Annotated in this window: 48 protein-coding genes and 2 pseudogenes; 19 read left to right on the top strand and 31 right to left on the bottom strand. The window is 61.2% G+C overall.

Going from position 1 to position 54,421, the window contains the following annotated elements; translation table 11 throughout:
* Window positions 1–175 precede the first annotated feature (175 nt).
* The 3 genes from EJA72_RS13405 to EJA72_RS13415 form a co-directional block, all read right to left on the bottom strand.
* Window positions 176–1,891: an amidase gene (locus tag EJA72_RS13405; RefSeq protein WP_157711917.1), complete on the bottom strand. Its 1,716-nt coding sequence runs from the start codon at window positions 1,889–1,891 to the stop codon at window positions 176–178.
* A gap of 448 nt (window positions 1,892–2,339) precedes the next feature.
* A complete protein-coding gene (gene msrA, locus EJA72_RS13410; protein ID WP_157711918.1) occupies window positions 2,340–2,846 on the bottom strand; it encodes a peptide-methionine (S)-S-oxide reductase MsrA in 507 nt (168 codons plus the stop codon).
* Between the two features lie 126 nt (window positions 2,847–2,972).
* The gene (locus EJA72_RS13415) at window positions 2,973–3,524 is read right to left on the bottom strand and encodes a hypothetical protein (RefSeq protein ID WP_157711919.1); all 552 of its coding nucleotides are present in this window, start codon (window positions 3,522–3,524) and stop codon (window positions 2,973–2,975) included.
* 364 nt (window positions 3,525–3,888) lie between these two features.
* On the opposite strand from EJA72_RS13415, the gene EJA72_RS13420 reads away from it, so the two are divergent.
* Both EJA72_RS13420 and EJA72_RS13425 read left to right on the top strand, forming a co-directional pair.
* Window positions 3,889–4,275: a c-type cytochrome gene (locus EJA72_RS13420; RefSeq protein ID WP_157711920.1), complete on the top strand. Its 387-nt coding sequence runs from the start codon at window positions 3,889–3,891 to the stop codon at window positions 4,273–4,275.
* Between the two features lie 57 nt (window positions 4,276–4,332).
* A pseudogene (locus EJA72_RS13425) lies at window positions 4,333–5,322 on the top strand (sterol desaturase family protein); the annotation flags it as partial.
* 88 nt (window positions 5,323–5,410) lie between these two features.
* Here EJA72_RS13425 and EJA72_RS13430 read toward each other — a convergent pair.
* From EJA72_RS13430 to EJA72_RS13440, 3 genes are all read right to left on the bottom strand, one after another.
* On the bottom strand, window positions 5,411–5,842 hold the full coding sequence (locus EJA72_RS13430) for a nuclear transport factor 2 family protein (protein WP_157711922.1): 432 nt from the start codon (window positions 5,840–5,842) through the stop codon (window positions 5,411–5,413).
* Window positions 5,843–5,907: 65 nt separating this feature from the next.
* Window positions 5,908–6,480 carry a chorismate mutase gene (locus EJA72_RS13435; protein WP_157711923.1) on the bottom strand — a complete coding sequence of 191 codons (573 nt, stop codon included), beginning with the start codon at window positions 6,478–6,480 and terminating at the stop codon, window positions 5,908–5,910.
* 73 nt (window positions 6,481–6,553) lie between these two features.
* Window positions 6,554–6,853, bottom strand: a complete 300-nt coding sequence (locus EJA72_RS13440; protein ID WP_178129349.1) for a hypothetical protein — start codon at window positions 6,851–6,853, stop codon at window positions 6,554–6,556.
* A 237-nt stretch (window positions 6,854–7,090) separates the two neighbouring features.
* On the opposite strand from EJA72_RS13440, the gene EJA72_RS13445 reads away from it, so the two are divergent.
* On the top strand, window positions 7,091–8,767 hold the full coding sequence (locus tag EJA72_RS13445; RefSeq protein ID WP_157711924.1) for an MFS transporter: 1,677 nt from the start codon (window positions 7,091–7,093) through the stop codon (window positions 8,765–8,767).
* Window positions 8,768–8,972: 205 nt separating this feature from the next.
* Here the strand turns inward: EJA72_RS13445 and EJA72_RS13450 are convergent.
* From EJA72_RS13450 to EJA72_RS13475, 6 genes and pseudogenes are all read right to left on the bottom strand, one after another.
* A pseudogene (locus tag EJA72_RS13450) lies at window positions 8,973–9,254 on the bottom strand (hypothetical protein); the annotation flags it as partial.
* A 122-nt stretch (window positions 9,255–9,376) separates the two neighbouring features.
* The gene (locus EJA72_RS13455) at window positions 9,377–10,069 is read right to left on the bottom strand and encodes an RES family NAD+ phosphorylase (protein ID WP_157711925.1); all 693 of its coding nucleotides are present in this window, start codon (window positions 10,067–10,069) and stop codon (window positions 9,377–9,379) included.
* A complete protein-coding gene (locus EJA72_RS13460; RefSeq protein ID WP_157711926.1) occupies window positions 10,063–10,467 on the bottom strand; it encodes an antitoxin Xre-like helix-turn-helix domain-containing protein in 405 nt (134 codons plus the stop codon). Before EJA72_RS13460 ends, EJA72_RS13455 begins: the two co-directional genes overlap by 7 nt.
* Before the next feature lie 94 nt (window positions 10,468–10,561).
* Window positions 10,562–11,233, bottom strand: coding sequence for a bifunctional 2-polyprenyl-6-hydroxyphenol methylase/3-demethylubiquinol 3-O-methyltransferase UbiG (locus tag EJA72_RS13465; RefSeq protein ID WP_157711927.1), 672 nt, complete (start codon window positions 11,231–11,233; stop codon window positions 10,562–10,564).
* A 106-nt stretch (window positions 11,234–11,339) separates the two neighbouring features.
* Window positions 11,340–12,338 carry a bile acid:sodium symporter family protein gene (locus tag EJA72_RS13470; RefSeq protein ID WP_157711928.1) on the bottom strand — a complete coding sequence of 333 codons (999 nt, stop codon included), beginning with the start codon at window positions 12,336–12,338 and terminating at the stop codon, window positions 11,340–11,342.
* Window positions 12,339–12,474: 136 nt separating this feature from the next.
* Complete coding sequence (locus tag EJA72_RS13475; RefSeq protein WP_157711929.1) at window positions 12,475–13,641, bottom strand: GGDEF domain-containing protein; 1,167 nt, start codon at window positions 13,639–13,641, stop codon at window positions 12,475–12,477.
* Window positions 13,642–13,808: 167 nt separating this feature from the next.
* Here EJA72_RS13475 and EJA72_RS13480 point away from each other — a divergent pair, with 167 nt between their 5' ends.
* Window positions 13,809–14,288: a VOC family protein gene (locus EJA72_RS13480; RefSeq protein ID WP_157711930.1), complete on the top strand. Its 480-nt coding sequence runs from the start codon at window positions 13,809–13,811 to the stop codon at window positions 14,286–14,288.
* Here the strand turns inward: EJA72_RS13480 and EJA72_RS13485 are convergent.
* Window positions 14,263–15,159, bottom strand: coding sequence for a LysR substrate-binding domain-containing protein (locus EJA72_RS13485; protein WP_178129350.1), 897 nt, complete (start codon window positions 15,157–15,159; stop codon window positions 14,263–14,265). The genes EJA72_RS13480 and EJA72_RS13485 overlap by 26 nt on opposite strands.
* Before the next feature lie 127 nt (window positions 15,160–15,286).
* Here EJA72_RS13485 and EJA72_RS13490 point away from each other — a divergent pair, with 127 nt between their 5' ends.
* The 4 genes from EJA72_RS13490 to EJA72_RS13505 are packed head-to-tail and all read left to right on the top strand — an operon-like array spanning window position 15,287 to window position 20,345.
* A complete protein-coding gene (locus EJA72_RS13490; protein WP_157711932.1) occupies window positions 15,287–16,630 on the top strand; it encodes an FAD-binding oxidoreductase in 1,344 nt (447 codons plus the stop codon).
* 36 nt (window positions 16,631–16,666) lie between these two features.
* Window positions 16,667–18,316, top strand: coding sequence for an FAD-dependent oxidoreductase (locus EJA72_RS13495; RefSeq protein ID WP_157711933.1), 1,650 nt, complete (start codon window positions 16,667–16,669; stop codon window positions 18,314–18,316).
* Between the two features lie 4 nt (window positions 18,317–18,320).
* Window positions 18,321–19,490 (top strand): FAD-binding oxidoreductase, encoded by a 1,170-nt coding sequence (locus EJA72_RS13500; RefSeq protein WP_157711934.1) that lies wholly within the window; start codon window positions 18,321–18,323, stop codon window positions 19,488–19,490.
* 57 nt (window positions 19,491–19,547) lie between these two features.
* A complete protein-coding gene (locus tag EJA72_RS13505; protein ID WP_157711935.1) occupies window positions 19,548–20,345 on the top strand; it encodes a transporter substrate-binding domain-containing protein in 798 nt (265 codons plus the stop codon).
* A 27-nt stretch (window positions 20,346–20,372) separates the two neighbouring features.
* On the opposite strand, the gene EJA72_RS13510 is transcribed toward EJA72_RS13505, so the two are convergent.
* From EJA72_RS13510 to EJA72_RS13520, 3 genes are read right to left on the bottom strand one after another with little or no spacing between them, the layout of a single operon-like run.
* Window positions 20,373–20,825 carry a hypothetical protein gene (locus EJA72_RS13510; RefSeq protein ID WP_157711936.1) on the bottom strand — a complete coding sequence of 151 codons (453 nt, stop codon included), beginning with the start codon at window positions 20,823–20,825 and terminating at the stop codon, window positions 20,373–20,375.
* A gap of 46 nt (window positions 20,826–20,871) precedes the next feature.
* A complete protein-coding gene (locus EJA72_RS13515; protein ID WP_157711961.1) occupies window positions 20,872–21,759 on the bottom strand; it encodes a DUF2950 domain-containing protein in 888 nt (295 codons plus the stop codon).
* 26 nt (window positions 21,760–21,785) lie between these two features.
* Window positions 21,786–23,300, bottom strand: coding sequence for a DUF3300 domain-containing protein (locus EJA72_RS13520; RefSeq protein ID WP_157711937.1), 1,515 nt, complete (start codon window positions 23,298–23,300; stop codon window positions 21,786–21,788).
* 214 nt (window positions 23,301–23,514) lie between these two features.
* On the opposite strand from EJA72_RS13520, the gene EJA72_RS13525 reads away from it, so the two are divergent.
* Window positions 23,515–25,074 (top strand): sensor domain-containing diguanylate cyclase, encoded by a 1,560-nt coding sequence (locus EJA72_RS13525; RefSeq protein ID WP_157711938.1) that lies wholly within the window; start codon window positions 23,515–23,517, stop codon window positions 25,072–25,074.
* A 45-nt stretch (window positions 25,075–25,119) separates the two neighbouring features.
* Here EJA72_RS13525 and yghU read toward each other — a convergent pair whose 3' ends face one another.
* Together yghU and EJA72_RS13535 are read right to left on the bottom strand one after the other, a co-directional pair.
* Window positions 25,120–25,959: a glutathione-dependent disulfide-bond oxidoreductase gene (yghU, locus tag EJA72_RS13530; protein WP_178129351.1), complete on the bottom strand. Its 840-nt coding sequence runs from the start codon at window positions 25,957–25,959 to the stop codon at window positions 25,120–25,122.
* Window positions 25,960–25,969: 10 nt separating this feature from the next.
* Window positions 25,970–27,319 carry an MFS transporter gene (locus EJA72_RS13535; RefSeq protein ID WP_157711939.1) on the bottom strand — a complete coding sequence of 450 codons (1,350 nt, stop codon included), beginning with the start codon at window positions 27,317–27,319 and terminating at the stop codon, window positions 25,970–25,972.
* A 211-nt stretch (window positions 27,320–27,530) separates the two neighbouring features.
* On the opposite strand from EJA72_RS13535, the gene EJA72_RS13540 reads away from it, so the two are divergent.
* The gene (locus EJA72_RS13540; protein ID WP_306109998.1) at window positions 27,531–28,226 is read left to right on the top strand and encodes a tRNA (adenine(22)-N(1))-methyltransferase TrmK; all 696 of its coding nucleotides are present in this window, start codon (window positions 27,531–27,533) and stop codon (window positions 28,224–28,226) included.
* A gap of 8 nt (window positions 28,227–28,234) precedes the next feature.
* Here the strand turns inward: EJA72_RS13540 and EJA72_RS13545 are convergent, their stop codons facing one another.
* The gene (locus EJA72_RS13545) at window positions 28,235–28,660 is read right to left on the bottom strand and encodes a DUF2871 family protein (RefSeq protein ID WP_157711941.1); all 426 of its coding nucleotides are present in this window, start codon (window positions 28,658–28,660) and stop codon (window positions 28,235–28,237) included.
* Between the two features lie 155 nt (window positions 28,661–28,815).
* On the opposite strand from EJA72_RS13545, the gene EJA72_RS13550 reads away from it, so the two are divergent.
* Window positions 28,816–29,469 (top strand): TetR/AcrR family transcriptional regulator, encoded by a 654-nt coding sequence (locus EJA72_RS13550; protein WP_157711963.1) that lies wholly within the window; start codon window positions 28,816–28,818, stop codon window positions 29,467–29,469.
* A 34-nt stretch (window positions 29,470–29,503) separates the two neighbouring features.
* Here the strand turns inward: EJA72_RS13550 and EJA72_RS13555 are convergent, their stop codons facing one another.
* Complete coding sequence (locus EJA72_RS13555) at window positions 29,504–29,869, bottom strand: type 1 fimbrial protein (RefSeq protein ID WP_157711942.1); 366 nt, start codon at window positions 29,867–29,869, stop codon at window positions 29,504–29,506.
* 198 nt (window positions 29,870–30,067) lie between these two features.
* Here EJA72_RS13555 and EJA72_RS13560 point away from each other — a divergent pair, with 198 nt between their 5' ends.
* The gene (locus EJA72_RS13560) at window positions 30,068–30,526 is read left to right on the top strand and encodes a MarR family winged helix-turn-helix transcriptional regulator (protein ID WP_157711943.1); all 459 of its coding nucleotides are present in this window, start codon (window positions 30,068–30,070) and stop codon (window positions 30,524–30,526) included.
* 46 nt (window positions 30,527–30,572) lie between these two features.
* Here EJA72_RS13560 and EJA72_RS13565 read toward each other — a convergent pair whose 3' ends face one another.
* Window positions 30,573–31,133, bottom strand: coding sequence for a YSC84-related protein (locus EJA72_RS13565; protein ID WP_157711944.1), 561 nt, complete (start codon window positions 31,131–31,133; stop codon window positions 30,573–30,575).
* Between the two features lie 385 nt (window positions 31,134–31,518).
* Between EJA72_RS13565 and EJA72_RS13570 the strand changes: the two genes are divergently transcribed.
* From EJA72_RS13570 to EJA72_RS13580, 3 genes are all read left to right on the top strand, one after another.
* Window positions 31,519–32,877, top strand: a complete 1,359-nt coding sequence (locus tag EJA72_RS13570; protein ID WP_157711945.1) for an MATE family efflux transporter — start codon at window positions 31,519–31,521, stop codon at window positions 32,875–32,877.
* Between the two features lie 99 nt (window positions 32,878–32,976).
* Window positions 32,977–33,654, top strand: a complete 678-nt coding sequence (locus tag EJA72_RS13575) for a phosphoribosyltransferase (RefSeq protein ID WP_157711946.1) — start codon at window positions 32,977–32,979, stop codon at window positions 33,652–33,654.
* 158 nt (window positions 33,655–33,812) lie between these two features.
* Complete coding sequence (locus tag EJA72_RS13580) at window positions 33,813–34,382, top strand: YceI family protein (RefSeq protein ID WP_157711947.1); 570 nt, start codon at window positions 33,813–33,815, stop codon at window positions 34,380–34,382.
* Between the two features lie 150 nt (window positions 34,383–34,532).
* Here the strand turns inward: EJA72_RS13580 and EJA72_RS13585 are convergent, their stop codons facing one another.
* A complete protein-coding gene (locus EJA72_RS13585) occupies window positions 34,533–35,627 on the bottom strand; it encodes a Gfo/Idh/MocA family protein (protein ID WP_157711948.1) in 1,095 nt (364 codons plus the stop codon).
* A 214-nt stretch (window positions 35,628–35,841) separates the two neighbouring features.
* On the opposite strand from EJA72_RS13585, the gene EJA72_RS13590 reads away from it, so the two are divergent.
* Window positions 35,842–37,062 carry an MFS transporter gene (locus EJA72_RS13590; RefSeq protein ID WP_157711949.1) on the top strand — a complete coding sequence of 407 codons (1,221 nt, stop codon included), beginning with the start codon at window positions 35,842–35,844 and terminating at the stop codon, window positions 37,060–37,062.
* A 224-nt stretch (window positions 37,063–37,286) separates the two neighbouring features.
* Here the strand turns inward: EJA72_RS13590 and EJA72_RS13595 are convergent, their stop codons facing one another.
* Entirely contained in the window at window positions 37,287–38,174 is an 888-nt protein-coding gene (locus EJA72_RS13595; RefSeq protein WP_157711964.1) for a LysR family transcriptional regulator, read from the bottom strand.
* A gap of 1,247 nt (window positions 38,175–39,421) precedes the next feature.
* Here EJA72_RS13595 and EJA72_RS13600 point away from each other — a divergent pair.
* On the top strand, window positions 39,422–39,679 hold the full coding sequence (locus tag EJA72_RS13600) for a hypothetical protein (RefSeq protein ID WP_157711950.1): 258 nt from the start codon (window positions 39,422–39,424) through the stop codon (window positions 39,677–39,679).
* 208 nt (window positions 39,680–39,887) lie between these two features.
* Here EJA72_RS13600 and EJA72_RS13605 read toward each other — a convergent pair whose 3' ends face one another.
* The 5 genes from EJA72_RS13605 to paoA form a co-directional block, all read right to left on the bottom strand.
* Window positions 39,888–40,994: an alkene reductase gene (locus EJA72_RS13605; RefSeq protein WP_157711951.1), complete on the bottom strand. Its 1,107-nt coding sequence runs from the start codon at window positions 40,992–40,994 to the stop codon at window positions 39,888–39,890.
* A 150-nt stretch (window positions 40,995–41,144) separates the two neighbouring features.
* A complete protein-coding gene (locus tag EJA72_RS13610; protein ID WP_157711952.1) occupies window positions 41,145–44,549 on the bottom strand; it encodes an Ig-like domain-containing protein in 3,405 nt (1,134 codons plus the stop codon).
* 274 nt (window positions 44,550–44,823) lie between these two features.
* A complete protein-coding gene (gene paoC, locus EJA72_RS13615) occupies window positions 44,824–47,019 on the bottom strand; it encodes an aldehyde oxidoreductase molybdenum-binding subunit PaoC (protein ID WP_157711953.1) in 2,196 nt (731 codons plus the stop codon).
* The gene (locus tag EJA72_RS13620; protein ID WP_157711954.1) at window positions 47,016–47,972 is read right to left on the bottom strand and encodes a xanthine dehydrogenase family protein subunit M; all 957 of its coding nucleotides are present in this window, start codon (window positions 47,970–47,972) and stop codon (window positions 47,016–47,018) included. The genes paoC and EJA72_RS13620 overlap by 4 nt, the downstream gene beginning before the upstream one ends.
* Entirely contained in the window at window positions 47,969–48,610 is a 642-nt protein-coding gene (gene paoA / locus EJA72_RS13625) for an aldehyde dehydrogenase iron-sulfur subunit PaoA (RefSeq protein WP_157711955.1), read from the bottom strand. The genes EJA72_RS13620 and paoA overlap by 4 nt, the downstream gene beginning before the upstream one ends.
* Before the next feature lie 242 nt (window positions 48,611–48,852).
* On the opposite strand from paoA, the gene EJA72_RS13630 reads away from it, so the two are divergent.
* The gene (locus tag EJA72_RS13630; protein WP_157711956.1) at window positions 48,853–49,536 is read left to right on the top strand and encodes a GNAT family N-acetyltransferase; all 684 of its coding nucleotides are present in this window, start codon (window positions 48,853–48,855) and stop codon (window positions 49,534–49,536) included.
* Between the two features lie 356 nt (window positions 49,537–49,892).
* Here the strand turns inward: EJA72_RS13630 and EJA72_RS13635 are convergent, their stop codons facing one another.
* On the bottom strand, window positions 49,893–51,020 hold the full coding sequence (locus tag EJA72_RS13635) for a P1 family peptidase (RefSeq protein WP_157711965.1): 1,128 nt from the start codon (window positions 51,018–51,020) through the stop codon (window positions 49,893–49,895).
* 159 nt (window positions 51,021–51,179) lie between these two features.
* Window positions 51,180–52,283: a polyamine ABC transporter substrate-binding protein gene (locus EJA72_RS13640; protein WP_157711957.1), complete on the bottom strand. Its 1,104-nt coding sequence runs from the start codon at window positions 52,281–52,283 to the stop codon at window positions 51,180–51,182.
* A gap of 111 nt (window positions 52,284–52,394) precedes the next feature.
* Here EJA72_RS13640 and EJA72_RS13645 point away from each other — a divergent pair, with 111 nt between their 5' ends.
* On the top strand, window positions 52,395–53,168 hold the full coding sequence (locus EJA72_RS13645; RefSeq protein WP_178129352.1) for a helix-turn-helix transcriptional regulator: 774 nt from the start codon (window positions 52,395–52,397) through the stop codon (window positions 53,166–53,168).
* A 181-nt stretch (window positions 53,169–53,349) separates the two neighbouring features.
* Here EJA72_RS13645 and EJA72_RS13650 read toward each other — a convergent pair whose 3' ends face one another.
* Window positions 53,350–54,285, bottom strand: coding sequence for a class I SAM-dependent methyltransferase (locus EJA72_RS13650; protein ID WP_157711958.1), 936 nt, complete (start codon window positions 54,283–54,285; stop codon window positions 53,350–53,352).
* Between the last annotated feature and the right edge of the window lie 136 nt (window positions 54,286–54,421).

Raw genomic sequence — 54,421 nt, forward strand, 5'->3', positions numbered from 1 at the left:
GAGGGCATGCCGAGCCTAGGCGAGGCACCGAACGAAAGGGGCAAGAGCCCTTGGTTACTTGGGGCTTTTCCAAGTGACTCGCCGTAAGGGCGAAACCAATAGCCGCCGTGACCGAAGAAACGGATATGCCCCCAATCCCAATCCCAATCCCAATCCGTCCAGAAACTCAGGCGGGCTAGTTACTGCCCACAGCCAACGGCGGAGTCCGCGGCGGAACCATCCGCTTCGACCCGGTCGCTTCAAACGCCGAAGCAAAGCGCAACAGCGCTGAATCGTCATAGGCCCGACCCGCAAAGGTCAGCCCGACCGGCATGCCGATATCCGGCATGATGCCCATCGGCACCGTCACCGTCGGAACCCCCAGGTGGCGAATGGCGAGGTTACCGTTGGCAACCCAGATCCCGTTGCTCCAGGCGATGTCCGCAGACGCCGGATCGACATCAGCGTTCGCCGGCGCCACATCGGCAACCGTCGGGAACAGCACCGCGTCCAGCCCGAGTCGGTCCATCCAGTCTTCAAGATCGATTCGACGGGTTTGTTCCAGTCCGCGAAGGCCATCAGGCACCGTGGTGATCTGGTCCCAAGGCGTAATGCCGCGCTCGGCCATCTTCACGTACTCGTCCATGCCCGCGACAAGGTCGCCCTCGCGGTTGGGCAGCGTGCCCGGGTCGTGCGGGAAAATCAGCGGACCGTCGACGTCCACCAGGCGGTTCAATTTCGGGTCGCCGTTGGCCCGCAGGAAATCATCGAACGCCCAGGCCGTCAGGTCCCACAGTTCATGATGAAGGAACTCTTTGGACACCAGGCCCCGGTTGTAAACGGTCGGCGCCCCCGGACGATCGCCCTCGCAGTTGGAGACGAGCGGGAAATCGACTTCGATGACTTCGGCGCCGGCAGCTTCCAGTGCCTTGCGTGCGTCTTCCCACAGCCCGATAACGCTAGGGCGGGTGTTGATTTTCTGCCCTGTCGGGCCTCCGATACCCGGCGCTTCGCTGGTGCCGGCTTCAGGGTCCGCATTGATGTACATGCGCGGTACGCCCAGGCGCTTTCCTGCCAATGCATCGGCCTTCACGGCCAGTTCGGCGTAGGACGCGGGACGCACCGAGGCGACGCTCGGAATAGGGACCCAAGGTTGCAACCGCCACAGATCACCGCGTGTGTCGGTGTCTTCGGCCACCACCACATCGAGCACCTCAAGCAGGTCCGCCATGGTTCTGGCAAACGGCACGACCACGTCCATGGTCGGGGTCAACGGCCAGTTGCCGCGTACCGAGATCACCCCGCGCGATGGCGTGTAGGCGCACAACCCATTGTTCGACGCCGGACCACGTCCGCTGGACCAGGTTTCTTCGGCAAGGCCGAATGCCGAGAAACTGGCGGCGGTGGCGGTGCCAGCACCGTTCGAGGAGCCCGAGGCAAAGGGCGCGGTGAGATAGTCCGCGTTGTACGGGCTCTCAGCGCGGCCGTAGACCCCGCGTTGCATACCGCCGTTCGCCATGGGCGGCATGTTGGTCTTGCCCAGGCAGATGGCACCGGCGGCGCGCAGCCGTTCGATGGTGAACGCGTCGCGGTAAGCCACCAGGTCGGCAAAGGCCGGGCTGCCGGAAGCGGCGGTCAGCCCCTTGACCAGGTAACTGTCCTTGGCCGTGTAGGGAATCCCGTCCAGCGGCCCCAACGTTTCGCCCTTGGCGCGACGGGCGTCGGACGCCTGCGCTTCGTTCAGCGCTTCAAGATTGCGCACCACGACCGCGTTGAGCGCGGTGGGGGTGTCGGCGCCATCGTAGGCGTCGATCCGGGCGAGATAGGCCTGGACCAGCTCGACCGCCGTGGTCTGGCCGGACTCGAGCGCCGCGCGCAGTTCGGCGATGGAAACTTCGGTGACCTCGATCATGCTGTTACCACCGACGGCTGATGGATGTTGGATTCATGGGCATCACTTTTTTCAAAATGGATTCTCATAGCGGCTCTCGTTGCACTGCATTGCGCGACAGGGTCTGGGCTTGCTGGGTGGCTAGTATATTTAACACTGGCCGTTCGTGGAATGCCCCTGAGCATGTTTACTCGTCGGTTTGATTTGGGGCGATTTTAGCAAGGCTATGGCACCTTGATCCAGAACTGTAAACCCTGCGGAAAGCAGCGATGATGCCCGTTAAAGCTGGGCTTGGCGAGTTTTTCAGGGGGGCTGGCGCCACTTTTCAGATCGTTTCAACAGTGATGTCGAGTTCGGTAACCAGGACCCTTAGGCCAATCACATCGTCGAGATTTCAATCGACAACGGACCGCTGGCGTTCAAATTGTTGAACGCCAGCGAGATGGCCGTATGTTTTTTCAGTGGTGGGTTACGCGCGTTTGGGCAGTTTCCAGTTGGGCCGGATGAAATGGCAGGTGTAGCCGTTGGGGTATTGCTCGAGGTAGTCCTGATGTTCCGGCTCCGCCTCCCAGAATGGGCCTGCGGGTGTCACTTCTGTCACGACCTTGTCGGGCCAGAGACCGGAAGCATCGGCGTCGGCCACGGTGTCTTCGGCGACACGCTTCTGCTCTTCAGTGAGATAGAAGAGGGCAGAGCGGTAGCTTGTCCCCCTGTCATTGCCCTGGCGATTCAGGGTTGTCGGGTCGTGGATCTGGAAGAAAAACTCGAGGATCTGCCGATAGCTGGTCTGGTCGGGATCGAACACGATCTCGATCGCTTCGGCGTGTGTGCCATGGTTGCGATACGTCGCATTGGGCACGTCGCCGCCCGAGTAGCCCACCCGCGTGGACACTAAGCCCGGTTGGCGTCTCAGCAAATCCTGCATGCCCCAGAAGCAGCCACCCGCGAGGATGGCCGTTTCGGTTCGGTTCGTCATTGTGCTGTCCTTTCCATCAATGTGGCCGTTTGAACCGGCCACTTGCAGGTTATTGAGGGCCGATCGGGCTGTTGAACTGGTCGGAGTAACTGCCGGTCATCAGCGAAGTCGCCACTCTATCGGACCCTACGCCAACGCGAGAGCCATAGGCGAGACGAGCGGTGCCGATTTTGTCCGAACCGTCGGCGGCGAGTGCACCGGCGCCGACATGATCCGATCCATCAGCGGCAACCGCACCAGCGCCCACATGATCTGCACCATCAGCAGCAACCGCCCCGGCGCCCACATGATCTGCACCATCAGCAGCAACCGCCCCGGCGCCCACATGATCCGCGCCATCAGCGGCAACCGCACCAGCGCCCACATGATCTGCACCATCAGCAGCAACCGCGCCGGCGCCCACATGATCCGCGCCATCAGCGGCAACTGCGCCGGCGCCCACATGATCTGCACCATCAGCGGCAACCGCGCCGGCGCCCACATGATCCGAGCCATCAGCGGCAACTGCGCCGGCGCCCACATGATCTGCACCATCAGCAGCAACCGCCCCGGCGCCCACATGATCCGCGCCATCAGCGGCAACCGCTCCGGCACCCACATGATCCGCGCCATCAGCAGCAACCGCTCCAGCACCCACATGATCCGCGCCATCAGCAGCGACTGAAGCAGCCCCAACATGGTCCGCACCATCAGAGGCCAATGCCTGGGCACCCGCAGCCCAGGCGCCAGACGGAATCACAACCGTTGCCGCGACCGCAAACAGGACGCCTGAAAAAAGCTTGTATTTCATGATCTTCTCCACCACCCGATAGACGCAGAACAACTGAGCACAGCTCGCCGTTCAATCCTTGGCGACACGACACATCGGCTCGGGTTTGATTACGTTGGCGATAGGCACGGGCGCACCAGTTCAGCGCACGGGTGTCGACATTTTGCATGTCACTTAAATAGCTAACCGAAAGAGTATAGATCGCATTTACGGGTAGCTTTTCAATCGTTGAATGTCATAGGGTGCGCACGGCTCTACGACCTGGAATCCCGTATGAAAAAAACCGCCATCCTCACCTTCTTCCTGCTAAGCGCAGGAGCCTTCAGTACACCTGCAACGGCAGGCGATGCTGAGGCAGGGCAGAAGCTGTTCAATCGGACCTGTGGCGGTTGCCATCAAGTCGGAGAATCAGCGCGGGCGTCTTTCGGGCCGCAGCTCAATGGCGTTATCGGGCGCCTGGCCGGCAGCACGACGGACTACCAGTATTCCAACGCCATGAAGACCTCAGGCGTGGTCTGGACCCGTGAAACACTGGCCAAGTACATCGAAGATCCAAAAAGCGTGGTGTCCGGGACGCGGATGATTTTCTGGGGAATCAGCGATCCGGAAAAAATCGAAAACCTGTTGGCCTACCTGCAGACGTTCAGTAACAGAGAATGAGACGCAAATAGCCGCGCTGAACTACACTTACATCCCTTTATTGGCGGGCAGCCATTGATGGATGTTCTCGCGCTTCTCTATCACTACCTGAGCCGGTGGGTCGTTGAACCTGTCACCGAGCAGTTTCTGGGCCTATTCGATCTGGATGGCCGTTTCTGCGTGGTGTTTTTGTGCGTGTCCTACGGCATCGCCTACAGCCTTTTCCGATTCAGAAAGCCGCGCGGTTTGACCGACGCACGGTCATTCGGGCAGTTCATTGGCGGACGCCAGGTCAACTTTCATCGTTCTGCACTGCTGGATTACCGGTATTACTTCGTGCGCGCGATCCTGAAAGTCGCGTTGGTGGTGCCCATCGTTGGGTTGGTTGATCCGCATGTTCTGCGCTCGGGGGACTACATCGCGTTTTTCAATGGGCTTTGGGGGGCGCGCCCGCACGTGGGCGAAAGCCTCTCGCTGTCGCTGACCTATGGATTGGGGACGTTTCTGGTCAGCGACTTCATTCGCTACTGGGCCCATCGTGCCTGGCATTCCCGGTATTTGTGGACGTTCCACAAGGTCCATCATTCGGCCACGGTGCTGGTGCCAGCGACCGCGAGCCGGGTTCATTTCGTGGAAAAAATCGTCGAAAAAGTGCTCGTAACAGTCGGCTTGGGAGCCTTCGCCGGCATTTTTTGGTACGCCTGTGGCGGCAAGATCAGCCCCTACACCTTGTTCGGCGTGACCTACATGGTGTTGATCCTCAATGGATTGGCGGCAAACCTGCGTCACAGCCATGTCTGGCTTTCGTTCGGGCCGGTGATCGAGCGTGTGCTGAACAGTCCGGCGCAACACCAGATTCACCACAGTGACGCACCTCGTCACTACAACAAGAACTTCGGCATCAACCTGTCACTCTGGGACTGGATGTTCGGCACGCTCTATCTGACGGGCTCAAAGCCGGAACCTGTTCAGTTCGGCACCGGTGAGCAGGATCGCGAGCGTTACCTGACGGTGTACAGCCTGATCGCCATGCCGTTCATGGACATTGCCGGCAAGATCACGCGCCGGTTTCCAAAGGCGTTTTGGTCGAGAGGCGAGGAGGGGGATGGGGAGTCGTGCCCGCCAGCCACGACCCCTCGCCCGACGCAAAGCTACATCAGAGGGCTTTACTGGCCGCCAGGTAAGCGCCGAGGCGTTGGCCCATTTGCTCACCCAAGGCTTGCAAGCCGCTCAAGGGACGGACCATGACCTCGAATTCAACGATTTTCCCTTGTTCATTGAAACGGATCATGTCGATCCCCTTTAACGCTTTCCCGCTGACGTCGGCGCTGAACTCCAGGATCACGTTCAGCCCGTCTGCCGTCGCCAGTTCCCGGTGATAGGTAAAGTTCTCAAACACCTTGATCACCGTATTGAGGATCATCGACACCACCGGCGCTCCCGGGTATGGCGTGTGTGCCATCGGCGAGCGGAAAACTGCTTGAGGGTCGAGCAGTTCAGGCAAGGCACTCAAGTCGCCGGTGCGGATCATTTCGTGCCATTGGCCCAGGGATTGCGCAGCGTTGGGGTGCAGTTTCAGTTCAGACATTTCAACTCCTGTATTTTTTGTTGTTTTCAAACGTCAGTGAGGCGGGCGGGATTACCGTGTATCAATCATTGATCGGCGATGCACAGCTCCCCGGTGGCACGTATCAGTGCCTGGCCGTGAAGTTGATCCTTGATCAGCCCGGCGCGCGCAACGCCCAGCCAGCTCGGGCAGTTCGGGTCCTTGCGATAGGGGGCGAAGTCGGCGTATTGCTGCAACAGAAGGTTTTGCAGTTCATCCAGCCGAGGTCTGATTTGCAGGGTGAGGTCCGGTCGTGGCAGGTCGGGGGCCTTGTCAGCCGCTCGCCATTCAGCGATCAGTCCGTACTGCACCAGTTTATTGGCTTCGATCTGTGCGGCGATCAACTCGGCGGCTTCGTCCGGGTCGAGTTTTCGGTCCGCGGCCATCGCCCTGGCACTGGCGATCACCTGCGCTTCCCGGGCGGTGTCCTGGATAGGTTTGCCACTGTCCCACTTGGTCAACGCCACCTGATCCGCAATGTTCAGGCGCTCGTTTATCGTCACCAGCAGCGGTTGCAAACTGTCGGGCACCGCAGTGACCGTGCTGGCCTGCGCACTGCAGGCGAGGAGACCGGTCAGGGCGCACGTCAGCAACGGCGGCAAGCGGGAGGATAGAACCATGGGCAAGACCTCTACGGTGATCGATTCGCGTCGCCCATAAAACTCGCTAACGGGGGTGGTTGGCAAGCCTGTGTCAGCGTGTCTCGGTGAGCAGTCGCTCGAGCTGCGCCAGCTCCCAGGTGCTGAGCAAACTGACCGGGTCGGTGCCGAAGCGTTGCCAGGTGTCCAAGTCACCGTCGCGACCGTCCGGACTTTGGCAGTTTTGGCAGTGACGCAGGTGCTCGCCATCGATGTCGAGGGTCAGGCGCCAGCCTTCGATATCGACCTTTGCGAGACCGGGCTCGACGTGTTCGTCCAGCCGTTGAAACGGGCGAACACCCAGGGCGGCGTCTCGCAGTTGCTGATAAACCTCGCGTGCGGTCAGGGGTTGCACAGTTGTCTCCGGTGAGTTTCTAGTGAGCGCAGTGTGCCCGAAACAGCACGGCCATTTGGCCGAGTGGATATCTGCGCGAAGCTGATTATGCTTCAAGTAACCGTGCAGTGAAGTGAGGCAGTCAGCCTGTTTCACGCGTTGCGCAATCCGCAGTCCGATGACTTCAGCCCAGGGCCTGGGTGCGGCAGCAGTTGAGAGGTGCTCCGGCCTACAACAAGAGCAATACGGAGAAGACTCATGGCGGCAATCGACAGCACAACCCTGGGCCGAACCCCCAACCACGGGATCACCAAGGAGGAGCGCAAGGTCATTTTTGCCTCGTCTTTGGGCACCGTCTTCGAGTGGTACGATTTTTACCTCTATGGCTCCCTCGCCGCGATCATCGCCAAGCATTTTTTTGCCGGCGTCAACGAGACCACGTCCTTCATCTTCGCGCTGCTCGCGTTCGCTGCAGGCTTTGCGGTACGGCCTTTCGGTGCGATCGTGTTCGGGCGGCTGGGCGATATGATCGGGCGCAAACACACGTTCCTGATCACCATTGTCATCATGGGTATTTCCACCGCCATCGTGGGTTTTCTGCCCGGCTACGCGACCATTGGCGTCGCGGCGCCGATCATCCTGATTACCTTGCGCCTGCTGCAAGGCCTGGCGCTGGGCGGTGAGTACGGCGGTGCGGCGACGTACGTGGCCGAACATGCGCCGAAGGGTAAGCGCGGCTATTTCACTTCGTGGATTCAAACCACTGCGACCCTTGGCCTGTTCCTGTCGCTGCTGGTGATTCTTGCCTGCCGCACTGTCCTGGGCACTGAAGCCTTCGAGGCCTGGGGCTGGCGAATTCCCTTCCTGCTGTCGATCCTGCTGTTGATCGTCTCGGTGTACATCCGCCTGCAACTCAGCGAGTCGCCGGTGTTCGTGAAAATGAAGGCCGAAGGCAAAGCCTGCAAGGCGCCGCTGACCGAGTCTTTCGCCCGTTGGGACAACCTGAAAATCGTGATCATGGCCCTGCTTGGCGGTACTGCCGGCCAGGCGGTTGTCTGGTACACGGGGCAGTTCTATGCGCTGTTCTTCCTCCTGCAAATGCTCAAGATCGACCCGCAGACCGCGAACCTGCTGATTGCCGGCTCGCTGCTGATCGGCACGCCGTTCTTCGTGATTTTCGGCAGCCTGTCCGACCGTATCGGGCGCAAGGGCATCATCATGGCAGGCTGCATTCTCGCGGCGGTGACTTACTTCCCGATCTTCCATGCGTTGACCCAGTACGGTAACCCCGACGTGTTCATCGCCCAGGAGAAAAATCCCGTCACCGTGGTCGCCGATCCAGCCCAGTGTTCGTTCCAGTTCGACCCGGTGGGTAAAGCCAAATTCACCAGTTCGTGTGACCTTGCCAAGACCGTACTGGCGAAGAAAGCCATTCCCTATACCAACGAAAAAGCTGCCCCGGGCACCGTCGCGCAGGTTCGCATTGGCGGCAAAGTGGTCGAGAGTTTCGAGGGCACCGGCATGCCGGCCGCCGACTTCAAAACCCGTAACGACGCCTTCGTTGCCACCCTCGGCACCGCCCTCAAGGACGCCGGCTACCCGGAGAAGGCCGACCCGGCGAAGACCAACTACCCGATGGTGCTGCTGCTCCTGACCATCCTGGTTATCTACGTGACCATGGTCTACGGCCCGATTGCCGCCTGGCTGGTGGAACTCTTCCCGGCGCGCATCCGCTACACATCCATGTCGCTGCCGTACCACATCGGCAATGGCTGGTTCGGCGGTTTCCTGCCGACGGTGGCGTTCGCCATGGTCGCGGCCACGGGCGATATCTACTACGGGCTGTGGTATCCGATCGTTATTGCCGTGATGACGGCGATTCTCGGTACGTTCCTGTTGCCGGAAACCAAGGATCGGGAAATTCATCACACGTAGGGGGAGCATATTGTTGCGCGCATGAAAAAGCCCGGCTGATTAGGCCGGGCTTCTTTGTAGGAGCTAGCTTGCTGGCGATGGTCGTTAACGATAACGCGGGTTGACTGGTTAAACGCGGTGTTCTTGAGTCCATCGCGAGCCAGCTCGCTCCTACAGTGGGTTTGCGTGTATCTGAGTTAAGTATTTCGGTAAAGCCATTCATTCAAGCGTTGCGACTTTGGATCAAGCGGTCGGAACCACCTTCAGCAACGCGATTCTGGATCAGACGATCCGAGCCACCCTCAGCCACACGGCTTTCGATCAGGCGATCCGAGCCACCTTCAGCAACGCGGCTCTCGATCAAACGGTCCGAACCACCTTCAGCCACACGGCTTTCAATCAGACGATCCGAACCGCCTTCAGCGATGGCCTGGTGAGCAGGGGCTGCGGCGAAAGCGTTAACTGCGAAAACCGAGAATGCGATGCTGAGAAGAGTTTGGCGTTTCATGAGTGTGTGCTCCGGGGTGTTATTGGTTGGTATGGGTGCGATGTTACGCTCCGGAATTTTTAAGAGAACTTCATTGAGATGATGGTGACTATCGATGCGAGCAATGGATGGACGACGCGCCATCAAGCCTCACTGATCTGACTGACGCTCGTCAGCTGACCATTCCAGATCATCTCGTAATGTGCCGCTTGAATAACCGACAACACCGGCCTCGGCGTCATCAACGCCCAGCAATGACTGCCCGGCCGGCGCACCGAGTGGTAACGAATGCCCGGGCATTTCGCCTTTTTGACGGATTTCCCCAGTTGCCGGGAATGCGTGTAATCGTCGGGATCATAGACAGGATCGGTCATCGGAATGGCGGCAGCATCTCTCATCGCGGCCTCCACAAACGAGCAGACCAGCCCCCGGAAAACGAACCGCTCATAGTTGAGGCTTGGGACGTTCGACCAGTACAGACTCTGGTGATGCCGCACTTCAGCGAGGGCCGTTTCCATGGAATCCGCCACGTACAACACCCCGAAACTGCCATCGCTGAACCGCGAACCCGCCGGGTTGACGTGGGTGAACGGCGCAGTCGCATACGAGCAGCCAGGAATGCCGAACGGGATCTCCCGTCGTGGAATCAGCTCAAGTTGACCCACTTCGTTTTTCAGCCTGGGATTGGTCAGCGCCTGTATCTGATACAGCACCTCAAATTCATCCTCATCAGCAACGTCGTCAAACAACGCGATCGGCGGGAACTTTGAGTTGACCAGTCGATAGGCGTTTAGCAAGTCACCGGCCAGTTCCGCCAGCTCGCTCACCTTCACCATTGCGCGCCTCGCAGCACGTCGATGCGGCGAAAGGTTTCATACAGGGAAATCATGTCGCCCTGAGCCATGATCTCGAGCGGGCTGCGCCCATTGAAAAACTCGTTGTCGTTGGCCATCGACGGGAAGCCGTAGACGTTCTCCGGGTTGTCGAACACCAGGCGCAGGGCGGTGTGGATGTTGAGCACAAAACTGATGCGCTGCATCTGGTCCGCGTCCAATGTCACGGCCCATTCGGGATCGCGCTGCCGGGCGCGGGTGTAAGTACTGCGGGATATACGCAGGATGCGACAGGCCTGCTCGCTGGACGCGGCCCATTTTTCGAGGATGCCTACGGCAGCACGCAGACCCGTTACGCATTGGCTTTTGGTGAAGGCTTGTTCCTGAAGGGGGACTGCCATGTTTAATACCTTATGTTGAATCTATAGATTCAAATGTAGGCAAAAACAATCTGTGGATCAAGTTGCTGTGACCAGTGGTGGCACCATCTCCCAGTCACCCCCGCAACTCGCCCACCAACAGCAACGACTGCGGCACGGGGTTTTGCGGGTGCTGCGGCTCCTGCAGGCCTGCCAGTCGAAAACCGGCCATGTCCAGCGCGTTGATCCAACTGGACAGGGTGCGGAAATACCACGGCATCGCTTGCCATTGCCCCTGGAATCCGTCGAACGTCTCTTCCCGCCAGCCGTCCTGATAATCGCCCGCCGCCACGGCCCACGGGTGCAGCGTCTGGATCACCAGCGCACCGCCGGGGGCGAGCAGGGCGTTCATGGCGGCGAGCAGCGGGATGATGTCCTGGTGCAGCAGCGCAAAGTTAGCGCAGATCACGTCATAGCCGCGGCCGATGTCTACCGTCGCCTCGACCAACGCTTCATAGCTCGCCAGATGCACCGGTGTGGAGCCCGCCGCCCGCGCGGCGTCGACCAGCGTTGCATCGCCATCCACACCGACCACCTCGATGGCCCGGTCAGCCAGTGCACGCAACAGCCAACCCTCGCCGCAGCCGAGGTCGAGCACACGTTCGGGCTGACGGCCCAGCACTGCGAGCAGAATGGCCTGATCGGTGACTTGGCGGCGGCTTTCGATGCTGCCGTTGCGGATGGCCTCGATCCAGACATGGGCGTTGTGGTGCCAGCTTTGGAGGAGGGCGGTTTCGGGGGCGGGCATTTCGATATCCGGCGTTGTGGGCTGGATTGAAGGATAGAACATGCGCTGGGAGTGGACGTCGGCGCAGTCGATCAGCACGCCAGGCAGCGTGCTGATTACCCGGGCGTTAAGGATCGACTTGCCCCATCAGTTCAGCCACCGATTCTTCGCGTTTGGCATAGCGCTGGGCGAGCACGGCACAGACCATCAGCTGAATCTGATGGAACAGCATCAGCGGCAGGATCAGCACGCCGATGGTGCTGCCGGCGAACAGCACCTGAGCCATCGGTACACCGGTGGCCAGGCTTTTCTTCGAGCCGCAGAAAAGGATGGTGATCCGATCCTCCTGATTGAAACCGAAGGCTTTGCCCAGCAGGGTGGCGGCGACTAGTACCAGCGCGAGTACCACGCAGCAGACGATGACCAACCCGGCCAGGTCCTTCAGCGGAATCTTGTGCCAGATGCCTTCGATTACCGCTTCGCTGAAGGCGCCGTACACCACCAGCAAAATCGAGCCCTGATCGACAAACTTCAGCCAGCCCTTGTTGCGCCCGACCCAGGCACCGATCCATTTCCGTGCGATCTGCCCGGCAACGAACGGCAGCAGCAGCTGCACGCTGATCTTCAAGATCGCATCAACCGTCGAGCCGCCGTCGCCGTGCACGTTCAAAAGCAAGGTCACCAGCAGCGGCGTGAGGAAAATCCCGAACAGACTGGACGCCGCCGCACTGCAAATCGCCGCCGGAATATTGCCTCGCGCCAGGGAGGTAAAGGCAATCGCCGACTGCACCGTGGCCGGCAGCGCGCAGAGGTACAGCATGCCCATGTACAGATCGTCACCGATCAGCGGCGACAGCAACGGCTTGAGCGCCAGGCCGATCAATGGGAACAGCACAAAGGTCAGGCCGAACACCAGCAAATGCAGGCGCCAGTGGCCCGCACCGGCGATGATCGACTCGCGCGACAGTTTGGCGCCATGCAGGAAAAACAGCAGGGCAATGGCGATGTTGGTCAGCCAGCCAAAGCCCACTGCCACCTGGCCGCTGGCGGGCAGAAGGCTGGCGATCAGCACCACGCCGATCAGGGCCAGGGTGAAGTTATCGGGTAAGAAACGGGGGCGGGTCATCAGAATCATCCGGGTTTGCCAGGAACGTGAGGACGACTCTAACGCGGTGGGGGATTGCCGGCTAACGCTAATAAGCCAGTAGATGTCGTGTAAAGGACAAGGAATCTGGATTACAGGACATTGAGGGTGACTGCGGTTAGATGTTGTAGCCCCCAACCGTCCGATCCACCAACCGAATCCTGTCACGCCCGCCACGCTTGGACTCATACAGCGCGCTGTCACCTTGCTCGATCAATGCCGCCAGGCTGGCGGGCGGCGCGTCGAACAGGGTGGCGCCGATGCTCAACGTCACGGGTTCCGGCGTAGCGAACGCCTGTGACGCCGCTGTGTGGAATTGCTCGCGCAACGCGCAGCCCAACGCCTCGATTCGTTCGCTCGAGGCGTTGTTCAGCAGGATGACAAACTCGTCGCCGCCCAACCGGGCCGCCAGTGCACCGTCGGGCAATGTCGAGCGAATCATCTCGCTCATTGTGACGAGCAGTTGGTCGCCGGCCGTATGGCCGAACAGGTCGTTGACCAGTTTGAAGTTGTCGATATCGATCAGCAGCAACGCGCCCGGTCGCTCGGTCGAGACTTCGTCCAGCAGGCGCGGGGCCCGTACTTCGAGGGCGCGGCGGTTATACAGGGCGGTCAGCGGGTCGCGTGCGGCCAGCCGGGCAATTCGTTTCTCGCGCCGGTAGCGTTCGGTCCCGGTCATCGACAGTGCGATCAACATGATCGCCATCGCGCCTTCGACCAGCGAAATCTGAATGATCTCGCCACGCAGGGCAGCCAGATCGATCAGGGTACCGGGGGTCACCACCGATATCGCCTTGATGACGTAGAACAGCCCATGAATCAGCAGCACATAACGCAGCTGCCCGGCCCCGACGCTCAAGGAGCGGCCGTGAGGACGTAGCAGAAAACTGGCTCGCAGCGTCGGCAGGGCGACCAGCAGCGAATTGGCCACCAGCATGATCTTCGACCACGACGGTTCTTCCGGTAACAGCAGCAGGGCGACCCAGACAGCGATAATCAAGAGCCAGCCGCGGGACAGGCGCGCCTGCGTGAAGCGTGCAACCCCCAGCAGGAAAAGCCAGTGGGCCAGCACCAGCAGGCCATTGGCGAACCAGATGCCGATCAGCAACAGGCCGCTGCCGCGCAGCAAAGCGAGGGTCGAACCGACGGTGATCGTTGCAAATCCTGCGCTCCAGAACAGCAGCGAGGATTCACGAATGCTGCGCCATTCGACCGCCAGGTACAGCGCGGCGGCGGCTGCGAGGGCGGTGGAGAGGGCCAGCAGGGTGGGAGGGTCGAGCGTCATATCCTGACTTGTTTGCCTGATGGGTGATAAAGCACGCGATTATAAGCGCTGGCGCCCGTTTATCGCAGAGCTCGCCCATGCAATGTTGCTCTGCTCGTCGGCCGAGAATCGACCTTTTGGCCGGGCGGCTAAAATCAGTGCGTCAGTTTGAGAACGGGAGAACCGATATGGTCAGCAAAAACACGATCTGCCTGTGTTTCGACGGCACCGCACTGGACGCCGCCACTTTCTACGCCGAGACCTTCCCGGACAGCGCGGTGACCGCGGTGCATCGGGCGCCGGGCGACTATCCGGCGGGCAAGCAGGGTGATGTCCTGACAGTCGAGTTCTCGGTGATGGGCATCCCTTGCCTGGGGTTGAACGCCGGGGCAGGGTTCAAACACAGCGAGGCGTTCTCGTTCCAGGTGGCCACCGACGATCAGGCCGAAACGGACCGCTTGTGGAATGCGATTGTTGGAAACGGTGGCCAGGAAAATGTCTGCGGCTGGTGCAAGGACAAATGGGGGGTGTCGTGGCAGATCTCACCACGCGTCTTGACGGCCGCGGTTACCCATCCTGATCAAGCGGTGGCCAAGCGAGCGTTCGACGCGATGATGACGATGCGCAAGATCGATATCGCGGCTATTGAAGCAGCGCTCGCGGGTTAGCCGACGCTTCCTGTTCCAGCCACTCGAGAAACTCGCAGAAGCCGCTCGAGCGTTTCACCCGCTTCGGGTAGACCAGCGTGTAGCGCCCGCCGGTGATGATGCTGCCGGAGTGCACGCGGATAAGTTGCCCGGTGAGCAACTCATCGCGTGCGAGCACGGTGTCGACCAGCGCGACGCCCTGGCCGCATTTCACGGCGACGATCGCGGACTCCAGCGTATCGAACGTGAGATGAGCGTTATCGGGCCCGTTTGAATCCGGGTAGTACTCTTCCCACCGGCGCCAGTCCAGGCGATCCATGCTCGAGTCCACGAGTCGCGCGGTCTTGAGCACTTCTTCTGCCGTCGTCCCTTCGAGCAACACCGGTGAGCACATCGGAACCAGTTCCTCTTCCCACAGGTCCAGCGCTTCGAAGTCGGGCCAGGTGGCGGTGCCGTAGGCGATCATGGCGTCGATCGATTCAAACGCGAAGTCGGGAAAGCGGTGGTACACCGTGTCGACGCTGACAGTGACGTGCGGATGCAGGCGATAGAACGCCGTCAGCCGTGGAATCAGCCAGCGCGCCGCCATGGTCGGGTGCGCGCGCAGGCTGACACTTCTGCCCACGGCGGCGAGCATGTGCGAGGCATCCGACAGCAGGCCGATGACCTGCTCCGCCACCGGGACCAACGATTGTCCTTCAGCGGTGAGCACGATTTTGCGTGTGTGGCGCTCGAACAAGCGGTGCTCCAGGCGTGCTTCCAGTTGCGCTACCTGCCTGCTGACCGCGCTCTGGCTCAAGTTGAGTTGCTCACCCGCCTGGCCAAAGTTGCCCGTCTTCGCAACCGTCAGGAAGGCCTGCAAAAGCTCGATGGATGGCAGTTGGCGGCTCATGAGTCTATGCGCTCCTCGCATGGGATTAATGCAGATACATCACTGTCATTCCGGATGATCGGGGCACATTCTTAGCCCAAATTCCGACGCTGCGCTACGCGTCATTCTCCACCTGACGGTTGCCCTTATGAACTCACCAGAAACGGCATTTGCCACGGCGTCGACCTCCCGGGACCTCCTGCCTCGTGAAGTCGACGTGGCGATCATCGGCGGTGGCCTGATGGGGTGTGCGTGTGCGTATTACCTTAGCAAAGCGGGGGCGAAGGTTCTTGTCATCGACAAGAGCATCATTGCCGGTCAGCAATCATCGCGGGCGTGGGGCTTTGTTCGGCAACAATCGCGTGACGAAGCCGAAGTGCCGCTGATGCAAGCCAGTATCGGAATCTGGCGTTCGCTGGAGCAGGAACTGCAAAGCGACCTGGGATGGCGCAACGACGGCTGCCTTTTCGTCGCGGGCAACGAAGCCGAGCGTGACGGGTACGAATCGTGGCTGAGCGTTGCCCGCACCTTTTCGATGGACACCGTGATGCTTTCGCCGCGAGAGGTTGAAAAGAAACTGCCGGGTTACGCCGCCCGGCAACTGGGAGGCCTGTTCACCGCCAGCGACGGTCAGGCGGAGCCCACGCTGGTAGCGCGTGCCTTCGCGATGCGCGCCCGTGAACTGGGCGCGCACATCGTCGAACAGTGTGGCGCCAAAGGCATCGATGTCGCCGCCGGCCAGGTGGTGGGCGTGGAAACCGAGCGCGGCTATGTGAAGGCGAAAACCGTGGTCTGCGCGGCCGGCGTCACGACATTTCGCCTGTTGAAACTGCTCGGCATTTCCCTGCCGCAGCAATTGGTCCGGGGCACGGTGGCGCGGACCACCTCCGCGCCGAAGCTGAGCGGTATTTCCACCATCGCCAACGGCGTGGGCTTTCGGCAACGACTGGACGGCAGCTTCAACATCGCCGACGACGCCCATGTCGATGTCGACATGACGCTGGGCCATTTTCGCGCGCTGCAGTGGTACGCGCCTTTGTTGTGGGCGCACCGTAAATCGTTTCGTTTCAACCTGAACGGCGCATGTCTGACGGATCTGCACCAGCGCATGCCGTGGTCGCAAGCTTCACGGTCAGGCACGGGGATTCATGAGCGAAATCCGTTGATCCCGCCCAATGACCGAGGGCTGGCGAAGGCCATGAGCGGTTTCAAGGCGGCGTTCCCCGGGCAGGCGAGTACACAGATTGTCGATCGATGGGGAGGCGGCATCGATGTCTTGCCCGACGGCATCCCCGTCATCGACGCCCATACTTCGCCGCGCGGCCTGGCCGTCGCCACCGGGTTCTGCGGCCATGGCTTTGCCATGGGCCCCATCGTTGGCAAAACCCTGGCGAACTGGATCGATTCCGGCAACCCGGGAATGGACATGCGCCAACTGCGCCTGTCGCGATTCGCCGAGGGCGACGTCAAGGCGCCTTCTTCGCTGTTCTAGTCGATACCCACGCGCCTGTCTCACGAGGGAAACACGGTGAAAAGACCTCTCGAACCCAACACCTACTACGATCCCGCGTCGGTGGCTGGCAAGGCGCCGCCCATCAGCGACGAGACCGATATCCTCATCGTCGGCGCGGGCCCTGCGGGACTCGCGGCCGCCCTGGCCGCTGCCGGGCATGGCTTGCGGGTCACGCTGGTGGACGAAAATCCAATCCCCCTCGACACCATGGGCGAGGAGGTGCCGCTGCACTTTGGTGGCCGGATGGGCGCGGCGGTCGCCAACCGCAACAGCGTGCTGCAAACCCTTCTCGACGCTCGCCCGGAAATCGCCGACGCACTCGAAGCCGGGGTTGACGTGCGGCTCGGCACGGCAGTCTGGGGACTGTTCCCGCAACAGCGCACCACGGCGTGGATCGACGGCGCCGTCGCCGGGCTCGCCGATGAAGAGAACGCCAGTCTGCTGCGTTTCAAGCAGGTGATTATTGCCACCGGCAGGCGCGACATGGGCCTCGCCTTTGATGGCTGGCACCGCCCCGGCGTCATGGGCGTCAGCGCCGCGCATCGGCTGGCGACGGTTTACGAGGCGCTGGATTGCAAACGCGCCGTACTGGTCGGCAGCGATACGCACGCGCTGGCGACGGCCCATGCGCTGATCCGCAAGGGCGTGCAAATCGTGGCAATCATTGAGCAGGCCGAACAGGTCAGCGGCGATTCAGCGTTGCTCGGCCTGTTGGTCGAGCACGGCGCCAGGGTGTTGACCGGGGATGTGGTTCGCGAGGCGGTCGGGGATGCTTTTGGCATCACGCGGATAACCGCAGTCGCCGTCGACACGGCAGGTCGCCCCGTTGACGGAGCGCTGTACGAGATCGAATGCGACACGGTACTGCTGGGCGTGGCGGCCATTCCTGCGATTGAACTGGTCGAGGCGGCCGGGTGCCGCACGTCATTTCAGGCCGACCGTGGTGGTCACGTCCCGCAGGTGGACCCGGCGCAGCGCACGTCGTTGCCGTTCGTGCTGGTGGCGGGCGACTGCGCCGGTGTCTGGGCCTCGAAAAGCCTCGACGAGGAGGCTGCCCGGATTGAAGGCCGGATCGCCGCGCACACCGCACTTGCCGCGCTGGGTGTCGATATCGCTCAGCAAGACACGGCGCCAACGCCCGACATACCCACTGGCGATGTGGCCGCCAACCGCACGGCGTGGGTGCGCGCGTCCACCGTGCATGCACAGAACGCACCTTTCGTTTGCTTGTGCGAAGAGGTGACCGCCAGCGAAATTCTCGGACAACAACCGCCACGCTATCTCGACTGGACACCCGCCGATACCACGGTGCAAAGCACGATGACGGCGTCGCTGCAAAACGGTTCGCCCAACCCCGACGTGACCAAGCGTCTGACCCGGGCCTGCATGGGGCCCTGCCAGGGACGCCGTTGTCGCGAACAAGTGGCGACGCTGCTCGGCATCGGTGCCGGGTTGAGCGTCGACGCCATTGCCCTGGCCTCGTTTCGTCCACCGGTGCGTCCTTTGTCGTTGCGCCAGATTGGCCAGATCGACGAAACACCCCACATGCAAAACCGTTGGGATGCCTGGTTCGACATGCCGTCGCAGTGGACGCCGTTCTGGCTGTGCACCGGGCAGCAGACCGTCGCTGTCCGTCCCACCCAACCGCCGCGTAACGAGGGCTGACACCATGCAGGCAGTTACGAAATCGTCCAACCGAGCGTCTGTCGTCATCGTCGGTGGCGGCGTGACCGGGTTGAGCGCCGCCTGGTGGCTGGCACGCGACGGCGTTGATGTGCTGGTCCTCGATGCCAACCTGATTGGCTGGGGCGCCTCGGGCCGTAACGGCGGCGGGTGCTCGCATCACCACAGCCCGTTGTTTGTGGAAGAGCAGCGGCTGTGGCCGATGATGGACGAACTGCTCGGTTATCCCACCGAGTATCGGCCGGACCGCATCAGCATCGATCTGACCGAACACCAACTGTCGCTCGATAAAAAAGTCGTCGACGAGGCCGCTTACTACGGATTGCGCGCCGACCTCCTGGACCCTCGACAGGTTCGCGACCTGGTGCCCTTTGCCGGCGACAACGTACTGGCGGGTTATTACTACCATTTCGGCGGCCACGCCAACCCGCACCGCACCCTGCAGGCCTATGCGTGGGCGCTGCAAAATCTCGGCGGCCGGCTGCTCGAGCACACGCCCGTTGTCGCCATCGAACGCCAGGGCGACCGCGTGACGGGCGTGCGCACGGCGCAAGGCCTGATCGCTTGTGATCATCTGGTGATTGCCGCCGGCCCGCATACCGGTGAATTGGCGGTCCAGCTCGGCGTCGACATCCCGCTCGTCACCGCCCGCGCCGAAATGATCGTGACCGAGCCGCTGCCGTTGATGGCGGTGGGCGGGGTGGATGGCAATGGTTTGTATGGCCGGCAAACCCTTCGCGGCAACCTGGCGTATGGCGGCGGTCCGCACGAATGGATCGACCTTGCGGACCTGCGCGGCACGCGCCCGCAATCGACGCCGCTGCAATGCAATATCGCCAAACGACTCGCCGACCTGTTCCCCAAAATCGCGCACAAACGGGTGATTCGCAGCTGGGCCGGGTTCATCGAAAACACCCCGGACGGTCGCCCCGTGATCGACCGTCCGCCCGAGTTGGACAATGTCACCGTCGCGACGATGTCCGGGGTCGGTTTCGGCCTGTCGCCGGCGAGCGGTCATGCCATTCGCGATCTGGTCGTTGACGGCACGTGCAGTTTTGCCGACCTCTCGACGTTCTCGCTTTCACGTTTTTCAGCCCTTGAGGCGGATTGGCAAGCTATTCAGGGCTGGCTGCCGTTACCTGTGCCGGGGGTGTAAAAAGGCTTTTTTGAATCGATGCACGCAACAATCATTCACCTCAAAAAGGTATTGACCATGAAACGAATGCTCCGCAATTTGACAGTGCTGGCCTCGCTCGGCATGACGTTGTGTTCCTTCACGGCACCCGCCAGCGCGGCAGCTGAAACGCTGCGGTTTGGTGTGGCTGCGGAGCCCTATCCGCCGTTTCTGGTCAAGACACCCACCGGGCAATTCACCGGCTTCGAACCCGACCTGATCCGCGCGCTGTGCGAGCAGATGAAAGCCGAGTGCGAGATCAAGGAGGTGGCCTGGGACGGCATCATTCCGGCGCTGCTCGCCAACAAGTTCGACGTGCTCTTCAACTCCATGGGCATCAGCCCGGAGCGGCAAAAAGTCATTGCCTTCTCGCGTCCTTACTATGAAACCACGGGGATTTTCGTTGCCCCGAAAAACGTCAAGGTGACGCTGACACCGGAAGGCCTGGCCGGCAAATCCATCGGCGTGCAGGGCTCGACCACCAACGCCGAGTTCATCCGCACCGCCTACGGCAACGCCTCCAACATCCGTATCTACAACACGCAGGACGACTGCAATGCCGATTTGCTGGCGGGCCGGATCGACGTCATGTTCCTCGACAAGCTTGGCGACATCGATTTCCTGAAGTCCGAAGACGGGTTGGCGTATGAGGAGAAAGGGACGGGCAGCGTCAAGATGGACCCGTTGCTCTATGGCCTGGGCATCGGGGCGGGCCTGCGTAAGAGTGACACCGCGCTCAAGGTGAAAATCGATCAGGCGCTCACGCAATTGCATGATTCGGGCAAGTACACGCAGATCTCGGAAAAGTACTTTCCGGTCGACCTCTGGCCACAGTGAGTCCCGAACCGCGCAAAGCAGGGGAGGCTATTGCGCCGAGCCTCCCGGCTTGATGTCCCCGCAGAAAATATCGGCATTGCCGCTGTCCGGCGCACTGCGCACCACGACGTAATACCCGCCGGAAAGCAGGACCGGTAATGCCACGGGTGCGCTTCGTGAGAACATCCAGCCGCGTACGGCCTGGCGTTCGGTGTTGACCCGGTCATTCATGGCGAAGGCCACGGGGCCGGGTTGCTCACAGCTGCCTTTATTGATGAACGAATAAAGGCGCAAGGGCAGGGTTGATCCGCTTGGGGCGCCGCTGATGAAGAAACTGAGCCCGGTTTCCTTGCCCCAGTCGGACAGCGTGACGTTACCGATCTGGCCGGTGTTGTTCCGGGCGGCCTCCAGCTTCACATTCACGCTGTTGTCTTTCGACGTGGCGCAGCCGAGCAGGCTTGCGCTGACCATCAGCGCGACAAGCGCGTACTTGAGCTTCATTGGCAAACTCCTGCGTAGAAGAGCGGCGAGGGGCGGGTATGCCTCGCTACTCTTGATCGACAGTCACCGCTTTCCAACTGTCATCCGGATCAAAGCGCTTCATCGATTTCGCCAGTTTTTCGCCGTCAGGCCCCAGGTCTTTTTCGAAGACCTGGCCTTCATGACTGATCATGAAGCTCATCACCCCGGTGTCGTCATATTTCGCCGGCCAGGCGATCAGGGCAAACCCCCGGCTCATCTTGTCGCCGATGAGGTAGCTGTAGGCGCCGCCGGGTGCCGATGGGCCTTGGCCCTTAAGGATGCGGAAGTGGTAACCGTGCCAGTCTTCGCCGCCAATGGCCTGGCCAAACTCGGGACCCAGGGGGCTGAGCTGATCGGTGTCGTCGTCCGCCCAATAAAGGCCATCGTGCGTGCCGGGGGTGCTGAAAATGTTCTGTGCATACTCGAGGGCGCCGTCACCGTCGCGATCCTCTGAGGCATAGTCCATCTGGGCGTCGTGATAGGTCAGTACCGATTGCAGCGCGGCATGTTCGTTGTGGCCAATGCGACGTGCGCGGACTTCAGCGGCACCGGCCTTCATGTCGAAGCGCCAACCGCTCTCGGCTTTGGTCAAGGGGATGGGCAATGTCCAGTTATCCTTGCCGACCGACAGGATTGCCTTGCGCTCGCTGGGTTTTTCGATGTGGTGCTGCTCGTGGTATTGCTTCAAAAAAGCATCCACATCGCTGCGCTGTACGCCTTCGCGCGGGATGAAACTGCGCCAGTCATCACCCAGCAACTCTGCCAGGCGTGCCTGATCGGCGTGTTCCGTACCCAGTGCTTCGACGAATGCTTCGGCGGCTTTTTCCGGCGTTGGAAAGGCTTGCTGTGCGCTGACGATGCACGACCACGCCAACCCGGCGGCGATCACCAGGGCGTGAACGAACACGCCCATGCCTGGCTTCACTCGAGGATTATTGTTCACCGACGGCCCCCCCTTGAACGCGCTGGTGGACTGGACGGCCGGCTGATCTGATGGCCGGCTGAACGCATGGAACCGGGGCGCTGGGCGGAGGCCTGACTGGCCCTGCCACGGTTGGCGAATGCGTTGCTCTGGGACGGTGAACGGGCGCCGGCGAAGGCATTATTGCGCGCACCTCCCGCACTGGCGGTTGGCCGTTTTGGCGCAGATTGACGGGCTTGTGCGGCGCCTTGTCCACGCTGCTCGCGCTGCTGATGCTGACCAGGCTGAGCGTTCTGCCTGCGGGGTTGCTGGGCTTCCCGAGTATTTCTGGCAGTACCCTGGCCTCTGTCGGAAGCAGCCGCCCTCGGCCTGTCTGCGCCACCTTGCATCCGATTCCCGGCCGAGATTCCGGACTGCGCTTGGCGCGCCTGATCGCGGGCTTGCCGATTGCTGGTGGCCGGTCGTTCTATACCGTGCCTGTCCATGGAGCCGCGGGCTTTTTCACGGGCCTGGGCGCGCTGGGCGTTGTCCCCGCGGAAGGCTTCACGCTGACTGGCACCGTTGAGTTGGCGGCCGAACTGCTCGCGGCTTCTGTTATCCCTATAGGGGACACCATCGCGGTGAACGGCGTTGTGCTGCCATTTGTTGTTGGTGATCCGGTTGTTGCCGTTGATGTTGTTGTAACGGTTGACGTCGATATCGACGTCGTTATTGCCCCAGTCACAATTGCCCCACAACGCGCCGACGATTGCGACGCCGGTACCAAACGCCAGCCCGGCCATCAAGGCCTGGCCGGGATAATAGGCGGGCGGCGGCGGGTAGTACGTGGGCGGCGAGGCAGGATAGGGCCAGGGGCCGTAGGCGGTGGTCGGGTTGTAAGTGGGGACGTACACCACCTGCGGATCGGAAGGCTCAATGATAATGGTCGAAGTGCTGGTGGCAGGGGCGGCCGTTGCGGGTGCAGGTGTGGTTGCCGGGGCTTGTTCCGGTGCCGCGACATTATTCTCAATGGTCACGTTCTGATACTGGTTGCTCTGCAGGTTGCCGGCTGCCTGCGCCTGACGACGCAAACGCTGCACGCCCACCATCACATCGTCGGGCTGCGCCAGGAACGCATCCCCCAGGCGCTGAACCCACACGGGGTCCTGTCCCAGCGTTGCCAGGACCTGAGGGAAGGCAACCAGCGCCTGCACGCTTGGGTCCCAGGTCTGGGTCGCCACTTGTTTAACCGCATCATCGCCCTTGGCGTCGGGGTGGGCTTTGGACCAGGTGACCGCCTCGGCGACTTCCCCGGGATACGTGGTGGCCATCAGCACCTGCGCCAGCAGCGGGTCCGGGTAAAGCGCGATGGGCGCCAGCATTTGATCCAGCTGCTCTTCGCTGAACACCGCATCCTTGGCCGCTGGCGGGACGGCCGCAGGGTCGGCAGCGGCAGCGGACACGGGTGCCGCCGCGTCCGGTGTTTGAGCCAGGCAGGAGGTCCCGCCAAAGAACAGCACGGCTGACACGGCATACAGTAATGGAATGCGCATTGCCGCTCCCCATCTGGTCTGGTCGGCTTGAATGGGATGGCTCGATATCCGGGAGTGAACGCTGACTCTGCAAGCCACAGGGGTCCGCCTCGCTGCCGTTCGTTAATGGTAGCAAAGGTATAAATTTTCGATTGATTCATTGCGGCAAATGTCTGAAGTGCCCAAGGGCGCCGTTGCTACACTGAGTTTACGCGGGGCATTGGGCTAATCGGGCATGAGCGTGAAGCCGTTGATCAGGATCGACCTGCGACGCTTGATCCTGCTGTTTACGTTGGTCACTGCGCTGATCACGCTGGTGAGCAGCCTCTATGTCGTGTATTGGGTCCAGAAGCAGGAGCTGATCGAAGCGACCCTGGAGCCCAATCGCGCCTACGCGACGAAAGTGGCATCGAGCATTGATGAATTCCTCAGGATCAGTCAGGAGCGTCTGGCCTACAGCGCCGAACGCTTGACCGGGCAATTGGGCAACGACGAGTTTTTGAAGAGCGAGGCGGTACGCCTTCAGGGAGAGGATTCGAGCTTCAACTCGATTGCGATATTCGATGCCACCGGGAAAGTATTGGAGGCTGCACCCCAAAGCCTGCAGATCAAGGGACGAACGTTTCGTGACGAGGGTATCGTGCAGGTATTGCGTGACCGCCGACCGACGGTCAGCTCGGCCTTTGTGTCGGAGATCGGTAACCTGGTGATTTTCGTGTCGCATCCCCTGTTCGATGGAAACGGCCAATATACAGGGGCGGTCGGTGGCACCATTTATCTGCAGAAGCAAAGCGTGCTGTACACGTTGATCAGCAAACACTTCCATAAAGGTAATGTGCAGGTTTACGTCGTGGACAGCGGGCGTCGACTGCTTTACTACCCGGACCGTAATCGAATTGGCCAGGCGCTGGGCCCGGATACGGCGGTGGACGCCGCGTTGCGCGGTGACAGCGGTGCCATGGAAAGCATCGATTCCGAAGGGGCCAGCATGCTGGCTGGTTACGCCTACGTGTCTGAGAGTCGCTGGGGTGTTATCTGCGTGCAATCGCGTGAAATCGCCCTGGCACCGCTCAACGCCCTGATGGCCAAAGTGGTTGTGGTAATCGTGCCTATCAGCCTGATCGGTTTCGTGATCATCTGGTGGGTCACCCAATTGATCACCCGGCCCCTGCGTCAGTTGGCGGCCGTGGCAAGTCACCTTGACGCCGGTGACAGCCCTTCTCAAATCCGCTCGGTGCGCACCTGGTACATCGAGGCCGCGCACATTCGCCGGGCGCTGTCGATCGGTGTAGCGCTGACGCAGGAGAAGCTCGGACGCCTCAATCTCCAGGCCCAAAGCGATCCATTGACGGGGCTGCCCAACCGTCGGGCGATGGACGAGGCACTGCAGGTGTTGCAGCAAACACGCACGCCGTTCTCGGTGTTGGCGCTGGACATTGATCACTTCAAGAAGGTGAACGACACCTACGGTCATGACGCCGGCGACGTCGCGCTTCGAGCGATCGCTGATGTGCTCAGGCAGAGCTCGCGGGAGGGCGACCTGCCATACCGGATTGGTGGCGAGGAATTCACCGTGCTGCTTCCGAACACACCAAAAACCAAGGCGATCGAGGTGGCCGAGCGTTTGCGCGCCAGGGTGGAAATCACGAGGATCGACAAGGTCGGGGCCGTCACGATGTCCATTGGCGTGGCGAGTTGGCTGCCGGAAGGCCCCGCTGTGTCCGTCTTACTGAAACAAGCGGACGAGCACCTTTACAAGGCCAAGGAGGGCGGAAGAAACCGGGTAGAGGCATGAGACGTCATGCAGCCTGTTTCCCCCGCACGCTCTATCCAGGGCTCTTTAGCCCAAATCCTCCGCCCGATGCCGTTCGGGCACCTGGCTTTCCTCATCCCCCCACGTCCGGTTGACGCGTTGGCCCCGGATGACCGCAGGCCGGTTGGCGATGTCCTCGGCCCAGCGCTGCACGTGGGTGTACTCGTGCGCAGACAGAAACTCGGCCGCCGAGTACACGTTATTCCGCACCAACTGCCCGTACCAGGACCAGACCGCGATATCGGCAATGGTGTAGCGCTCACCGGCCAGGTAGGGGCTTTCAGCCAGGCGACGGTCGAGGACATCCAGCTGACGCTTGGTTTCCATGGTGAAACGGTTGATCGGGTATTCGAGCTTGTCCGGCGCGTAGGCGTAGAAATGGCCGAAGCCACCGCCCAGGTAGGGCGCCGCACCCATCTGCCAGAACAGCCAGTTCAGGGTTTCGGTGCGCCCGGCCAGATCGGTGGGCAGGAAGGCGCCGAATTTTTCCGCCAGATACAGCAGGATCGAACCGGATTCGAAGACGCGAATCGGCGGCTCTGCGCTGCGGTCCAGCAGGGCCGGGATTTTTGAATTGGGGTTGATCTCGACAAAGCCGCTGGAGAACTGGTCGCCTTCATTGATGCGGATCAGCCAGGCGTCGTACTCGGCATCGGCATGCCCCAGCGCGAGCAGCTCCTCCAGCAGAATGGTGACCTTCACGCCATTGGGCGTGGCCAGCGAATAGAGCTGCAACGGGTGCTTGCCGGTCGGCAGCACTTTGTCATGGGTCGGGCCGGCGGTCGGGCGGTTGATGCTGGCGAACTGGCCGCCAGATGGGGCGTTGTGTTTCCAGACCTTGGGCGGAACATAAGACGCTTTGCTCACGAGAGGGACCTCATTCAGTGGCGGTGATGACGTGGGGCGCGGGCTCAAAGCTACCACCCGTCGACACATCATGCAGCGAAATCCGTGAAGTCTCCCGCAGCGCCAAACCGCCGGCCAGCGCGAGCACTGCAATCGCGATCAAATAGAACGCCGGCGAGAGATTGCTGCCAGTCGTGCTGATCAGCCATGTCGCCATCAGCGGCGCGGTGCCCCCGAACAGGGTGTAGGCCATGTTGTAGGTGATCGCGGACGCGGTGTAGCGGGTGCGTGTGGGGAAGGTTTCCGAGAGCAACGCGGCGGTCACCACATTGCACAACACCGCGCCAATCGCCAGCAGCATCACGCCGAGGACGGAGGCTGCGAACGACCCGGAACTGGCCATGAGGAACGACGGGTACACCGCCACCATCAACAACACGCAGGCCGACATGATCGTCATCCGCCGCCCGACCCGGTCCGAATACAGGCCGGCCAGCGGGCAGATCAGCGCGGCGAAGCTCAGTGCAATCAGCGACACCAGCAACGCCGTCGCGCGACTCAGGCCACCCGCGACTTGCAGGTAGGTCGCAAAGTAAGTGGTGAACATATAGAAGGAGAGTGCCGTCAGCGAAATGAATGCGCCCAGGCAGCAGATCGCCGTGCCATGGTTGCGCAGGGTGTCCTTGAGCGGGGAGTGCGCCACCGCATGTTGCTGGGTCACGGCCTGAAACGCCGGGGTTTCATCCAGCTTCCAGCGCAGGTAAAGACCCACCAGCCCCAGTGGCGCGGCAATCAGGAAGGGCAGGCGCCAGCCCCAGCTGCCCATGGCCTCGGCCGACAAAGACGCCTCCAGTGCGTAAGCCACCACCGCTGCCGAGGCGAAAGCGGCAAAGGTCGACACCGGAATAAAACTGCCATACCAGGCCCTTTTATCATTGGGCGCATGTTCCATCAGATACGCGCAGGCACCAGCATATTCGCCCCCGGCGGAAAACCCCTGGGCGCAGCGGATCAGGCTCAGCAGCACGGGCGCCATGACGCCGATCGCCGCATAGGTGGGCAACAACCCGATCAAGGTCGTCGCACCGGCCATCAACAGGATGGTCATGGCCAGGGTGCGCTTGCGCCCGATCTTGTCCCCCAGCATGCCGAAGAAAATCCCGCCCAGGGGCCGAAAGGCAAAGGCCACGGCAAACACCGCGAAGGTTTTCAGCAGTGCAGCGCTGGCATCGCCGCTGGGGAAAAACTGCTGGGCGATGGTGGTCGCCAGAAAGCCATACACGGCAAAGTCGAACCACTCGACAAAATTGCCGATGGCAGCGGCGACGATTACTTTTCTCAGCGTTTGCGGGCTGACCTGCTCTGCGGCGGCACTTGTCATGCTGAACCTCGACGATTTCATCCGTTAACGTTCGATTATCGAGGCAGCGGCTGAAACGTCTCAGCCCAAAAGTGTCGTCGGCATAGTCAGGAGCGACTTGGCCCCCGGTCGCACCCATTTGAAATCCACGCCAATGCCCGACACAATCGCGTCCCGATCCGGTCAGGTGCCGGGCATTCGTGGTGACATTCGTGGTGAAAAGGAACTGCAGTTGAACGAACACACATTGTCCATGCGCCTGGAGCGTGTCGCGGCGCATGTGCCCGCCGGTGCGCGCCTGGCCGACATCGGCTCCGATCACGGCTACCTGCCGGTGGCGTTGATGCGCCGTGGCGCCATTGCAGCGGCGGTGGCGGGCGAGGTGGCGTTGACGCCGTTCCATGCGGCCGAGCGCACCGTGCGCGAGAACGGCCTGGAAGAAAGGATCACCGTGCGCCATGCCAGCGGCCTGGCGGCGATCGAGCCGGGTGACGGGATCACGGCGATCAGCATCTGTGGCATGGGCGGCGAGACGATCCGCGACATCCTCGACAATGGCAAGACGCACTTGAGCGGCCAGGAGCGCCTGATCCTGCAGCCCAACGGCGGCGAGCAGCCGTTGCGCCAATGGCTGATGGAAAATGACTACCGCATCGTTTGTGAGGAACTGCTGCGAGAAAACCGTTTCGACTACGAAATCATCGTCGCCGAGCGCGCCGGTCCGGTGATGTACACCGCCGAGGAACTGTACTTCGGCCCGTTGCAGATGCAGACCCGCAGCCCGGCGTTCCTGTTCAAATGGCAACACAGGCTGCGCCACAAGCAACAGACCCTGGCCAGCTTCGCCCGGGCGCGGCAAGCCGTGCCCGAGGAGAAGGTGCGAGAACTGGCTCGGGAAGCCGGGTGGATCAGCGCGCTGCTGGCTTGAGTCTGCCGTTATGACAGGCGCGATTCGCCTGTCGCGCTGCTGAGTTTCTCGGCCGTGAACCCGACCCGCGAGAACACCAGCCACACAAACAGCAGCACGCCGCAGCCAACCAGCAGGGAAGCGGCAGCAATCAAGGGCTCGACAGACGCGAACCCCCTCAGACGTAGCGTCAACGCGCCGAGCATCACCGGAACGCCGATGTTGTACGTCCAGAACTGGACTGCGGCAATGCGTCCTTCGCTGATTGACGGGTGCGCGGTACCGATGATTCCGAATAGCGCCATCGACACCCATCCCAACAGATTGACATGGGCATGTACGGCGAAAAGCGAGTGGTCGCCGGACGCACCCATCACCACACCCATCACGACGCCGATGGCAAAGTAGAGGGCTGCGAGCCGGAACCAGGTCCGAGAACGGGGGTTGTGATTCATGGCATTCACCTCATGCGCCCCAAGGCGCGCTCAGTTGCTGAAATGCCTGGCGTAGCGGTCTGCGCACAGGCCGGTGCCTCGTCCCGTGACACCGTGTTCGATCACGTCTAATATGAGACTAAAGTCTCATGACAAGACAGAGTATCATTTATTCCATGTCGATCCCCACGTCAAGCCCGTCTACCCCGAACGGCGATCCGCAAGGTCGCGACAACCAGAAACGCCGGACCCGCCAGGCGCTGATCGATGCCGCCGTCGCACTGCGCGAAGAAGGCCTCAACCCGACAGTTGCGCAAGTGGCCGAGCGGGCGATGGTGTCGCGTGCCACGGCGTATCGCTACTTTCCTTCAAACGAAGCCTTGATCAGCGAGACAGTGGCCGAACGCGACATGAAGCCGCTGGAGAGCTTCTGGCGGCCGGGAGACGATCCGCTAAAAGGCATCGGCCAGGCGGCGAAGGCGCTGAACACACTCTTGGTTGATGACGAGATCGGCCTGCACGCGATGGAGCGTTCGTTCATGACCGTGTGGCTCGAAAACGAGTCCCACGACAAACCTCTGCGGCCGGGTCGACGCATGAACTACATCGAGCCGATTGTCGACTCGCTGAAGGACGTGCTCACACCCCGGGCGCGCAAACGCCTGAAGCAGGCGCTGTCGATGGTCATGGGCACCGAGGCGATGATTGCCGTGCGCGATATCGGCCAGGCGAGTATCGAAGAATCACTGGACGCCGCTGGCTGGGCGGCTCGGGCGCTGGTTCGTCAGGCGCTGGCGGAAGATGAACAGGCGCGGCGCAAGCGCGGTTGACCTCGGCCCGACCATGTTCTAAATGCATCGGTGGTCAAGGCATGCTCAGCGTAATCAGGTACATCCCGGAGCGTACTGGCTTGCCTGCGCCATCTACCAACTCATACTGTGAGTCGTAATAACGATCTTTCTGGCCACTGTCAGCGAGCCGTTTGACATTGACGCTACCGTGCCCGCGGATGACCGGCCCCAGGCTGTTCACCTTCATCGTCACCGCGTGGCCGGGAAAAGGGCAGCCGTTCAGCTCAAATGCAGCCTGTGTACTCGCGCGAGACGTGCAGCCCGGCTCGACAATGCTCCCATGAAACTGGACGGTACCTGATGGTGGGGCGGCCGCCAGGCACGTGCCTTTGAGCGCGAGAAAAAGGCTGATACAAACCGATATTTGTTTACCGTTCATGTCTCACGCTCGTTGGATAGTGACTACTGCGTCGACACTATCCAGCGAAACTGGAGGGTTTGGTTGTTTCCAAAGTCTTCCGGCGCTTGGGGCAGACTCCGCGTCTGGGAAACTGCCGGAAAGATGCATTTGCGATCCCATCGCATGCGATGTAGAGTTTCTCTCTGCACCCCATCGCCCTGGCCACGGAGAATATTCATGAAGTCCCCTGAAAAAACCGCCGCCCTCGACCTGAAGCTTTCCGAGTTCCTGTGCTTTGCGGTCTATTCCTCAAACCTGGCCTTCGGCAAGGCGTACAAGCCAATGCTCGAGCGGCTCGGACTCACGTACACGCAATACATCACGCTCGTGGCGCTGTGGGAGGAAGACAATCAGACCGTTGGCAGTCTTGGCGAGAAGCTGTTTCTCGAATCCAACACCCTCACGCCGATCCTGAAGAAGCTGGAAGCGATGGGCTATGTGCTGCGCCAGCGTGACCCTCAGGACGAACGACAGGTGCGGATCAGCCTGACGAAAGAGGGGCGCACACTGCGTGAAGGCCTTTCGGAAGATGGCTTCCCGCAAACCGGCCTCGATCCCGACGACTTTGTGCAAATGCAGAAGGCCATCGTGAAGCTGCGGGACAATCTCATTCGCACGACGAAAGACCGGGAATAACCTGCGCGTTTAATGACTGGCGCCTCCCTGCGCCAGGCAGACGAACTTAGCGCTTGATCAGGGAAATCTTCGTGCCTTCGATGCTCACCCCGGCCATTAAACCCTGCTGGTCGAAAATGAACGCGTAGGCGTCGTCCTTCAGCGTTGAGCTGGACAGGTTCTTCGCGACCCCCTCATCCACGACCACCACCGTGGGGCCTACGCCGATTTCCCAGCCTTTGGTCTCGCGCAGGTAATTCACGGCCTTGTCGTTCATCAGAAACACTGCATACCCGTAAGACTGGGCGCCGGCCTGCAGCCCCCATGACCCGGTCACCGAGTTGTAATAACTGTCGACGGTCTTGCCCTTCAACAATTCACCTTCGCCATAGCCCCCACCGAACACCAGGCCCGCCTTGATGATTTTCGGGAAGACAAGGATCGCTTTGGCGTTGTGGGAAATGGTTTCGGCAAAGGGATGGGTTTTGTAGAGGTTTTGCAACGCTTGCCGGGAGTCGGTATTGAGGTCCTCGGCGGTTGTCGCCCCGGCCGTGTTGAGCAGACTTGCCGACGCCAGTGAGGCCGTCGCGAGGACCATCGACAGGAAAAAGCGCATTGACTGAGTCATTTTCGTACTCCGGTTCGGGAGCATGGGATGTGAGCAGCAGTCAGCGCCTGCCCCCCGGCAGAAGTGCCTACTGAAGATTATCCGGCGCACCCTGAAATGTGTGATCTGGCTTCGCCTGGATCATTGGCGAGGCCATCACCTGCTTTGACCACTGCGCGTACGCGGGGTTCGCCAAGCTTTCCTGTAGGAGCGAGCTTGCTCGCGAAGGTCGTTAACAATAACGCGTGCTTACTGGCTGAACGCGGCGATCTTCTGTCCATCGCGAGCAAGCTCGCTCCTACAGGTAGCAAATCCAATCGGGTAACCGATTCATTTCACTTTGTTTATCGCCGCTGACGCTATCCTCTAGAATCCCATCCCCGCAGCCGAGCTGGACGTCCACCCAATGCGCACCCCGACTACCCCACACTCCCTCTGGAAAACCTACCTGCTTTTCCTCGGCCCCATGGTCCTCTCCAATTTCCTGCAGTCCATGTCGGGCACCGTCAACAGCATCTACATCGGGCAAATGCTCGGCACCCAGGCCCTGGCCGCCGTCTCCGGCATGTTTCCCATCGTGTTCTTCTTCATCGCGTTGGTCATTGGCCTGGGCGCGGGGGCGGGCGTGTTGATCGGTCAGGCCTGGGGCGCGCGCGAACCGCATCTGGTGAAAGCCATTGCGGCCACCACGTTGCTGCTGGGCGCCATCATCGGCCTGGTCGCTGCGGTGTTGGGCAGTGTGTTCGCCAGGTCAGCGTTGCAAGGCTTGGGCACGCCCGCCGACGTCCTCGACGACGCCGTGTCCTATGCCCACGTGATGATGTGGATCATGCCGTCGCTGCTGGTCTACGTGCTGTTCACCCAATTGCTGCGCGGGGTGAGCGATACGGTGTCGCCGCTGGTGGCGCTGGTGGTGTCGACGTGCATCGGGCTGGCGCTGACGCCGGCGTTGATTCGCGGCTGGTTCGGGTTGCCGATGATGGGGATTCAAAGCGCGGCGTATGCCGGGTTGGCGGGTAACCTGGCAGCGATGGGGTGGTTGGCGTGGCGCTTGATTCGGCGGGCGCATCCGTTAGCGCCGGATCGGGAGATGTTCGCCGCGATGCGCCTGGACCGGGAGATTCTCGGCAAAGTGTTGCGCATCGGCTTGCCGACCGGGTTGCAGATGGTGGTGTTGTCGGTCTCGGAACTGGTGATCCTGACGCTGGTGAACCAGCACGGTTCCCAGGCAACGGCGGCTTACGGGGCGGTGACGCAGATCGTCAACTACGTGCAGTTCCCGGCGCTGTCGATTGCTATCACGGCCTCGATCCTTGGCGCGCAGGCGATCGGGGCAGGGCGCCTGGAGCGCATGGGGCCGATTTTGCGTACGGGGCTGTTGATCAATGTGTGCCTGACCGGTGGGCTGGTGGTGTTGGGTTATCTGCTGTCGCACTGGCTGCTGGGGTTGTTCCTCACCGATGAATTGACGCAGGCGAAGGCGCAGCACTTGCTGCACATCATGCTCTGGAGCCTGTTGGTATTCGGCTTCCAGGCCATTGTCGGCGGCATCATGCGCGCCAGCGGAACGGTGCTGGTGCCGATGGCGGTGTCGATTTTCTGCGTGGTGCTGGTGCAGCTGCCGGTGGCGTATGTGCTGGACGGGCAGTTCGGGTTGCAGGGTGTGTGGATGGCGTTTCCGGTGGCGTACCTGGGGATGCTGCTGTTGCAGACGATGTATTACAAACTGGTGTGGAAACATCAGAAAATCGAGCGGTTGGTGTAGGCGGGCGGGCGGGCTTGCTGCCGGCCACCTTCAGACCGACAATCGTGGGTGGCCGTGTGACGCGAACCGACAGGCGTGATCGCCTGGGGAGGTGTTCAAATGAGCTTCTCATCGCCAACCCTTTTGCAAGACCGTGCCGACGCCGGTCGGCGTCTGGTGGCGCCCTTGCTCAAGTACGCCCATCGCCCCGACGTCATCGTCCTCGCCTTGCCCCGTGGCGGTGTGCCGGTCGCGTATGAAGTGGCGACGGCGCTGGGCGTTCGCCTCGACCTGATGCTGGTGCGCAAGCTGGGCGTGCCGTCCCATCAAGAGTACGCCATGGGTGCCATCGCCAGCGGTGGTATCCAGATCCTCAATGAACCTGCACTGCGTGCCCATCCGATTGATAAGGCTGCGTTCGACGCCGTGGTCGCGCGGGAAACCGGGGAGCTGTTGCGGCGCGAACAGGCCTACCGGGGAACGCGCGCGCCGCTGCAACTCAAGCATCAGGTGGTGGTTCTGATCGACGACGGACTGGCGACGGGCGCTTCGATGATGGCGGCGATACTGGCGGTGCGAGTGCACGAGCCGTCTCGGATCGTGGTCGCCGTACCGGTGGCACCGATTGAGACGGTGCAAACGGTGCGTCGTGAAGTGGACGAGTTGCACTGCCCGATTACACCCGACTGGTTCATGTCGATCGGGCATTGGTACATGGATTTCACCCAGACCGCGGATGCCGAGGTTATCGAGCTGTTGCAGCGGGCCTGGAAGAGGGAAGGCGGTGGCGGAATTTGATGGCGGCAAAACAATGATGCGAGTAATTCCCGCCTCGGTTCAGGCCATCTGATCCGGTTTGCGCCGGTCCAGAAGACGGGTGGCGGCTGGAATAATGGGCGTTTCTTTGCTTAAGTGCTCCTGTCGATGGCCTGTCTGAGCCACGACCGGAGCCCTCCATGAACACTCGTTTTGTGCCGTTCACCCTGCTGGCGGTTGCGCTCACCGTTGGCGCATTACCCTGCGCTCACGCCCTCCAGTACAAAGACGTAAACGCCACGGCCAGTACCCTCAGCTTCACCTACTCGCAAATGGGCTCGAACATGTACGGCACGTTCCGCGAGTTCGAGGGCACACTCGATTTCGATACCGACAACCTCGCGACGGCCCATGCGGCACTCACCATCCAGCTCGACAGCATCGATGCCGGCAGCAGCGACGCCGACACCGAACTGAAAAAACCGGCCTGGTTCGACACCGAGAAGTACCCGGTGGCGACATTTGAATCGACCGGCGTGAAAGCACAGGGCGGCAACCGCTACGTGATCAGCGGAAAACTCACCCTCCGGGGCATTACCCGTGATGTCGACGTACCGGTTGAACTGCGATCCGACAACGCCATCGGCATCTTTGACGGCCAACTGGTGCTCAAGCGAAGCGACTTCAAAGTCGGCGATGGCGAGTGGGCCGACACGGTGGTCTCCAACGACATCAACATCCGTTTCCGGATGGTGGCGCCGCAGCGGTAGCCCGGTCGTACACAAACAAATGTAGGAGTGAGCCGGCTCCGGGCGGCGTTCCGACGATAGCGGTGTGTCAGTCAACACATGTATTAACTGATACACCGCCATCGTCGGAACGCCGCCCGGAGCCGGCTCGCTCCTACAGGGTTACGGGTTTCAGGCGAGTGGCGACTGGACCCCTTTTTTCGCCGCATCCAGCAACCGGTGCAAGCGCAATGCATCGTCAAAGGTTGCCGCAGCACGGGTGCCTTCGGCCACATCTTGCGCATACACGTGATACAGCTCCGCCAGTTCCAGCACCGCCGACGGCAGCGTGGAGGCCGGCAGTCGCAGGTACTGTTCTGGCAGCGGCAAGACTTCCAGCGCCAGGTTGTCACCGTGCGCACCCTCGATCACGTAATCGTCGCCGACATCACCGAACGCGGAGCGGTTGGTGATCTTGAGGTCGCCCTCATCGCCGGTAATGTCGATCTGAACCCCGGACCCGTTGCGTTTGCCGCCTTCGATGTGAACCGAAACCACGGCGCCGTCATCGAGCAGGCCGCTGAGCACCAGTTGATCCGGCGCGCTGCTGTCCAGCACTTCGCCGGTTTCCTTGATGGTGACTTTCGGGAACTGGTTGACCAGCAATCCCGAGACGCTGCGCGGCCAGCCTGTGGCGGTGAAGAGCATGTCGAGGAAGTGCCCGGCGTAGATTGCGATCACGCTGGAGAAGTTCTCTTCCGGCGCGGTCCAGCGCAAGGCGTTCGGTCGCAGCGCCTGGAAGTAATTCATGCTGACGTGCAGGCGAACCGAACGCAGCTTGCCGACGTAGCCCTGCTGCAACAAGTCCTGCAGGTAGCGATTGTGCGGGGCGTGGCGACGTTGCAGGCCGACGATGTGGCGCACGCCGGCATCGTTCGCCAGTTGAAGCAATTGCTCGGAGGCGGCGGTCGTGGTGGTCAGCGGCCATTCGCAGTAGACGTTTTTGCCGGCCGCGATGGCTGCGCGCACGGTCTGTTCATGCTGCGGCGCGGTGTTGAGCACCACCACCAGGTCGACGTCGGGGTTGTTCACCAGGGCGTCGACCGAATCGGCCACCTGCAAAATGCCGTATTCGCCGGCCGCGGCTTCGGCGCGTTCGCGACCTTCGCTGTACACCGCTTGCAGCGTGTATTGCGGCAGCAGATCGAGCACCCGCAGATGGCCGTGGCGTGCCCAGTTGCCGACACCGACGATGCCGACGCGAATGGGGGAAGTTTGAGTGGTCATGGGAGTGTCCTCGTAGGGTTGATAGCTGACGAGGCAAAGTCTAGGGAGCGCGGCCTGTGGGAAAAACGGGGCGGAGTGCCGAACTCTTCGGACACGGAGGGCGCTAATCCAGCGATTGCGGAGTGATTGATCCAGAGTGATTGGAGCGCCAGCCGGTTTTTCCGCCTCGGGGCGCTCCCTACCATGGCTCCACTCATTACTGTGGAGTTTTCCCATGAACGATATGCACGCAATACCGGCCACCGCTGCGCTCGCGCAACCGCAGCCGTCCTCCTGGCGCGACTGGCTGTCGGTGTACTCCGTCGCCCTTGGCGCCTTCGCGTTTGTGACCACTGAATACCTGCCGGTGGGCGTCTTGCCGCAGATCGCCAGCCATCTGGGGATTACCGAGGGCGTCGCCGGATTGATGGTGAGCGTGCCGGGGATGGTTGCAGCGGTGTCGGCGCCGGCGATCATGCTTGGTGCGGGGCGCATGAACCGCCGGCATCTGTTACTGCTGCTGACGCTGTTGCTGGTGGCGTCCAACGTCGTGTCGGCCCTGGCGCCATCGCTGGCGGTCATGCTGCTGGGGCGCGGCTTGCTGGGGGTTGCGCTGGGCGGTTTCTGGGCCGTGGCGATTGCGGCGGCGGGGCGCCTGGTCAGAGAGTCGAAAGCGGCGAAAGCCACGGCATTGATTTTTGCCGGGATTACCCTGGCCACGGTGTTCGGCGTCCCGTTTGGCACGTTTGTCAGCACGCTGTTTTCCTGGCGGATGTCCTTTGCCGTGACTGCCGCACTGGCCTTGCTCGCGCTGATCGCACAGGCGCTGACGTTGCCGTCGCTGCCCTCCCGCGAAGGTTTGCAGGTGCGCGCACTGGTGGCGTTTCTGTCGCGCAGCAATGCTCGGCGCAGCATGCTGTTGCTCGGGACGGTAGTGGCCGCCCACTTCACGGCCTACACCTACATTGCGCCGTTCCTGGGGCATGACGCCGGCTTCTCGGCGAGTTCAATCACCGCCATCCTGCTGGGTTTTGGCCTGGTGGGCATGCTGGCCAATTTCGCCATGGCCGGGAGCATCACCACCCATTTGCGCGCTTCTTTGGGCGCCGTGGTGGTGCTGATGGTGATCGCGCAATTGCTCCTGCCCGCGTTGCAGGGGTTTGGCGTGACGTTGGCGGTGTTGGCGTGGGGCGTTGCTTATGGTGCGATTCCCCTGGGCGTGAGCAGCTGGATGCAACTCACCTCGCCGTACTTGCCGGAAGCCAGTTCTGCGATGTTGGTGACGACGTTTCAGGTGGCGATTGCTTCAGGCTCGCTGTTCGGCGGCTTGATGGTCGATCACGCCGGCGTGTCGTCGGCACTGTGGCTGGGCGCCGGGATCGGCGTGATTGGTTTGGCGGTGATGCTCAGTTTCGGAATCGGTAAAGCCCCGATCGCCGAGAAGCTCTCCCGTTGAGCGATTCCGTTTGCTTACTGTAGGAGCGAGCCTGCTCGCGATGGTCGTGAACGATAACGCGTGTTTTCTGGTTTAACGCATTTCTGTAGGAGCGAGCTTGCTCGCGATGGTCGTGAACGATAACGCGCGTGTTCTGGTTGAGCGCGGCGCTCTCGAGTCCATCGCGAGCAAGCTCGCTCCTACAAAAGCATGACTGCGCTCGTCAGGGCCTTGCAGCGCCAAACTCAGCCTTTCAAGATGTTGTCTTTGAAATAATCGATCAACACCCGCAACCTCGGTGCGGTCTGCTTGGACGCAGGCCAGAGCATCCACAGATTGCCGGTGTGGTCGGTGTACTCCTCCAGCACTACCCTCAGCCTGCCATCGGCCAGTGGCTGGCGGATTGAAAAATCCGGCAGGCAGGCAATCCCCACCCCATCCATCGCCAGGTACGTCAGCGGGTCCATCGTGGTGCACGTCAGGGCCTTCGACAGGTTCGGCTCGATGTGCGTCTCGCCGATGCGCAGCGGCCAGCGCTCGATCATCCCCGTGGCCGGAAACTTGTGCAGCAGGCACACGTGGCGACTCAGGTCGTCCGGGTGCGTCGGTTCGCCGTGTTGTTTCAGGTACTCGGGCGACGCGACCAATTGCAGCTGATAGCCCCCCAACTTGCGCGCCATCAGCCGCGAGTCCTGGGGCGCACCTGTGCGGATCACCGCATCGAACCCTTCCTCGATCACGTCCACCATGCGGTCGGACATGTCCACGTCCAGCTCGATGTCCGGGTAGGCGCGCATGAACCCGGCCAGCACCGGCATGATCAGCACGTTCTGGATCGGCACACTGATGCGCACCTTGCCCCGGGGGCTGGCGGACAGCTCGAGCAACTCCATCTGCGCCGCTTCCACTTCACTGAGAATGCGTTTGCAGCGGTCCAGGAACAGTTCGCCTTCGGTGGTCAGGGTGACGCTGCGGGTGCTGCGATGGAACAGACGCACGCCGAGGCGTTCCTCCATGCGCGCCACGCTCTTGCCCACGGCCGACGAGGAGATTTCCAGCAGGCGGCCGGCTTCGGTGAAGCTGCGGGTCTCGGCCACCTGAATGAAAGCCGTGATGCCGCTGAGGCTGTCCATCATGTGCGGTGTGCTCGGTGCGGGGAGGGGTTGATGCAGAGTAGAGGCGGGAGGGGGATTTGCAAAGATGGGATCGAGAGACGAGCGAGATGATGAGCGCTAGTGCATGCGACATGTGAATAGGTGGCCTTATAAAGCATTTACGAGGTGTCCTTCATCCATCCTTGAACCAATGCGCGGTGACTGCCCAACACTGCCGGTCATGAACAACAAAACTACTGCTATGCGCAATTGCCGAGTCAAACATTGCCCTGGTCGAGCTGGCTATTTAAAAGTATAGATGAATCATTTGCTCTAAGGTAAATGATGTTTATAGCTAATTGATATTGCCTGGCTGTTATTTCTAACAGTATACATTGCTATGGGGAGCGCTTAGCGTATCGATGAGTGTTAGTAATGGTTTCTGGGTAATTATTTTCATGGCGCTATGTAGAAGCATGTTGCGATGGTGCTTTTATGGCGGGACGAATGCAAAGCTTCAAGCTTGCGGGAGTTGAATCGTGGCAGCTGTTATTAATGGATCAGTCGGCGGGGTTTTTTATGAGAGTTATGAAGAAAAGTGATCTTTTTGTATTTTGTCTCGCCGCGTCGGCGAGTTTCAGTCTGATGGCGTGTGCGGAGGATGTTGAACAACAAAATAGGAGTGATACCTGTAACGCATTGTTCAGTGATGACACAAGTCCATTCAAACTCGCATTCGGTCGCCTTTCCCCCCAACCCTATTTGAGTACATGTTTAGAAAACACTTCTGAAGTCTGTGTTGTCGCGGCTCAATACGCTCACGAAGCAAGACGGCTTGAGCTTCGTGTTAGTATGCCCAGTTTCTGCCTAATTGGCGAAGCAACACAATAAGACCCCAGGCCTTTGACTTGGTGATCTCAACCGACCCGTAAATATCAGCGCCGGGATTGGCGCCGATGACGGGGTCGCTGAGAATTTGCAGCCTGCCCCGGTGAGCTCACGGTAGCGTGTTGATCGAATCGGTCTAGTCGGCAGAATTGTTTTGCAGGATCTGCTCAGGCCTTTTCGCCTGCCGTTCAACACCTTGGCTGTCGGCGCTGTAGCTATGGATATATGGATTGTCTGGATGATGAGCCGCGAAATCCGGCAGATTTGTATCCGCGGTTGAATTGTTTGCTCTATAAGGTATTTCGAACGATTATTAAAAACTGTTAATTCTATCAGGTGTGTATTTTTTTAGCGTGCACATCATGGGGGCTCCTAAGTGTGCTGTTGGAGATGTCAAAATGAAAATCACCAAATCCTCATTCGCTGGCTTTTCACTTGTAGCAGCCTTCGCGCTGACGACGCAACTGAGTATGGAGAGGCTTCTACCTGTCGCTGACGCAGCGCCGATGAAATTCGATAGCGATTTAAATGCTTTGATGTATACGAAGGATGCCGCCGTATTGAATAGTGTAAAGAACGAATTAAAACCCAAACAAAATGCGGCCTCGGGATTGATAGTGGCTGATTGTGACCTGCCACATGATCAATGCACCTAGAAATTTCTTCCCCTCAGAGCCATTGGTAGTGATAGAGATAACTTTGCCTCCCACTCCACAGTTTTCGTAGCCCTTAATCCCTACGCGAACAAACTTAAGAAGCACCATCGTTGGGAGTGCTCCCCCTGGACCTGTCTACGCAGGACTTAAGCGGGGGCTAGTTCCAGGCGGAGTTCCAACGATGGCGGCTTTACAGCTAACGAGGATTTCAGGCAGTGGCTTGGTAGAACGGATAATCCGTAAACCCTACCTCAGTACCCCCGTAAAACGTGTCACGGTCATAAGCATTCAATGGCAGGTTATGCCGAATGCGTTCCGGCAAGTCCGGGTTGGCGATGAAGTCGCGACCAAACGCCACCAGATCCGCATCGCCCGCTTGCAGGATCTGCTCGGCGGACGCCGCGTCAAAGCCACCGGCAGCGATGATCACACCGTCGTAATGCTTGCGGATCAGCTGCGCCGCGACCGGGTTCTGGTCCTTGGTTTCATCGATCGAGTTGCCCAGTACACGCGGCTCGATCAAGTGCAGATAGGCCAGTTTCATCGGCGCCAGTTGCTCGGCGACGTACACGAACAACGCTTCGGGATTGCTGTCTTTCATGCCGCCGAAATTACCGCTCGGGCCCAGACGCACGGCCACCCGTTCGCTGCCCCACACCGAAACAATGGCACGGGTGATGTCCAGCAAAAAGCGCGAGCGCTTGGCGATGGTGCCGCCGTAGGCGTCGGTGCGCTGGTTGCTGCCGTCTTGCAGGAACTGGTCGATCAGGTAACCGTTGGCGCCGTGGATTTCCACGCCGTCGAAACCGGCTTCCAGCCCCCGTTGTGCGGCGCTGCGAAAATCTTCGATCAAGCCTTCGACTTCCGCTTCGCTGAGTGCGCGGTGCGGGGTGCTCGGGACCCAGCCATTGGCGGTGTAAGCCACACCGTCATACTCGACGGCCGACGGTGCAACCGGTTGTGCGCCGCCGGGCTGCATGTCGCTGTGGGACTGGCGACCGGCGTGGAACAGTTGCAGGAAAATCCGCCCGCCCTTGGCGTGCACCGCTTCGGTAATGACTTTCCAGCCGGGAATCTGTGCGTCGTTATACAGGCCCGGCGAACCGAGGTAGCCGTTGCCGGTGGTCGACACCACGGTGGCTTCGGAAATGATCAGCCCGCCGTCAGTGGCGCGCTGGGAATAGTACTCGGCCATCAATGCGCCAGGCAGGTCGCCCGGCTCGGAACGCATGCGGGTCAGTGGCGCCATGACGACGCGGTGGGAGAGGGCGTGTGGGCCGATGTTGATCGTGGACAGCAGGGTTGGGTGATTCATGGTGACCTCCAGTAAGTGTCTGGAGGCGACTTTAGGCGGTTCGACCAGGGAGAAAAACGGGGCGGCGATCCGCACTCTCTGGACCGATTTGTCCGTAATCGATGAACGCCCGGTCCACAGTGCGTGGGCCGGGCGCCAATCGAAGCTTCTTTAATGCACGGCTATCGGCGCCGTCGCCGTCTGCCCGAACGCCGAGCGCACGGTGAGGGTCGGGTTCGGTGTCGGGCCACTGCCGGTCGTGGTCACCGATACCCGCCAACGGGCGCCCGTGCCGATGGGCGTCAGGGTCGCCGTCCCCAGGTTCAGCGGCCCGGCGGTGGTCGATACACTGACGGTGAGGTTGTTGCCCGCCGCCCGCGAGGTCGTACCGGCGATGTCCCAGGTGTAGCGGCTGTTGCTGCGCACGGAGACCGAGGCGCTGGTCACCTGCAAGTCCTCGTTGACCGCCGCTGCACTGACCGCCACGGACACCGTCGCCGGATTTGCCGAGACCGCGTCCTTGGCGTCGCTGACGCTATAGGCGAAGGTCGCGGTGAACGGCGCGGCAACGGTGGCCGGTGGCGTGTAGGTCACACGCACGCCATCGGTGCTGACCGAGCCCTGGCCGGAGTCAGGCTGGTTCAGGCCCACCACTTTCAGCGGTACGTTACCGTCCGGGTCCGTGTCGTTGGCCAGCACGTTGATGATCACGGGTTGCCCCGTGTTGCTGATGGCGCTGTCAGGGTTGGCGATCGGTTTCTTGTTTTCGCCCTGATTGTTTTCGTCACCGTTACCGCCGGTGCGGAAGGTCGGCAGCGCGGCGGAGTTCACGTAGGTGACACCGTCCCAACCCGGCAGGGGCGTTGGCATCAACTGGAACTGGCCCGGATGCTCGACATCCCAGCGCAACAGCATCGAGGAGTCCTCGTGCTGGGTGTTGTGGCAGTGCTCCATGTAAGTGCCGGCGAACTCACGGAAGTGAATCGCCATTTCCACATCCACCGAACTGTCGATGCCTTCGCCGATCCGGTACACGTCCTTGCGCGCACCTTTTTCCCATTCCGGCGGGGCCTTGCCGTCGCGGCTGAGAATCACGCCTTCCTCGAAATGCACATGCACCGGATGGTTCCAGCCGTTGCCACCGTTCTTGATTTTCCACACTTCGAGGGTGCCGTCGCCGGAGAAGCCGGCATCGGTCGGACCGTTGGCGAGTTGCGGTGCGGCGCTGAGCCGGCGGGGGTCCATGTTGTAGCCAAAACCGCCGTCAGTCTTGACGGTCCAGGGTGCCTCGTCGGTACCGTCGGAGCGGCCGAAGACAAACTCGCGATGGCGCGCCGCCTTGAGTTTGGCCTGGTCTGCCACGCTGTCACGATCAATGGTCAGCGGGATCATGATCTTGCCCGCCGCCTTGCCCGGTTTCGCCGGCTCGTAATCGGCCGGGTTCATGCTCACATCCGTGCCGCTGTAGGGCTGAACCAATAGCTGCATGAACTTGCCCACCACGGGGTCACCCTTGTCCCACTCGGGACCTTTGCTGCCCTGTTTGATGACCGCTTTGTATTTCTCGGACAGCACGTCGGCCAGGCTCAGCCCGTTCTTCTCCGGACCCTTGCCTGTCTTGTGTTCCAACAGGTTGACGAAATACAGCTTGTCGCCCGGCTTGATGCCGTTTTTCGCGAAGTTGATGATAATGTCGTAGCGTTCGGCAATGCCTTGAGTCGGCAGGATCGCATTGTGGTTCTGCTTATCGCCGTCACCGTCCAGGTCCATGCTGCCGTCGAATGGCACGGCGTGTTCCATGAGGTTGCCATCGTTGCCGATCATGTGGAACGGAACGCGGGCGTAGGACACGCCGGAGCCTGAAGGCCCTGGAAACTCGCCGCCATTACCGGCAATCTCGCGCACCACGGCAATCTTCAGGTAGCGTGACACCGAGCCATTGAGAATGCGGAAGCGATAGCTGCGCGCACGCACTTTCAGTTTTGGCTGGTACTGCCAGTTGACCAGAATCTGGTCGCCGAGAAAGCCGTCGGTGTTGAACGGGTTGAACCACAACTGGCCGTTTGCGTCCCAGGCCTTGTCCGCCACCACCAGGTTGACGTCGTAGTCGCGGTTGCCCCAGGGCAGCGCCGAACCACTGGGCAAACGCAGGTTGACGCCGTCCTCGATCGCTTCGTTACCGCGATCCAGCGCGCTGTAGTAGTTCATCATCACCGCGTTGCCCTTGTAGACATTCTGTGCGGTGAAATCGAGCATGTGGTCGTGGAACCAGTGGGTACTCATGGTCTCGCGCCAGTCGCCACGAATCCGGATCGTGCCGTTTTCGCAGGTCTTGAGGCCTGGCGAGGCGTCGTTGACGAACAGCGTCTCGCCCGGTGAGCAAGGGAACGCCGCGCGCGGGTCATGGGCATCGGTGTTGATGGTGTCATAACCGGCCAATTGCATCGGCCAGCGATAGTCGTAGTACTGCCCGGGAAAGAAAAACGCGTTGGCATAGCCATCGCTCTCGGCCGGGGAGTGGCCGTTGTGTTCGTGGGTACTGATGGTGTGCAGGCCGAAACCCATGTTGGCCGCAGGATCAATGGGCAGGGCGTTGTAATGGCGCATCAGCAGCGGTTGACCGTAACGCACCATGAGCAGTTTCGGTGGAAAGGTGCCGTCAAAGGTCCATACCGAGTTGTGATTCTGCAGCGGGAAATTCGGGTGGAAACGCGTGTCGATCCCTTTGGTCGTGCCCGTGGTGGTTGGTATGTCCGAGGTCTGGTAATAGAGCCCGCCAGGGCCGAATTCTCCCACGGTGTAATTGTGCAATTGCTTGCGATCACGCAGGCCGAGGTTGGTCCGGGCACCGGCCTGTACGGTTTTGTAAGCGGTCTGCGGGTAGAACTCATTCCAGCGTTGGTGCGACCAGCCTTTTCCCGGCGGGCGCCCTTCGGCCGGCGAACCCACCGGATGACGGTTGAGGAAGGTTTCGATTTGCGCCTTCCAGGGGTTGCGGTCGAGCACATTGGAGAACTGCGACGGAAACGGGAACAATCCCGGTTGGCGCAGGAAGGCATCCAGCGCGGCGCTGGAAGGGCCGCTGCGGGCGACGTTGTTCGGATCCTGCTGCGGTGCCGGGCCTAGTGTGGGGACCGGGAAGGTCAGAGTCGGTGCCGGCGTCGTCGGGTCGAGTTTTTCCGGGCCGAACTCCTCGAACAACAGCAACTGCTGGGTGAACGGCTGGGCGCCGAACAGCGGGCTGGGTTTGCCGTTGGTGGGGAAATTGAACGACGTTTGCGCGGCCGGCGGCAGGACGTTGTCTGCGCGCGGGGTGTCCCGGTCGCCGAAGACACCGTCGGGCAAGGCCAATGAGCCCTGGTTGGCCTCAGGTAACAACTTCAGGGCCTCCAGCGCCGCGGCGGGGTCGGCAGGAGGATTGGAATAGGCTGAAGGATCGGTCGGTGGCGGTGGGTCGACATCATCGATCGGCGCTGCGCTGGCCGTGTTCAGGCCAAAGGTGATCAGCATCAGGGTGGCAATACCCGAACTTCGGAAGAAGTCGGGCGACTTGTTCGCAGGAGTTGAGCTTTTCATGGTGGTTCTCTCGGGGCATGCCGGCGTGGCGGCACTTGCAAAACGCTTCCAGCAAGAGCCGCGCCAACCCGGAGGCGAGCTGCAAATCTGTTTTAAATCAGCTGTTTGTGATTTACACGGATAAATCAATGGCGTTCAGACTGGGGGAAAGTCCTCAGCTTTGGGTGGGGGGACTTAAGTCGGGAGGGACGCGCCGCGACCTTGTACGCGATGAGCCAAGCCCCCGGCAGGCTGTCACAGCCGGTAGCAGGCGTTGGCAGGTTTCGAGGCGGCTTTAAATCATCGGCGGTAAGGTGTCCAGAAGCTTGTCGAGCGTGATCGGATATTCCCTGATCCGCGCGCCTGTCGCGTTGTAAATGGCGTTGGCAATCGCCGCGCTGACGCCACACAGGCCCAACTCGCCTACCCCCTTGGCTTTCATCGGTGATGACATCGGGTCGGTTTCATCGAGAAAAATGACTTCTTGATGGGGAATGTCCGCGTGCACCGGCACCTCGTAACCGGCCAGGTCGTGATTGACAAAAAAGCCCCGGCGCTTGTCCACCACCAGGTCTTCCATCAATGCCGCACCGACACCCATGGTCATGGCACCGATCACCTGACTGCGGGCTGACGTCGGGTTTAAAATTCGCCCGGCTGCGCATACGGCCAGCATCCTTCTCACGCGAGTTTCCCCGGTGGCGCTGTCGACCGCGACTTCGACGAAATGCGCGCCGAAGGTGGATTGCTGGTACTTGTCGCTCAGTTCGGCGAACTCGATGGTATCGTCGGCCACGATTTCTCCCGCTTGCGCGAGGCTGCCCAATGGCACGATTTTACCGGCGACCCGCACTTCGCTGTCGATGAACACCGCTTCGTCCGCATTTACCCCCAAGCGTTGTGCAATGGCCTCACGGAGTTTGACGCAGGCCGCATACACCCCGGCCGTCGAGCAGTTGCCGCCGAATTGCCCACCCGAGCCTGAGGACACTGGAAAGCTTGAGTCGCCCAGCCGCACGACAACCTTGTCGAGCGGCACCCCCAGCATTTCTGCCGCCGTCTGACCGATGATGGTGTAGCTGCCGGTGCCGATGTCAGTCATGTCGGTTTCCACGGTCACGATCCCCTGATCGTTCAATCGCACGCGTGCGCCAGATTTCACCTGGAGGTTATTGCGAAACGCGACGCCTACCCCCATGCCAACCAGCCACCGGCCTTCGCGCTGCGTGCCCGGTTGTGCGTGGCGCTTGATCCAGCCAAAGTGGTTGGCCCCGATGCGCAGGCATTCGGTCAGTTGACGGGTGGAAAAAGGTCGGTCGGGTTGAGTGGGATCAACCTGGGTGTCATTGAGGATCCGGAACTCGATCGGGTCCAGTTTCAGCTGCTGCGCCATCTCGTCCATGGCAATTTCCAGCGCCATCATCCCGGGCGTTTCACCGGGTGCACGCATGGCGTTGCCTTCCGGGAGGTCAAGTATCGAGAGCCTCATCGACACCAGGCGGTTTGCCCCGGCATACAGCAATTTGCTCGGCTGCGCGGCACGCTCGACCTTGCCGCCGGGCAAGTCGCCGGACCAGCCTTCGTGGCCGATGGCGGTGATCTTGCCATCGCTCGTGGCGCCAATGCGGATGCGTTGGATGGTTGCCGGGCGGTGGGTGGCGTTGTTGAAGATCATCGGGCGCGCGAGCGCGGCTTTCACCGGCCTGCCGGCCAGGCGTGCGCCGAGGGCCGCGAGCAGTGCATCGGAACGAATGAACAGCTTGCCGCCGAATCCGCCGCCGACGTAAGGCGAGATTAACCGCACGTTGCGCTTTGGCACGCCGAGGGTGGTCGCCAGATCGGTGACAGACCAGTCGATCATCTGGTTGGAGGTCCACAGCGTCAGTTGGTCGTCTTGCCAGGACGCCATTGAAGCGAAGGGCTCCATCATCGCGTGGGCCTGGTCGGGCGTGGTGTAGGTCTGGTCCAGCTGCATGGGGGCCGCAGCGAAGGCGCTGGCAAAATCGCCATGGACACTGTCCGGCATTTCCTCGGTTTGCACTGCCGTATCGCGGGTGCTGGCGAGATCGAAGCTACCTTGCGCACTCACGTAGTCGACACTGACCAGTTGAGCCGCGGCCCGAGCCTGTTCGAACGTCTCGGCCACCACCAACGCAACGGCCTGGTGGTAGTGCTGGACGTCAGGGCCAGCCAGCAGTTTTGCGGTGTTGTATTTGCCCTTGCCAAGCTTGCCGGCATTCTGGGCTGTCACGATGGTGATCACGCCGGGCGCCGACTGCGCTTGTTGCAGATCCATCGACGCGATGCGTCCCTTGGCGATAGCCGAGCCAACCACCACGCCATAGGCCTGATTCGGTACGGCATCGTGGTGTTCGTAGGCGTAGGGTGCACGACCACAGGTCTTGAGCGGCCCTTCGATGCGGGGCGTGGGTTTGCCGACCACTCTCAACTGGTCGATGGGGTTGGTCGTGGCGGGGGTGTCGAATTTCATGCTTGAGCCCTCGCTTGCGCCATCACCGAGGCGAGCGTGCGCTCGACCAACGTCAGTTTGAAGGCGTTTTCAGGGGTGGGGGTGGCGCCGGCGAGCAACTGTTCGGTCAATGCTTTTGCGCCTTGCGCCATTGCCGGTTCTGCCGCTTCCACTCGCCATGGCTTGGGCGCAACACCGCCCAGCGCCACGCGGCCAGAGCCATCCGGGCGAATCACCACGCCCACCGAAATCAGGGCAAACGCGTAAGACGCACGGTCACGGACCTTCTGGTAAATGTGCGTGCCGCCCAGGGGCGGTGGCAGCGTGACACTGGTAATCAGCTCGTGCGCGGTCAACGTGGTTTCGATGTTCGGCGTACCGCCAGGCAGTCGATGCAAGTCCGCTATGGGAATCACCCGGGTGCTGCCGTCGGACCGTACGGTTTCAACGTGCGCATCGAGGGCGCGCATCGCGACGGCCATGTCACTGGGGTGCGTGGCGATGCAGGCGTCACTGACCCCGATGATGCCCAACGGCCGACTGAAACCGCTGATGGCCGAGCAGCCGCTACCCGGTTGACGTTTGTTGCACGGCTGGTTGGGGTCGTAAAAATAAGGGCAGCGGGTGCGTTGCAGCAGGTTGCCTGCGGTGGTTGCCATGTTGCGCAGCTGACCCGATGCACCGGCGAGGAGGGCGCGGGAGAGCAATCCATAGTCTTTCCGGATCCGGGCGTCGGCGGCCAGATCGGTGTTTTTCACCAGGGCACCGATTCGCAAGCCGCCTTCGGGGGTGGCTTCTATGCGATCCAGGGCGAGGCCGTTGAGGTCGATCAACTGCGTCGGCGTTTCGATCTCGAGTTTCATCAGATCCAGCAGATTGGTGCCGCCGGCGATGAACCGCGAGTCAGTGCCTTGGGCCGCCATCGCCGCGGCTTCTGCCGGGGACCCGGCGCGTAAATAGGTGAAGGGCCTCATACGCTAGCCTCCGCGACCTCAGTGATCGCTTGAATGATGTTGGAGTACGCGCCGCAACGGCAGATATTGCCGCTCATGCGTTCCTGGAGTTCACTGGCGATCAGTTGGGGCGGCTCGGTAAGGCTGGGGCTGACGTGACTGGGAATGCCGTCGCGTATCTCACCGAGCACCGCAACCGCCGAACAGATCTGTCCCGGCGTGCAATACCCGCATTGATAGCCATCGTGCTTGATGAACGCGGCCTGCATCGGATGAAGTTTTTCCGGCATACCGAGCCCTTCGATGGTGGTGATCTGCGAGCCTTCGTGCATCACCGCCAGGGTCAGGCAGGAATTGATGCGCCGACCATCGGCAATCACTGTGCATGCGCCGCACTGGCCGTGGTCGCAGCCTTTTTTCGTCCCCGTCAATTGCAGATTCTCGCGTAATGCATCGAGCAGGGTAGTGCGCGTGTCGACATCCAGCGCCCGCGCTTCACCGTTCACCGTTATCGACACCTTGGAGTGGACCGGGCGTGCGGCATTGACCGCCGAGGCACGCGCGCAGATGAACGGTGGAAGCGCCAACGCCGTTGCAGTGACGGTGCCGACTATCAGGAACGTGCGTCGGGTCATGGGTTTCAGCTCGCGGTTGGCCATGGGTCGATTCCTTTGGATTGCTGGCCTCGCCAGCACTTCATCTAGGAGTGACCTTGTTGCTCGCTGAAGGTTTATTCGGATTTCGGCTATAGAGTTATGCGTGCGGCACATAAATGAATGAGGCGTGGCTGTCGCGTCTGGCCTCTTCACAAACATCCAGCATCACTGTCGACACCTCGGCACGTTATGATAGGCACGCCCACGAGCACACTCGTCACCTTCGCCCCAGAATCAGAGCCACAATGCCCCACATCACGCACTACAAGACCCCGATCCCAGAACACCTCAACAGCCAGATCCTGCAGATGGTCGTCGATAACCTGACCGACATCAGCATGGTCGCGATCCCGCCGAGCAACCTGTTGTACAACGTGTACCAGTACGCGATCGGCTATGAGGTTCACCTCTATCTGGAGGCGCTGAACGGGGCGAAGGGGATTGCCGTGGAGCTGATCGTCGCGACGGACGTGGACGATCCGGAAAAGGTCATCGGCTTCTTGCTGTACCTGCCGATCAAGGACGATCCCGACGCGTGCGGCGTGGCGTACATGGCGGTGCAGGCGGACCAGCGTCGCCAGGGCATCGCGCGCAGGATGCTGCGGGAGATGGTCGGTCGCTATCCCCATGCCGAGCTGACCTGTGCCGTGGCCAAGGTGCCGTGGTTTGAGTCGATGGGTTTCCAGGTGCTGGGCGTGCGCGGGACGCAGGTGTTGATGAACTCGCGCGATCACCGTTCCGACGGCTTGATGGGGCTGCTGGATGTGGCGTCGATCTACAGCTCGCTGGAAGTGCGGCAAATTCATACCTACCTGCTGCAAAAACACGGCAAGCGGGCGATGCTCGATGCGGAAAAACAGCGTGACCGGCATTTGGACCAGATGACGCGCAAGGCCAGTGAGTTTGTTCGTGAGCGATTGGGCGGGTAGCATTTTTTAAGTTGCCAGTAGAGCAAACTGTGGCGAGGGAGCTTGCTCCCGCTGGGTTGCGTAGCAGCCCCAAAATTCTGGCAACAATGACTTTTTTGTGAGTGCTGCGCACTCAAGCGGGAGCAAGCTCCCTCGCCACAGGTTTCACTCGACACATTCCGGCCAATGCCGGATTTTTTGCGCTTAAAAAAGAGCCTCAACGCTCTCAGATGGGGAGGAAGGGGAGCCCTGAGGCTCAAGATGCGCATGAAACAAGGGGTGAGCTTGATAGGGGTTCAATGCACTCACCCCCTACGCAACGGCTTGAGCAAACAAACGGCTGCGTAGATTTATCGTAGGAAGTTGGGCTTTCGCCCTCAAGTACCGCTAGTCGCTTCCCCCGGCCAGCCGGCCCGGTGCAAGGCGTTGAGCAACGTTTGTGCATCCAGCCCCGGTACCGCGTGCCCGTTGCCCTCGGCAGTGTCGCCCGCCAGCAGCGCATTGATGATGGCTTCTTCCACGGCCTCGGTGGCCGCCAGGAACAACTCACTGATGTGGTCGTTGTTGACCATGCTCAGGTGATCGGTGGTGGGCGCACGCTTTTTCTCGTAGGCGGCCGGTGGCACGTGATTGCCCGTGGCGAAGGCGATGAAAATGTCACCGCTGTGGTCTTCATTGCCGCCGCCGGTGCGGGCCAGGCCAAGGCTGGCGCGTTGGGCCAGGCGCGTGCATTGATGCGGCAGCAACGGCGCATCGGTGGCCAGGCACACCACGATCGAGCCCATCCCCGGATGCGGCAGCGACGCTTTGAGGAACGGCGAGTCGGCCTGTTCCATGTAGCGCCCGACGGGGTAGCCGTCGACGCGCAATTCGTTACGGATGCCGTGGTTGGCCTGGACGATGGCGCCGACCGTCCAGCCGCCCTGGGCACTGTCCAGCCGCCGCGAAGCGGTGCCGATGCCGCCCTTGAATTCGTGGCAGATCATGCCGCTGCCGCCCCCCACCGAACCTTCGATCACCGGGCCGCCGACCGCGGAACGCAGGGCTTCAGCCACGTGTTCAGGTTTTACATGGAAGCCGTTGATGTCGTTGAGCAAACCGTCGAAGGTTTCCAGCACCACCGGCATGTTCCAGTAGAGCCGCCCGTCATCCGGTTGCTGTTCGCGGTCCAGCACAATCAGGGCATCGCGCACCACGCCCAGGCTGTGGGTGTTGGTGAAGGCGATGGGGCTGGTCAACAGGCCGGCCTCGCGAATCCACTCCAGGCCGGTGGCGTCACCGTTGCCGTTCAGCACATGAACGCCGGCGAAGCACGGTTGCTGGCTGGTGGAACCGGCACGCGGTTCGATCAGGGTGACGCCGGTCAGGATGTCGTGGCCGTTGGCGGTGCGACCTCGCACGTTGCTGTGGCCGACGCGCACGCCGGGCACATCGGTGATGGCGTTGAGCGGGCCGGGTTGCAGTTGGCCGAACTGGATGTTCAGGTCGCGGGCACGTGGTTTCATCATTATTCTCATCTTCATTACATGGCAGAAAAATCGGGTTCGGACACCGAACCTGTAGGAGTGAGCTTGCTCGCGATGGCGGTGTATCAGTCGACATCATCGTTGCCTGACACACCGCCATCGCGAGCAGGCTCACTCCTACAGGGGGGGGCGGTGGATTTACTGGCCGTTTTTGACCTTGCTCCAGACCCGCGTCCGCACCCGCTCAGTCGCCGGCGGCAACGGCTGGAGGGTAAACAACGTCGCCAGTGCTTCGGCCGACGGATACACCGCCGGGTTGGTGCGGGTCGCTTCTGCCACCAGCGGTGTCGCGCTGCGGTTGCCGTTCGGGTAGTTGAGGTGGTCACTGACCGGGGCGATGACGTCCGGGCGCATCAGGTAGTCGATGAAGGCCAGTCCCTGTTGCGGATGCGGCGCATCCTTGAGCAGCACCAGCGTGTCGAACCACACCGGCGCGCCTTCCTTCGGCAAGCTGTAGGCGATCTTCACGCCGTTGTTGGCCTGCTCGGCGTTGGTCTTGGCTTCCAGCATCGCGCCGGACCAACCCACCGCAACGCAGATATTGCCGTTGGCCAGGTCGCTGATGAATTTCGACGAGTTGAAGTAGGCGATATGCGGACGCAACTTCAGCAGCAATGCTTCAGCCTTCTTGTAATCCTCGGGGTTGGTGCTGTTCGGCGGCAGGCCCAGGTAGTGCAGGGCGACCGGCAGCATCTCGGACGGCGAGTCGAGCATCGCCACGCCGCACTGGCCGAGTTTGGCCAGGTTGTCCTCGTTGAACACCAGGTCCCAGGAGTCCACCGGCGCCTTGTCGCCCAATGCTGCGCGGACTTTGTCGACGTTGTAGCCGATGCCATTGGTGCCCCACAGGTACGGCACGGCGTATTGGTTGCCGGGATCGTTGTTGGCCAGTTTCGCCAACAGATCGGTGTCCATGTTCTGGAAGTCCGGCATTTGCGCGCGGGGCAGTTTCGCCAGGGCACCGGCCTTGATCAGGGTCGGCAGGCTGAAGTTACTGGCCACCACCACGTCATACCCGCTGCGGCTGGTGAGCAGTTTTCCTTCCAGCACTTCGGCGCTGTCGAAGGTGTCGTAGACCGGTTCGATCCCGGTGTCGCGCTTGAAGTCGTGCAGGGTGTTGGGACCGATGTAGTCGTACCAGTTGTAGACGTGAACGGTCGGGCTGTCGGCGGCTACGGCCGACAGCGAAACGCACAGACAGGCGCTCAGGCCGAGATTGATCTGCAAGCGGCGACGACTCATGATGCGGCACTCCTGGCCTGCTGAAGGCCGGTGATGAACAGGTGCTCGCAGCGTATCGGCAGGCGGGGTGCTCACCCATTCCCATCATGGGTTACTCGAAAGGGGTAGTGCGTGGACGCGTTGTTGAAAGAGTTGCCGGTGCACCAGGGGCTGGCGCGGATGTTCGGTGCGGTGGGGCAGGCCGGTTTCTGGCGTGCGCTGGTGGACACCCTGCGCCTGCTGGTGCCGCTGGACAACGCGTTGGTCGCGGTGATGCAGTCGGGCCGCGTGCCGCGATTGCTGATCGATTTCGACTCCAAAGGTGGCGCCGCCGAACACGAAGAACTGGCCGATTACAGCGCTGGCATGTACCTGCTCGATCCGTTTTACCAGGCGGCCTGCGCCGGTATTGCCGACGGTCTGCACAGCCTGCAATCGGTCGCTCCGGACCAGTTCCAGCAGAGCGAGTACTACCTCAGTTACTTCAGTTCGGTGGTCGGCGCTGACGAGTTGCAGTTCATGGTCAACACCGAGGGCGCCGTGCTCGGGTTGTCGCTGGGGCGCGCGACAGCCTTCACCCTCGAAGAACAGGGGCGTCTGTTATGTGTGCGTGATTGGGTGCTGGCGGCGATGCACCGGCACTTGCAATTGATGCCAGCGGAGCGCCCGGCCACGGAGGCGGTGGCCGGCGATCTCGCCAGTTTGCTGGATCACTTTGACGCACGCCTGACGGCACGGGAAATCGAAACGGCGCGCCTGATTCTCCAAGGCTTCTCAAGCAAGGCGATTGCCCAGCAACTGGCGATTTCACCGGAAACGGTGAAGGTGCATCGGCGCAATCTGTATCACAAGCTCAATGTGAACGGGCATGGGGAGTTGTTTGCGTTGGTGTTGCAGCCGCGTTGAGCCTCGGCTGATGGGTTGAATGTCCCAAAGCAATCGCGAGCAGGCTCGCTCCCACAGGGGTTTTGTGTGCACCTCGATCCAATGTAGGAGCGAGCCTGCTCGCGATGGCAGCAACTCGGTCTCACATTGAAATGCGATCAAAGGTGGGAGCGAGCCTGCTCGCGATGGCCGCGCCTCGGTCTTACAGCTGGAACACCAGCGCCTTCAGCCCACACTCGACATCCGCATCCGGAAACTCCGGCGGGTTCTCCAGCCGTTGCACAAAATGCAGGCTCGGGGCTTCGCGGGTGACGCCGTCGATGAGGAAGTCCGCGCCGAACGCCGGGTCGTTCATGCAGGCCAGGACAGTGCCTTGCGGACTGAGCAATTCCGGCAGTCGACGCAACACGCGCTGGTAATCCTTGGTCAGCAGAAAACTGCCTTTCTGGAAGGACGGCGGGTCGATGATCACCAGGTCATACGGGCCCTTGCCGATCACCTTGCCCCAGGATTTGAACAGGTCATGCCCCAGGAAACTGACCTTGCTCATGTCGTGGCCGTTGAGTCGGTGGTTGTCGCGGCCACGGTTCAGGGCCGGGCTGGACATGTCCAGGTTGACCACCTGCGTTGCGCCCCCTTCGATGGCCGCCACCGAGAACCCGCAGGTGTAGGCAAACAGGTTCAGCACGCGCTTGCCTTCGGCATTCGCCCGCACCCAATCGCGGCCGTAACGCATGTCGAGGAACAGACCGGTGTTCTGCTTGCGCCCCAGGTCCACCCGATACAGCAGGCCGCCCTCGGTGATCGTCAGCTCGTCGATCTCGTCCCCCAACAGCCATTCGGTGGTGCTTTGCAGCAGGTAGCGATGCTGCAACAGCAAGGCGCGCGCGCCGGATTGCGCCCACTCCGGGGATTGGGTGATGCGCAGCAAACACTGTTTCAACGCGTCCAGTTGCGCCGCTTCCGGCTCCTTGAACAGCGCTACCAGCACCACGCCCTGCAGCCAGTCGACGGTCAATTGCTCCAGCCCCGGCCAGCAGCGGCCACGCCCGTGAAACAGTCGACGGGTTTCGGCGGGTGGCGTGGCCAGTGCCGTCAGCAAATGGGCATTGAGGGTGGCGAGGGCGTCTGAGTTCATCGGGTTGGGTCGGCAATTTGAGGGGGCGGCATTTAACCATAGTTGCGTGTTGAGCGGATCACCTCAAATCCCCTGTAGGAGCGAGCTTGCTCGCGATGGTGTGTCAGCTACGCCGGAGTCAACTGACACACCATCG

Origin of the sequence: Pseudomonas sp. PB120 (genome assembly GCF_009761815.1) — a bacterium.
Classification (GTDB): domain Bacteria; phylum Pseudomonadota; class Gammaproteobacteria; order Pseudomonadales; family Pseudomonadaceae; genus Aquipseudomonas.

Excerpts from the sequence above, each read along its gene's own strand:
- EJA72_RS13620 (WP_157711954.1), bottom strand. The coding sequence starts at position 47,972 with ATGAGGCCCTTCACCTATTTACGCGCCGGGTCCCCGGCAGAAGCCGCG.
- EJA72_RS13605 (WP_157711951.1), bottom strand. The coding sequence starts at position 40,994 with ATGAATCACCCAACCCTGCTGTCCACGATCAACATCGGCCCACACGCC.
- EJA72_RS13600 (WP_157711950.1), top strand. The coding sequence starts at position 39,422 with ATGAAAATCACCAAATCCTCATTCGCTGGCTTTTCACTTGTAGCAGCC.
- EJA72_RS13585 (WP_157711948.1), bottom strand. The coding sequence starts at position 35,627 with ATGACCACTCAAACTTCCCCCATTCGCGTCGGCATCGTCGGTGTCGGC.
- EJA72_RS13485 (WP_178129350.1), bottom strand. The coding sequence starts at position 15,159 with ATGAGCCGCCAACTGCCATCCATCGAGCTTTTGCAGGCCTTCCTGACG.
- EJA72_RS13590 (WP_157711949.1), top strand. The coding sequence starts at position 35,842 with ATGAACGATATGCACGCAATACCGGCCACCGCTGCGCTCGCGCAACCG.
- EJA72_RS13480 (WP_157711930.1), top strand. The coding sequence starts at position 13,809 with ATGGTCAGCAAAAACACGATCTGCCTGTGTTTCGACGGCACCGCACTG.
- EJA72_RS13415 (WP_157711919.1), bottom strand. The coding sequence starts at position 3,524 with ATGTTGGGGCTGCTTCAGTCGCTGCTGATGGCGCGGATCATGTGGGTG.
- EJA72_RS13505 (WP_157711935.1), top strand. The coding sequence starts at position 19,548 with ATGAAACGAATGCTCCGCAATTTGACAGTGCTGGCCTCGCTCGGCATG.
- EJA72_RS13470 (WP_157711928.1), bottom strand. The coding sequence starts at position 12,338 with ATGACCCGCCCCCGTTTCTTACCCGATAACTTCACCCTGGCCCTGATC.
- EJA72_RS13490 (WP_157711932.1), top strand. The coding sequence starts at position 15,287 with ATGAACTCACCAGAAACGGCATTTGCCACGGCGTCGACCTCCCGGGAC.
- EJA72_RS13555 (WP_157711942.1), bottom strand. The coding sequence starts at position 29,869 with ATGAACGGTAAACAAATATCGGTTTGTATCAGCCTTTTTCTCGCGCTC.
- EJA72_RS13475 (WP_157711929.1), bottom strand. The coding sequence starts at position 13,641 with ATGACGCTCGACCCTCCCACCCTGCTGGCCCTCTCCACCGCCCTCGCA.
- EJA72_RS13580 (WP_157711947.1), top strand. The coding sequence starts at position 33,813 with ATGAACACTCGTTTTGTGCCGTTCACCCTGCTGGCGGTTGCGCTCACC.
- EJA72_RS13430 (WP_157711922.1), bottom strand. The coding sequence starts at position 5,842 with ATGTCTGAACTGAAACTGCACCCCAACGCTGCGCAATCCCTGGGCCAA.
- EJA72_RS13570 (WP_157711945.1), top strand. The coding sequence starts at position 31,519 with ATGCGCACCCCGACTACCCCACACTCCCTCTGGAAAACCTACCTGCTT.
- EJA72_RS13510 (WP_157711936.1), bottom strand. The coding sequence starts at position 20,825 with ATGAAGCTCAAGTACGCGCTTGTCGCGCTGATGGTCAGCGCAAGCCTG.
- EJA72_RS13545 (WP_157711941.1), bottom strand. The coding sequence starts at position 28,660 with ATGAATCACAACCCCCGTTCTCGGACCTGGTTCCGGCTCGCAGCCCTC.
- EJA72_RS13405 (WP_157711917.1), bottom strand. The coding sequence starts at position 1,891 with ATGATCGAGGTCACCGAAGTTTCCATCGCCGAACTGCGCGCGGCGCTC.
- EJA72_RS13435 (WP_157711923.1), bottom strand. The coding sequence starts at position 6,480 with ATGGTTCTATCCTCCCGCTTGCCGCCGTTGCTGACGTGCGCCCTGACC.
- EJA72_RS13610 (WP_157711952.1), bottom strand. The coding sequence starts at position 44,549 with ATGAAAAGCTCAACTCCTGCGAACAAGTCGCCCGACTTCTTCCGAAGT.
- EJA72_RS13445 (WP_157711924.1), top strand. The coding sequence starts at position 7,091 with ATGGCGGCAATCGACAGCACAACCCTGGGCCGAACCCCCAACCACGGG.
- EJA72_RS13595 (WP_157711964.1), bottom strand. The coding sequence starts at position 38,174 with ATGGACAGCCTCAGCGGCATCACGGCTTTCATTCAGGTGGCCGAGACC.
- paoC (WP_157711953.1), bottom strand. The coding sequence starts at position 47,019 with ATGAAATTCGACACCCCCGCCACGACCAACCCCATCGACCAGTTGAGA.
- EJA72_RS13630 (WP_157711956.1), top strand. The coding sequence starts at position 48,853 with ATGCCCCACATCACGCACTACAAGACCCCGATCCCAGAACACCTCAAC.
- EJA72_RS13525 (WP_157711938.1), top strand. The coding sequence starts at position 23,515 with ATGAGCGTGAAGCCGTTGATCAGGATCGACCTGCGACGCTTGATCCTG.
- EJA72_RS13575 (WP_157711946.1), top strand. The coding sequence starts at position 32,977 with ATGAGCTTCTCATCGCCAACCCTTTTGCAAGACCGTGCCGACGCCGGT.
- EJA72_RS13560 (WP_157711943.1), top strand. The coding sequence starts at position 30,068 with ATGAAGTCCCCTGAAAAAACCGCCGCCCTCGACCTGAAGCTTTCCGAG.
- EJA72_RS13640 (WP_157711957.1), bottom strand. The coding sequence starts at position 52,283 with ATGAGTCGTCGCCGCTTGCAGATCAATCTCGGCCTGAGCGCCTGTCTG.
- EJA72_RS13460 (WP_157711926.1), bottom strand. The coding sequence starts at position 10,467 with ATGGCAGTCCCCCTTCAGGAACAAGCCTTCACCAAAAGCCAATGCGTA.
- EJA72_RS13565 (WP_157711944.1), bottom strand. The coding sequence starts at position 31,133 with ATGACTCAGTCAATGCGCTTTTTCCTGTCGATGGTCCTCGCGACGGCC.
- EJA72_RS13550 (WP_157711963.1), top strand. The coding sequence starts at position 28,816 with ATGTCGATCCCCACGTCAAGCCCGTCTACCCCGAACGGCGATCCGCAA.
- msrA (WP_157711918.1), bottom strand. The coding sequence starts at position 2,846 with ATGACGAACCGAACCGAAACGGCCATCCTCGCGGGTGGCTGCTTCTGG.
- EJA72_RS13650 (WP_157711958.1), bottom strand. The coding sequence starts at position 54,285 with ATGAACTCAGACGCCCTCGCCACCCTCAATGCCCATTTGCTGACGGCA.
- EJA72_RS13535 (WP_157711939.1), bottom strand. The coding sequence starts at position 27,319 with ATGACAAGTGCCGCCGCAGAGCAGGTCAGCCCGCAAACGCTGAGAAAA.
- EJA72_RS13635 (WP_157711965.1), bottom strand. The coding sequence starts at position 51,020 with ATGAAACCACGTGCCCGCGACCTGAACATCCAGTTCGGCCAACTGCAA.
- paoA (WP_157711955.1), bottom strand. The coding sequence starts at position 48,610 with ATGGCCAACCGCGAGCTGAAACCCATGACCCGACGCACGTTCCTGATA.
- EJA72_RS13455 (WP_157711925.1), bottom strand. The coding sequence starts at position 10,069 with ATGGTGAAGGTGAGCGAGCTGGCGGAACTGGCCGGTGACTTGCTAAAC.
- EJA72_RS13465 (WP_157711927.1), bottom strand. The coding sequence starts at position 11,233 with ATGCCCGCCCCCGAAACCGCCCTCCTCCAAAGCTGGCACCACAACGCC.
- EJA72_RS13500 (WP_157711934.1), top strand. The coding sequence starts at position 18,321 with ATGCAGGCAGTTACGAAATCGTCCAACCGAGCGTCTGTCGTCATCGTC.
- EJA72_RS13515 (WP_157711961.1), bottom strand. The coding sequence starts at position 21,759 with ATGGGCGTGTTCGTTCACGCCCTGGTGATCGCCGCCGGGTTGGCGTGG.
- EJA72_RS13420 (WP_157711920.1), top strand. The coding sequence starts at position 3,889 with ATGAAAAAAACCGCCATCCTCACCTTCTTCCTGCTAAGCGCAGGAGCC.
- EJA72_RS13520 (WP_157711937.1), bottom strand. The coding sequence starts at position 23,300 with ATGCGCATTCCATTACTGTATGCCGTGTCAGCCGTGCTGTTCTTTGGC.